Source organism: Staphylococcus sp. HMSC061G12 (assembly GCF_001838465.1).
GTDB lineage: Bacteria > Bacillota > Bacilli > Staphylococcales > Staphylococcaceae > Staphylococcus > Staphylococcus simulans.
In genome coordinates, this window is sequence record NZ_KV837073.1 from 578 (window position 1) to 47,389 (window position 46,812).

Sequence of the window (46,812 nt, forward strand, 5' to 3'; positions counted from 1 at the left end):
TCTGCATCTGCATCTGCGTCGGCATCTGCATCTGTATCGTCACCGTCTGCTTCACCAGAACCACTATTGTAAACGTTGTAGTTATCCCATGTGTAGTAAGTATGACCTTGGCCATCATTTGTCGCATCTGAAATCATTTCTGATCTTGTTTTGATTTGTTCACGTGAACCGTCTTGAGCCACGCTATCTAAAACAATAATATAACGACTTCCGTTTGAAGTTAAGTCTTGGAAATCTAGTGATAGAACTTCTCCACCATTTTCATCTACTGAATATTGTGGGTTGAAGTTGTAAATCGCATCTGGATTATTTGTAACGTCTACCAAGTTTGGATTGTTTTCATCTACGTAGAAACTTGGGTTCAGTTGTTCACCATTTCTCACTTCGTAAATCTTGAAGTTTGTCACATCTGGATTTAATTGTGCTGAACTTTGAGCTGGTGTGCCGTCAGCTGTATCTGGCCAATAATTGTATAAGTTCACTGTCGCATTATACGATTGTTTACCTTGTGGGTTTACATATACAATTTGTCTATATTCACCAGTGTTTCTATCAGTTGTAGTAATAAAGCTATCTACGTTTGATGGGTATGGTGAATCTGAAGTTCTGTAATTGATATCAATATCAGTACTGTATGTTTCACCAGCTACATTTGTTTCTACTGGGTATGTGCCGTCTGTTGGCGCAGCTTGTCTATCCGCATATAATGGAATTTCAAAATGACCTGTTACATTATCATGATTATTAACATAATCAGAGAATGTGTATGTTAGTGAGTTTGAATCAGGATTAAATGCGCCTGTTGCAACTACTTCAGTACCATTCATCAAGTCAGGAATTTTAGAACTGCTTGGTGTACTGTTTCCGTAGTAGTTCAAGTACTCTGGGAATTGAACATTGAAGTAGTCTCCAGCTTGAACACTGTCAGCAATTGCTAAATCAGCTGACATATATGTTGATTCACTATCGTTCGCTTGAATTGAGTTTGGACCGATTTGAATATTTGAAGCTGTTACGTCTCCATCAACATTGTTGCCAGTCGGTGCTGCTTGCGCTAGTGCAAATGTTTGTGCAGTTCCTTCTTGTGTAGGTTGTTCAGTTGAACGTGTTGCAGTTGTATTTGTTGGTGCTGCAAGTACTTCAGAACTATCTTTTTGATTTGAGTAATCTTGTACTGATTTATTCAAATCTGCTGGATCAGCTGTATTTGAAGTGTCACCTACTGTTGCTGCTGTAGTAGCGTTTGCATCAGATAATTGCGCTGCATTTGGATCATATGCTGGTTGTTCAGCATCTGATACTGGTGCTTGTGCAGTTGTTTGTGCATCTTGTTGTGGTTCAACAGATTGCGCTTGTTGTGTTGTTGTTTCATTAGCTGGTGCTGTTGCATTTTGTGCAGCTGTATCACCAGTTGTTGTTGTTTCATTTGTGCCTGTTGTTGGAGCTTCAACTGGCGCAACAGGTGTTGAAGTATTCAATGCATTTTCCTGTGTTGGTTGAGCATCTTGAGTTGATTGTGATTCTTGTTGTGCTGATGTATTTGTTGTTGATGTTTGCTTATCAACTGTTTGGTCAGTATTTGATTCAGTTGTTTTCGGCTCAGTTGTAGTTGTGTTTGCTGTATTTGTATCTGTTGTTGTTTGAGCATCAGTTTTTGGTGCTTGTTCTTTAGCTGTTGTATTTTGTTCAGTCGCAGTTGTATCTGCAGTTGTTTCATTTGTTGGTGTTTTTGTTTCTGTAGTTGCTGGTGCATCTGCTTTTGGTGCAGTTGTCTCTGTCGACTGTTGGGTAGAATCAGTTGATGCTTGTTCCCCTGCTACAGTTTGCTCTGCTTTTGCATCAGTTGTATTTGTTGCTGATGTATCTTGAGCTGGTGTTTGATCTTGTGTAGCTGTTGTTTCAGTTGTCGTTGTGCTTTGTGTTTTTGTGTCAGTTGTCGGAGTTTGTTCTTGTGGTGTTGACTCTGTAGTTGTAGTGACGTTCGTTGTCTCACCGCTTGTAGTATTTTCTGCGGCTTGTGCGTCATTCGCATTCGCAAATAATGTTGCCCCTACAATAACTGAGGCAGCCCCTACAGTGATTTTACGAATTGAATAACGATTGCGTTTGTTGAAAAAGTCTTGATTATTCAAGAAATCCCTCCTACTTATTTTTGTAAGGCCTTACCCTATTATGTTACACAAGTGCGCAACAAATAAACAATTTTGCATTAATTTGACAATATTTTTATTTTTCAGACACATTTTGTCCAAGTTTGATTAATCCCATACAATTGGTTAGATTTATATTTATATAGAACTCATCTTTATTTATAAATTACCTACCGATTATTTTAAAACTAATATAGTTTTACCATAAATCACATTTTAATTCAAAACCCATTTTGAGAATAAAATAAAAAGTCCGAGGCTAACCTCAGACTTTTCTTGATAGATATGATTTTGCTTCATCTTCACTTTCAAATCCTGTGAAAATCATAACTTGCTTACCTTCTTTTAAAATGCCATGACGACCGTATTCACCAATGACTATTCCACCTTTATCATTCTCAAATAATTGGTTTTGTCTATATTTTAATAAGGCGAGTAAGTCATCTACACTGAACGTTTGACGCTCTTTCATTCTGAAACGCCCTGTTAAGTTAATCGCTACAGAATCAGACATTTTTAATTGTTTAACCAATTCTTGCACATGTTTTTTTCTTGCTTGATGCGTTGGATACAGTTCGTGTGCTAATTGATAGACTAACGATGGATGTGGTGCGTCAGTCATGGCTTCTACTAGATCACCCCACGAAAGCTGCATACCTTCATAGTAAGTGTCATCGTTTGTGGGCCATTGATTGAGAGTAACCGTATAATTTTGAACTTCTCGTTGTTTTGCATCTAGGTAGTAAATAATCGGTGTCAAACCTTCTATTGTGGCTGAACCATAACGATTAGATTGCGTTTCAATCTGATCAGTTTCTAAATTATAAATAAGATATGCGCGCCCTTGGCTAGCAGCCGCTTCAAAATGCTTCTCTTCGTCCCCGCTTCTCTCATAATGCAGCAAAGCATTTTGAAGCTGACTTGCGACTTTGGGAAACTCTGTTTGAGTTACAGAAGACTTCATCAACACTAAAGCATCTTGATTAATCAAATAACATAAATCTTTTAACATTAAATCTTTATTGTGATACCACGTAATATGTTTACCTTTAACTTTATTCACTACTTTACGTAATGGTTGATCCATACATAAAATATAATCCGCTTCAGACTGTTCTAAGGCAGGCACTAATTCAGCATGCACGCGGTCAGTCTGCTCACCTAAATCACTGATTTGACCTAACGCAATAATTTTATGTCCTTTAAAGAATGGCGCTTGTGAATTAAACGCATCAATCGCATTCAACATTGCAGGCAAAGAAGCATTATGCGTATCATCAAGTACCGTAGCTTCTTCATGCAGACTTTTCACAGGTCTGAATTCTAAGACCTTCTTAAAAAGTTGAGTTTGCGCTAACTGTTTCAAGTGTTGTTTTACATCAACTTTCAAATGTTTCAACGTTAATAATACTGCCAAAGCATTCTCAACCATGCCCTTACTGACAGAAGGCACTTCAAATTGATAACCATCATTCGTTGTCACTTCTACTGCTTTTTTCACAGGTTTGATTTGTGTCGTATAAATGTCTGCTGAATTATCTTCAGTACTATAACGATATACATGTTTAGTATGAGTTGATGCAGCTTGTTTCAGCTCATTTTGATGGAGTGTGTCACCATTATAAATCGCGATACCGTCTTGATTTAATCCCGCAAAAATCCTTGATTTGAAAGCTACAATTTCTTCCGTTGAACCAATAGTGGATAGATGTGCAGAGCCGATCCCTGTGACAATCGCAATTTGTGGTTTCAATACTTCAGCCATATTTCCACGATTATTCAATGCATTTAAAGACGTTTCGAAAACCGCAATATCTGGATTAGACGCTAATTTACACATATGCAAATAAATGGCACTACGTGTATTACTGTTCCCTCTATTTTGTTGGACTTTATAAGGTTGTAATGCCGCACTTGACATTAAGCGTGTCGAGCTTTTACCCATGGAGCCTGTTAACGCAATGACTGGATTATGATAATGTTTTCGAATATGGAAGGCTAATATTTTCATAGCTTTAATCGCATTTCTCACTACAATTTGCGGAATTTGATGTGCTAAATCTTCTACATAGGTTTCAGTAATAATCAAACCAATCTTTGAAACATCTTTTGGGATTTGCGCATTACCATCTTTCATCACTTTTGATTTCTTTAAATATTGTTTCCATGATGCTTCACTGATAGAGATGAATGCGGTTGATTCTGACTTAACATGCAGCATTTGATATTCAAAATCATCAATAGGATTTTGTTCCTTTTCTTGTGCATCAAGTAGTTCTGTATCTAAGATTTGTGCAATCGTTTCTAATGTATACATGATGACCTCCAAAAAGTAATAGTTTTGCATTGCTTCAACCTTATGGTTTATTGTATAGATAATCTTAACAATTTACAGGAGGCTTTCAGCAATGACCACAGAGAAAGATAAAAGTCTAGATGAGATTAATCAGGAAATAGAAGAAGAATTAAGAAACTATGATCCTGACAAAGAAGAAAAACCAAAGAGAAGTGTACTCTTTACCAAACCCAGACTCATCGTTCTATTAGTTGTTTTAGGACTTGCGCTGTACAGATTACTTCACTTCTTTTTCTAATTATCGGTAGGTGTAAATAATTAACGTAACTATATCATATTCAAAGTCAATGTGTGTCGTGCAACTGGAAGTCTGTGTATGTATTCCTTACTTCCATCGTTGCCACATGTTTAATAGGTTGCCAATTTTTTAAGTTATATGCCACCTAATAAACATTTATATTACTGACGTTATTCTCACTTTAACTTTTCTAAATCTACTAAAAGTATGATACGCTCAATAAAACTTACCTCTTAATAAAGGATGGCGTCATTTATGAAAGTACTGTACCACGCAATGTCCATTTTAATTTTATCTGTCTTTTTATTCGGCTTATTCAGCCTGACTGATTTATTTTATACCCACCATCTCGCAAGTTTATTATTAAATGTGGATTTTGTGCCAGGCTTTTTTGATGTGAGCTTTGGGCTTAAATTCATCTTACATATTGTCTTTACCACAATGATATATGTCGTCTTTCAAGCCATCCGGGACTCTTACGTCTATCCAGCAGGTATTCTAATTATTATCGTATTATTCGCTGTTATCTATCCTTCACTTATTACTTGGTCTATTAACCCAATCTACCAATTTCACTGGATTGATTATATTGTTTGGATGATAGGTCACACTATCTTCATCTTCTTAGTCGTTTTCATTCTGCGCTTTGAGAAAAATTTATGGTATTAGAATCAATAATTTCATTTTAAATGAAATTAAGCCGCCTCTGTATGAGACGGCTTAAATATTGATTGAATTAGTATTTATATGGATCTTCTTCTCTTGTACGTTCATGTGAACGTTCTTGTGCGAATTCATTCGCTTTATCATAGTTATAGTAACCATCTTGAGTTAATGAAGCTGCTTTTGGTTTTCTGCTGAATAACATGATAGATGCGATAATCCAAAGAATCGCTGAAATCCAGTTACATAGTAATGCCACGATACCTGCGATTAATAATAAGATAGCTGCTGCTTTAGCTTTCTTGCTAATGAAGATGCCTCCGACAATAGCTAAAATCACCGCAATTACATTAGCCACTAATACGAAAGTACCGAGTACTTGCATACCTGAAGCTACTTGTGAGATTTCTTCATACGTTAAGCTGGCATCACTTTGCTGCATACCTGCTACAAAGTCATCACTTTGCATTAATGGAACCATTAAAGCCACAAATAATACGATTAACGCACCGATTCCGACACCAATCCATGTTAAGACATGCTCACCTGTTCGTTTAATCATATAAAACCCTCCCCTATCTCTTTAGTATTGTTAAAAATTTTATAAGCTTACAATTATCATTAGTATACTAATACATGAGTTATACGTCCATAGTCTACTTAAAATCTTCAACATCTTTTACATTTTCAATAAATACAAATGTTTGTTTCTTAAAATTCTTTTTTAAATTACAGTACTTCACTGACTTAAAGTAACGTATCGCTATGATTCATTAAACGGTTATATTCTTCTAAATATACTTTTTCAGCTTCAGAACCACGTGCAGCTGAATTCATCGCACGATGCCATAGTGGATAAATCGGTTGTGGCTGTGTTAAATCCGTAATCATTTGATGTTCTTCTTTTGTAAGTTTCAGATTATAAGATGCAATATTCTCTTTCAGTTGTGCTTGATTACGTGCAGCTAAGACAATTGAATCCACGTTTGGTCGTTCTCTCAACCAAGCTAAAATCACTTGTGGCACTGTCGCATTGTGTGCGTGTGCTATTTCTTGTACAAGTTCTATTAAACGATAGAACAGCTCATGATCTTTCACATAAGGCTCAGCCCATCCATCACCTTGACGGGTATTGGGTTCGCCTTTTTTATCACGGGTAATCTTACCTGTAAGTAACCCTTCACCTAAAGGCGACCAGATACTGTTGCCGACACCTAATTCTGTACCTGCAGGCAACAATTCATATTCCGCTTCTCTTGATTCAGGCGTGTAATAGATTTGTTGCGCAATCGGCGGTGCCATATTATTTTCTACCGCCAGTGTATAGGTCTTGGCTAAATTCCAACCACTATAGTTAGATACACCCCAATAACGAATTTTACCTTTACGAATTAAATCATTCATCGTTTGAATTGTTTCTTCTACCGGAACTTGTCCATCCCATGTATGAATGTAATATAAATCAACGTAATCTGTACCTAAACGTTTTAAAGAATGGTCGATTGAACGCTCTATATTCAAACGAGATGCACCGACATTATTTGCGATATCGTTATATGGGAATCCTGTTTTGGTACTGATGACCATTTCATCTCTGTGATGTCTGATTGCTTTTCCTAACGCAATTTCTGCATCACCTTTCGCATAAAGGTTTGCTGTATCAAATTGGTTAATACCTTGTTCTAAAGCATAATCTATAAAGTATGCGACTTCTTTATCTGTCATTCCTCCTGCATTTTCAAACCCATTCGTTGCGGAGAATGGAATTGAACCTAACGCATATTTCGAAACGACTAATCCTGAATTACCAAGTGTTGTATAATCCATAATCTGTCTCCTCCTTTAATACTTAATAATGTAATTCCCTTTAAAGAAGAATTTTAAATGTTATATGCTTAAAATCTATAATAAAATTAGGCAGTGTACGATAATTAAAAAAGAATTACGCTTAACATGTTTCACGTTCTATACGTGGGGTAACACATAACTGTACTTAATTTTTAAGGAGGAATTTGATTATGAACTTTGATGATATTAAGAAAAAAGGTCAAGATCACTTAAACGAACATAAAGATGAGTATATTGAAAAAGGTAAAGAATTCGCTAAAGATCAATTAGGCGGAGATAAGAAAGATAACAAAGACGATAAAAAAGAAGACAAGAAATAATAAACTGGATTAACAACCCTACTTTAACTATAGATAGACTGCTTTCAATAGAAAGTGGTCTATTTTTTATAAGCATGATAACTTTTACTTATGTTAAACATCAAGAATCATCATTATTATTAAAGTCTATTGAGGCGTATAATGAGGTCATCTATCAAATTTCAGGGGTGAATGCCATGTCACAACACGCACATCGTCAGTTATTACTCGGGATGGCATCATTATTTATTGTAATGGCCATCGGTCGATTTGCCTATACACCTATCTTACCGTTTATGCAGCAAGCAGAACACATGGATGGTAAAGGGGCTGGTTTACTTGCGACGATTAACTATCTCGGTTATTTAATCGGTGCGATTATTCCGATGTTTTGGATTATTAAAAGTAAAGTCGTTGATGTGAAAATTTATTTAGTATTAAACGTGCTTTCTACAATTTTTATGGGGTTTACCTCAAATTTCATTTTATGGTCCATATTGCGTTTAATCGCTGGACTCACAAGCGGAACAGTCTTTGTCTTAGCCTCTAACGTCGTATTAGAAGCATTAAGACAAGCACATAAAGAAGGTATTTCAGGTTTACTCTATAGCGCTGTTGGTATCGGACTCTTTTCAAGCAGTATTTTTGTCTTCTTCTACACAGACGTCAACTCATGGAAAATGACTTGGATTATCCTTGGCCTCTTTTCATTAGCGTTAAGTTTATTGGTTATTTTCTTTATGCGAGAAAACCCAGATATTAATGTTGAAGCGCATCATAAAGAGACTTCTAAGACACCCTTCCGTCTCAACAAAACATTTATGCGCTGGTTCTCTATTGCTTATTTCTGTGAAGGTGCAGGCTATATTATTACCGGAACTTTCTTAGTCGCAATCATTAAATCAATCCCTGCTTTCTCTGAATATGCAGCACTCAGTTGGATGTTTGTCGGCTTAGGGGCTATCCCTTCTACAGTAGTATGGTCAATGATTGCGGAGAAAATGGATTATAGTAAAGCAACTTATATGGCATTTGGTCTACAAATCATCAGTGTCGCTTTACCAGTGTTTTCACACCATATTGTCAGCTTAATCATCAGCTCGTTAATTTTCGGCAGTACATTCTTAGGTCTAACAACACTCTTCATGTCTAAGGGGCAAATGTTGATGCTTCAGACAGGCGGTAAGTCTAACTTTATCGCTACCTTAACTGTTATTTACAGTATCGGCCAAATGATTGCGCCGTTTGTGTCTGGCTATCTTATTGGAGATTCCGGCAATTATAATGCAGCATTGTTATTTGCGACAGCTATTTTAATTATCGGTCTCATCAGCAGCTGGATCAGTTATCGTGCATTGAACAAGGAAGCGATTCAGTAAGTAAAGTTTTGTCTGGTTATCAAAAGGGAATGTAACTACTAACAAAGGAGGATGTTACAATGCCTTTTGTAAAACAAAGAATGAAAGAAGATTTAACTGAAGACCCACGTATTAGTGAAGACAGCTTCACAACAGACCAAGAACTTCAAAACAGAGCGTTTGAACGTTTAGGTAAAGACATCGTCATTATTGAAGTATTATCTATTATGAATATTGTCTTTGCGGTCTTTTCATTTTCATTACTTGGTCTATTATTACGAGAACGAAGCAAATAATCATTGAAACTTGAAAAACCTGTGCCATCACACGATAGCACAGGTTTTTAATTATGCATTGTTTATTTAATCAAATCTTTTAAGTCATGCGGATAGTTTGTGACAACTTCTGTTCCTTCTTTTTTCAAGATAACCGTATCAGAATGTCTGAAGCCGCCGACGCCTGGAATATAAATACCTGGTTCTACACAAAAGACCATGCCTTCTTTTAACTCTAGCTCATTATCAAAGCGCAATGAGGGTTCTTCATGTTGTCCAATACCTATACCATGACCTGTTCTATGGCTGATATAGTCACCATAACCTTCCGCTTCAAGAATTGTTCTTGCGACTTGATCGACCGCATTTGCGGTTACACCCACTTCAATAAAGTCTAACGCAGCTTTATGCGCTTCAACCATCGCTTCAAATGCATGGCGCTGTTCATCAGTCGGCTCGCCAACAAAGAAAGTACGTTCACATTCTGCACGATATCCATTCAACTCTAATTGACGGCTATGTACAATCACATCACCTTGTTGAATTTGTTTCGTATTAGAGAATGTATGTGGCATTGTAGAACGTTTGATACCTGAAGGTGACATTACAAAAAATCCAAATTCCGCATCTGGATAGTTTTGAGAAATCGTGTCGAATAAATAACTGTTTCCAAAGTTATCAATATCCATTTCAGTCAAACCTGCTTTCGCATGTTCAATCGTTTGCGCCACGGCTTGACTGACAATTTCTCCACTCTCTCTAATAGCTTGTTGTTCATCTTCATATTTATAAGTTCGTTGTTCTACTAATGCTTGACCGATATCTTTCACTTTAAAGTTATGACTCACAATATCTAAATAAAATTGTGTGGGTAAGAAGCCTGTTTCAATCCCAATCGTTGAGACATTTTGATATTTTTCTAATAAGTCATTAAAGACTGTTTGATAATGCGTCGGAACATCATCTGTGACTGGAATTTCAGTATACGTATAAATATCTTGAATACCCGTTTTATCTCTGAAATGCGCTTCTTCTAGTTTCGGCGCAATTACTTCAATGTTTTCCTGGGAAATAAATAAAATAATCGGACGCGAATAAATGACAGCTTTAAAGCCAGTAAAATACATTTGATTCTCAAAATTCATTACAATACTTAAATCGATGTCTTGTTGTTTCATCGTTTCTCTAAACGCATCAAGACGTTGTTTCAAGTTCACGTTGGTTGCCTCCTTTAGAAGTAAATAATGTCACAACTACTAACACAATAATCGCCAGCGGCACAGAAATTAACGCAGAGTTAATACCTGTACTTTGAACAAAACCAAGTTCCCAAATCAGTGTTGTTACTAAACCGACTGCCATTGAAGCAAGGCCTCCTGCTTTCGTGACTTTCGGATAAATAAACACTGCTAATAATGCCGGTGTAATTCCTGCACCGTATACGGTATAAGCGTACATTTGAACAGATAACACTGATGGGAAGTACATTGTTAATAAGAATGCGATCACACCTAAAATCGGTACAAGAATTCTTGTCATCATTAACATCTTATTTTCATGCTTATACTTAAAGTTATCCCCGAACAAGTCATAAATGACACTTGTCGCAGCAGATAATAAATATGAATTTCCTGTAGTAGTAATAAACGCAGTAAGTGCTGCAATGAGCACACCGCCAATCACAATCGGCAATTGACTCGTTAACGCAATCAAAGCCATACCTGGTTCAATTTTCGGGAAAATCGAACGAGAAATAAATGCGAGCAATGAAATAAGTGGTGTCACGATTAATAAACCGACAATCCACCCAATCGTACCGATACGTGTCACTTTATTATCACGAGATGACGCTAGTCGTTGATAAATATTCTGATCACCTAACAGTAAGAACAACATTGGAATATAGAAACCTAAAATTTGAACAAAAGTTAATGTTCCCATTGGTTTCAAATGTGTTTTCGGTACATTCGACAAAATAGTATCCCAGCCGCCACCGACCGCAATTGCGACAGGTACTGCAATAATCAACGCAATTGTAATTAAGAATGCACTTAACGCATCTGTTGGTGCGACTGACATCAAACCGCCCATAGTCGCAAGTAAAATAATAATCACTGCCGCAATAATAGTACCGAGTTCTACTGAAATACCTGTTGAAACATGTAATACATAGCCAAGTCCTTGATATTGATACGAGACAATCCCTACAAACGCTAAAATGATAATGACTGCCGCAAAGTAACTTGCGACCTTTCCATATTTCATCTCTAATATCTCAGCTACAGTATATTTTCCATAGTTTCTGACTTTCGAACTAATAATAAAAATTGTCCCTATTCCGATGATACTCGGAATCGCATAGCCGACTGCCGGCCATAATCCAAAACTATAAGCCAGCGAGTTTTGGCCGCCTGTGACAGAACCACTACCGACCCATGTCGCAAGTAATGTCCCCATTAATACGACTGGCCCGAGTGATTTACCTGCGAGAATAAAGTCCTCATTACTCTCTACTTTCTTTGAATACACAAAACCTAATGCAACCATCAATACCCCATAACCAATGACGAACCAAATTAAAATTGGTTCAGCAGAAAATCCCATAATATTCCCCCCTGTATATAAAAAACTAACCGTTTTTCAACGATTAGCTTAAGAATAAAGATTAATTTTAGCACAAAATCAAAACAATAGTAACAACAATCTAATTATTCTGATATTTTAAGGAAGAATACGTCTAAAAATACAATTTATAGTTTCGTAATTTTACCGATTTGTGCTGCCTGAGCGCATTCTAAGGTCTTTGTATATTCAATCGTTTCAACTTCCACATCTTCGTGTAAGATAATATGATCGCCACGAATGACTTTCGCTTTAACACGGTTGACTTCTATACGATCCCCTTCAATAACCTCAGCAGTCAAGTATGCAGAATCTGACTGAGAAGTCATGACAGTTATAAACTTAAACTTCTTCTTTTCCCCATCATGTTTGCGTATGTGAATCACATTGCCCCCGATTTCGCGAACATAACTATCTTGTCGCACATGTACGTCAACAGTATCTGCATTCAACATTCCTTCGACTTTAACTTGACCATCGATTTCAAGTTCATCTACTTCGCAATTACCTTCTGTTTCAAGTACCCCGAGAAGTTTCAATCTTTTACCGTTTAAATGACCTTTGACATCAACAGTTCCTGTCACTTTAAGTAATTCAAATGTTAAATCTTCTTCTACTTCAACTTCACCGATAATAGAAGCTGTTGTTACATGTACATTTTTACGACCAGTGAAATTACCTATCAGTTTGATTTTATTTACATTGACTTGGTCTGATGCGGTAATTTCACCCGTCATTTTAATGTTATTGACACTGGTTTCAAAAGGAAATTGAACTTCTCCCAATAAAGTAATCGCGCCATATTCACTGTCTTCTAATTGCTTCTTACCCATGCCTTTGATGGACTGACTCATGATGTTTACACTTCTTTCTTAAATAGGTTTTGGATGTTAATTGTTTCTAAGACTCTTACGCTATCATCGATTTTAATCGGCGTATTTTGTTCAATCAGCAAATAAAACGTGATTCCGAATTTACGGCAGATATATAATTCTGCTTCTTTATCATTTTCACTATATTCTAGTAAAAACGCCTGTAAATCTTGTGCTTCTTCCATTGAGACAATACTGCGTGTTACCACTTCATCTAAAATAGTACCCACATAAACCGCTTGATCTTGCGGATATTGTTCTAACAAGACTTTACCGACTTCACGATAAAAGAAACCTGCCCATGACTGAATCAAGGTGTCATTATCTTTGTATTCAATTTCTGGTTCATAACCGTCATCTGCGAACATTTTGACCATATCATCTAAGACATAGTCATGTTTATAACGTTGAATATCTTCGATTCTTTTAATGACTTTGGCTTTAGGTAAGAACGTTTCTTGACCTGTAAAAGTAGATTTACGAATGAACCATTCATCTGGAATTAAGTGTTTACGTTTCCAACGATACAATTGGCCGTAAGTAATGCCACATTCTGTTAATAAGTCTTTTTTGCTGATTAATTGTTCTTTCATAATTATCCTCCTAATCATAATGTAACATAACACTGTTACATGTACGAGTGTTTTCGCTATTTTCCCATAAAAAATAACCTGACCTAGACGGATGCATACGCAAACTGGCTGGATCAGGTTCCTCTTTAGCTATCTATTGTTTCCTTCTACCTTTAAATATCTCGAGTATGATTAATACGATACATACCACCATAACTATCGTGATGAGTACAGCCACGATATAGTTTAGTCCTATGGTTGATGCGACTATCATTTCAATCAATGCTAACAAGCACATTAACGCAATCAGCAGCGATATTTTCACCAAGTTCATCGTTTCACCCCATCTATTTCTCTTAGGTATTTGCTTCTATTATGCCCGATAACACGATTATCCTCAAAGCAAAAACTTAAGGTTTGCGTGTTTTGTCAAAAGTTGGGGTAAATTTATACAAAGAAACATAAAACTTTCTTTATGTTAAAGGAACGGTTATGATATAAGTATAAAAAGTATACTAGATAAATAGGAGGGATAGTATGACGCTGATTACAGGACATCATCATATCTCAATGTACACAAAAGATGCGCGTGAAAATAAACAATTTTATACAGAAGTCTTAGGTTTACGCTTAATTGAAAAATCTGTGAACCAAGATAATCCATCGATGTACCACTTATTCTATGGAGATGAAACAGGTGCACCAGGCACTTTATTAACTTTCTTTGAAATGAAAATGTTAGGCAAACATCATTCAGGTACTAATAGTATTGAACGATTAGTATTACTCGTACCTGATGAAGCAGCATTAGGTTATTTCAAAGAACGTCTGAACGAGAATCAAGTTGAAACAGAAGCTATCACATACCTTAGACAACAAGCATTAGCTTTCGAAGATCCTGATGGCTTAAAACTAATACTTATGGTCAATGGTGACAACGCAGTTCCTAACGCTTGGCATGCGAATCCTTATACAGATGTGCCTCAAGAAGTTCAAATTTTAGGAATGGGACCTGTAGAATTACATTTACGCAATTTACAACCTACTATTGACTTTCTAACCAACACATTAGGTTATCACGCACACTTTGGCGATGATAATGTCTATACATTAAATCCGAATGGACGTTATACAGACTTTGTCTTAGTTGAAGAACAAGGTCAAAGTGTAAAACCTGGACGTGGTTATGTACATCATATTGCAGTGAGTGTGCCAACTGATGAAGCTTTAGAAACATTATTAGATAAATTAGAACAATTGCCTGGCAGTACTTCAGGTATTATTGACCGTTATTTCTTTAAATCTATCTACTATCGTAACAACAAAATTTTATATGAATTCGCAACAGAAGCACCTGGTTTTACGGTCGACACAGATGTTAAAGATCTAGGCAGCAAACTCGCATTACCTGACTTCTTAGAACACAAACGTGAACAAATCGAAAGCCAGTTAGAAGAAATTTAAGTTAGAAAATCTAAAGATTATATATAATATTCACCGACTGGAATCAAGGTGAAACTGCATTAAAAAGAAGCGCTGGGACGTCATATCTCAGCGCTTCTTTACACTTACCTCAAACACACTAACCCTTGTCATTACAGGAGTTTTAAGACATACCTAAGACTAACCTTTTAGTAAGACGTCATGATACTCCGGTGTCTCTTCTAATACTTGTTTAGCGAACGGACAAGTAGCTAAAATTTTTATGTCATTTTCTCGTGCATAATTCACACCCGCTTCAACTAACTGCTTCGCAATACCTTGTCCACGTAAACTTTCATCTACACCTGTATGATCGATAATAATTTTATCTTTGCCTGTCGGTACATATGTCATTTCTGCATCTGGATTTTCTTCTGAATCGCCTACATAGAATTTATTGTGTCCATGTTTAATCTCTGCCATACTATCTCCTCACTTTCAAATAAGTTGGTATAAAAGTTATACCACTAACTTCTCTTTCTAAACACAACGAATGATTTAACAATGACAAATATCTACTTAATCTCTATTCATTTTAATATTGTAACGTTCATTTAATATAAAAAGAGTGGAAAAGCGTAAGGCAATTCTATAAACTTAGAATGAAGATATACACCAAGCACCAAGATAAAACTATAGATATAGGGAGCCAACATCATGTTTCAAGCTATCAAACGTATTCTAGCAGTCGTTGTCACTGCATTGCTTGTGACAGCTGTCATTGTCACTGGAATGATTGCTTATGATAAATATAAGCATCACAGCAGCGATCAAGTAGATGCTGCGAAATACTATGAAAATAAAGAAAAACAAAAAGAGAAGAAAACTGAGAAAAAAGAGAAAAAAGAACATAAGCAAGAAGCGCCAGAAGAACCTGTGGTAGAGGAACAAGTACATCATGAGGTCCAACAATCAACTGTACATATCTATCAAGCACCTCAACCTGAAGAAAAACCTGAACCTAAACAAGAAAAAGAAGAAACAAAAGAATATAAACCTGGCGAAGGTGGCGGATCACATCCAGAATCAAAACCACAACCCCAACAAGCACAATCAAAACCGCAACCAGAGCCACAACCTGTTCAACAACAAAAGCCAGCCCAACCTGCGCAACAACCACAAGGGCAAGGACATTAATCTCAATAGAGAGGACTCAAAAGGTTCTCTCTATTTTGTTATCTTTTCAAATCATCTACATTTCACTCTGTTTCTTAATCATATAAGCAGTGCTATACTTTGAACATACAAAGAGAGAGAATAGGCAGGCTACATATATGTTTAAATCCATGATTCAAAACGTACCTGCCGCGATTTGCGGTTTAGCTTTAGGTACATTTACTTTTAGTCACATTTTATTTCAAATCCACTTAGCTTGGCTAGGTTTATTAGCAACTACTCTAGGTAGTATTTGCTTGGTTTTATTTTTTATTAAGTTGATACGCTTTCCGAAAGCATTAGGCTTAGAATTAAAGGACAGTAATACTTTTGCGATTATGCCTGCATTACCTATGGGTTTCATGACACTCGCTTCAATTTTAAAATCACAATTCCATATTGATAACCTAATACTCACAAGTTTCTGGATAGGTGCTGTATTGCTACATATTATTTTAATGATTTGGTTTATCCTTTATTTCATTATAAAGCACCGCACATATCCAAATACGAGTTGGTTTGTAATGTTTGTCGGTATCGGCGTGATTGGTGAGACGGCTTCATCGTTTTACGCTAAAATTGGTATCTTTGCGATAGATTTCAGTTCTATCCTATTCTGGATTCTTTTAGCGTTTATTTTACTTGAAAGAATGTGGCATTATTATCCGAAAGATCAATTACCGATGGCAGTCATTATTAGTGCACCAGCATCATTATGTTTAAATGCATATCTATCTTATACTGAAAGTTTATCAGTCAGCTATATTCTGTTTTATTTCGTCATTGCGCAATTTCTATTTGTGTTCTCAGTTATCTTCTTGCCTCAAATCATTGAGAAACGATTCAAACCCGCATATGCTGCACTGACTTTCCCGTGGGCTGTTACTGCTGCCTCAACGTATCATCTTTATACACAATTAGACCTCCCTGGTATTTCCCAGGAAATGCTTGGAATCCTTGCGATGATTGAAATCATCTTTGCGGGATGTGTCATCGTGTGGGTCTATTTCCGTTATACAAAACACATCTTTAACACATAAAACAAGCGCGCTAGTCCTCAGACTAACGCGCCTCTTTTATACGCTCATTATTATTTATTTACCAAAATATCTTTGTCATCTGTATTTTCAATGAATGCTTTTGCGAACCAGCATTGTGCATCAATTTTTAAGTTATTTTCTTTCGCATACTCTAAACCGGCATGGACTAATTGATTACCTACACCTTGTCCACGTAAGCTTGGATCTACACCTGTATGCGTAATCGTCATCACATCGTCGTTCATTGTATAATCCATTTCTGCATCTGGTTTCGTTTCATCACCAACATAAAATTTATTGTTGCCATGTTTAATCTCTGCCATGTATCTCACCTCATTTAAAGTTCTATATATAGTTATTATACCCGTTTGTGTGAAAAACAAATGTAACTTAGCTTCCAAGGACTTTGTATATAAAAATTCTTGCTTTATTCACCCTATTTTAGTGCATTCAATATTAAGTTCACAAACAAACTTATTGCATATTTACAATGATTTGTTAAGCTATTACAGTGGAAAATAATGCTTATCGGTAAAAAAATAGGTCTAATGCATCATTTAGGTTTTAGCTTTTTCCTTTATAATGAGAAATAGATAGAAAGATTGAGGAGTATCATAATATGGATTATAGAGTATTGTTATATTATAAATATGTCACTATAGATGACCCAGAAACGTATGCGGCAGAACACTTAGAGTTCTGTAAAGCACACAATTTAAAAGGCCGTATTTTAGTCTCTACTGAAGGGATTAATGGTACGTTATCAGGAACAAAAGAAGACACAGACGCTTATATTGCACATATGCGTGCAGATGAACGCTTCAAAGATATCACATTCAAGATTGATGAAGCAGAAGGCCATGCATTCAAGAAAATGCATGTACGTCCAAGACATGAAATCGTAGCACTTGATTTAGAACATGATATCGACCCACGTGAGACAACAGGTAAATATTTATCACCTAAAGAATTCAGAGAAGCTTTAGATGATGAAGATACTATCGTCTTAGACGCACGTAATGACTATGAGTTTGATTTAGGTCATTTCCGTGGTGCAGTTCGTCCAAACATTACACGTTTCCGTGATTTACCACAATGGATCAGAGACAATAAAGATATGTTCATGGATAAGAAAATTGTCACTTATTGTACCGGCGGTATCCGTTGTGAAAAATTCTCAGGCTTCTTACTTAAAGAAGGCTTTGAAGATGTTGCACAATTAGAAGGCGGTATCGCAACGTATGGTAAAGACCCTGAAACACAAGGTGAATTATGGGACGGTAAAATGTACGTCTTCGATGAACGTATCAGTGTAGATGTTAACCAAGTAGAAAAAACAGTGATTGGCAAAGAATGGTTCGATGGTACACCATGCGAACGTTATATCAACTGCAGCAACCCTGAATGTAATAAACAAATCTTAGTATCAGAAGAAAACGAACACCGTTATTTAGGTGCTTGCTGTAAAGAATGTGCAGAGCACGAACGTAATCGCTATGTAGCGAAACACAATCTCAGTGATGAGGAAAAAGAACGCCGTTTAGAAAACTTTAAAGAAACGGTCCACCAATAATTATTCAAAACGCGATGGGTATTCAGTACCCATCTTTTTTATGTCTATATTTAAATTGTGTCATAATATAGATAAAAATAAAAAGCACCGTGCTGGTATACGATGCTTTAGAGCTCATTTCAAAGGCGGTGACACATTGAAGGTTAAAAAATAAATACTAGAATTGCGAACTACAAACCACAGAACGCAATCATTATACTTATAGCTTCAAATACACTCATGGGCATATCCTTTCTAAATTCAGTACAATAAAAAAACCCGCACGTGCATTAACGTACGGGTTGAACTAATCTATTTAAGACACCTTGTTAGACTGCCGCATCTCGCTGTGACACGATTGGATGATCTAACTCAAATTTCACACCTGCTGTCACTTTCTTGTACTGATAAATGAAATAAGCAATCCAAATTAATGTTAAGACAGCACCTAAATAATAGCTAAGCGTTAAATTTAAACCGAAACCAATCTTCTGACTTAAGATATAGACAAAGATATTCCAAGTCATGAATGTCGCCGGTACAGCTGCTACCCAGAAGTTCTTCTTAGCTAGCAACAGATACATTGCGCCGACCCATAATGCGACCACTGCTGTTGTTTGGTTTGCCCATGAGAAGTAGCGCCATAGAATTGTGAAATCAGTTTGTGTTAAGCCAAAACTGATAATAAACAATGGTGCTGCGACAATAATACGTTTAACTAGAGAACGTTGATTCACATTCAAGTAATCCGCAATAATCATACGTGCACTTCTAAATGATGTATCACCACTTGTGATAGGTAAGACAATCACACCTAACACCGCAATTGTACCTAAAACAGAACCAAGCAATAAGTGAGATGCCTCACTCACAACAAGTGCTGCTTCCCCTTTCGCAAGCACTCCTTGCAAACCTTGGTAACCATTAAATAAACTCATACCTGCTGCTGCCCAGATCATCGCGATAACTCCTTCTGCGACCATCATGCCATAGAAGATAAAGCGGCCATTCTTTTCATTGTTCGCAGTACGTGAAATAATCGGTGTTTGTGTCGCATGGAAACCTGATAATGCCCCACACGTAATCGTAAAGAATAACAGTGGGAAAATCGGTGCGCCATCAGGGTGCATATTTTTTAAACTTAACTCTGGAATCGGTGCGCCTGTTTGAATTAAACGAAAGCCCATTGCGACCGCACTGATTAACAATAACGCTCCAAAGACTGGATAAACACGTCCAATAATTTTATCAATCGGCAAAATCGTTGAAAGAATGTAGTAAACAAAAATAACGAAGATAATAATACCTAACGCAATACGACCGTCCATCATGTTATGAAGCAATAATGCTGGACTTGTCACGAATACTGTTCCCGTAAGCAGTAACAATAAAATCGAGAAGATATTAACGAAGTGTTTCATGACCTTCCCTAAGAATTTACTCGCAAGTTCAGGTAGATGTGCCCCTTTGTTTCGAATAGAAATCATACCTGTTAAATAATCATGAACGGCTCCCGCGAAAATACATCCTAAAACAATCCATAAAAATGCGACCGGTCCATACAATGCCCCCATAATTGGTCCGAAGATTGGACCTACCCCAGCAATATTCAGTAATTGAATTAACGAGTTAGACGATGTCTTCATCGGTACAAAGTCAACATTATCTCGTTGATGATGTGCTGGTGTCGGTCTCCCTGTTTTCGGTCCAAACATCTTATCAATGTACTTTCCATAAGTGAAATAACCAATAATTAGTAAAATGATAGAAACAATAAACGTAATCATTTCACAATCCCCCTTTTTCTATCTCTCTCCCTGTAGTTCAAGATGTGACAACTTTATGAAAGCGTTTTCTTAATTGAACCACATTTCTTTATTTGTCACAAGATTGTGAAATGTTTAGCTAGAAATGGTTTTGCATACTATTTATTATTGTATTTATAATACATTTATGTTATAAAAGAATCGTGCTAGTACACTCTTTGAGACCGTTAAAAGACGGTGACACATTGAATGTTAAAAAATAAACCATCTGACTTGTCAAAGTTTGTAGATGGTTTATTTTTTTCTATTAGAAATGTACAAAAAGATAAATACTAGAATTGTGAACTGCAAATCACAGAACACAATCATTATACTTATAGCTTCAAATACACTCATAAAGCATTTCCTTTCTAAATTCAGTAACTCATAAACTATTCTAGTTGTACTTCTTATGCGTGTTGTGCGATAATATAAATGTAATAAAAAAGAGCCGTGCTTGTACACGACTCTTTGAGACCGTTAAAAAGACGGTGACATAGAAAATTTTTAAAATAAGCCATTTCCTTAGTCAAAGCAGAAAGATGGCTTATTTTTTATCTCTTTTTTCAACAAGTTTCGTAATAGTAGAGACTAGATTTAGTATAAATTCACCAAATGCCAGTAGCAATACTATGACTTCAAATGTTGTCATTTAAGGCATTTCCTTTCTAAATTCGGCGATACCATAGGCATCACCTCCTTTAAATTAGATTTGCCACCATCTATTCAACTTTCTCATGCATTTATTATATTATGGTTCAATTTACTTTACATTATGACATAATAAAATTCTTTATTTTTATAACCAAATTCAATGCACTTACATGTAAATGTACTTGCAATTTTTACAAATATTTTTATGAAGATGACAGTATGTGTCTAAGTTAAATATCTGAGTATGTGATTGTATTCATAAATTAAATACGATGCTATTTATAAGTTTAGATAAAGAAAGGTATGCATACATATGATTTATACACTGAGCGTTATCCTTATTCCCATAGTTGTCTTAAGCTTCATTGTTTACTGTACAGTTAAGCGAAAGCCTTTGTATTATGTCATCATTGCGATGATTCTACTTCAAATCGTTAAGATACTAGATAGTATATTTATTGAGCATAAGTCTATCCTTCAGGCATTGCTTCATCCTTTTGATATTTTATTATGGGTGATATTAATTGCTTATGGGATCAGTCACTATCGGAATAAACACAAAGCATAAAACGCCTCGTGTTGTCACGAAACGTTTTATGCTTTGTCTTTTTTACTTAATTTCTCACTTACCGCAATTACCAGAACCAGTATTATAATGATTAATGCTGCGAAACCTTCAATCTTTTCACTTAAAACGGGTTGGTAAACAAACTTGGTAATAAATAGGGTTAAATAACTAATTGAAAAAATAAAAGCGATGATTTTTAACGTTTTAATCATGGTTGTCCTTCTCTCTTTCTTTAAGCTTTTTTATCTGATTAAGTATGCTCTACTAACTGATTAGATGCATTCACTTTTTATTAGAATATGTAATAGTTATTTAAATTATACAATAAAATGATAGCCGCTTCACACACCCATCGTGCGAAGCGGCTATCACTTTATCTCTATATTTTAATCTTCTTTATGTTGGTTCTCTTCTTCTTGTCGCGCTTGTTCTTGCGCTTCTTGTTCTTTTTGAATTTCTTTCTCACGTTTCTCTAATGGAATAGAGAAGTCTTTTTCGTCATCAATATATGACATTTGGAAGTGTTTTGTCGGTTCTCGACGTAAGGCACCCATAATCGCAAAGATCATCAACACTAAGATGATAGAGAATGGTAAGCCTGTCACAAGTGAAGCAGTTTGTAAACTTGTTAAACCACCTGCAATAGTCATTGTGACTGAAATCGCACCGATTAATAAACCCCAAATAACTTTATCTTTTACGTTAGGGTTATCAACCCCGCCTGTCGCCATACTTGCGACAATGTGTGTTGTAGAGTCAGCACTTGTCACAATAAAGATAAAGATTAAGGCAATGGCTAGAATGCTTGTGATATCTGAAATTGGGAATTGTTTCAACAACTCGAATAATGCGACTGAATAGTCTTTATCCACAATTTTCTCGATACCTGTATTTTGTGTTAATGCAATTTTCAATGCTGTACCGCCAAATCCAGCAATCCAAGTGAATGAAATTAATGGTGGAATGATTAATACACCAATGACAAATTCACGAATTGTACGCCCACGTGATACACGGGCAACGAAACCACCGATAAATGGTGACCAAGCAATGACCCATGCCCAGTAGAAGACTGTCCATTGTTGAACCCAACTGTTATCACCTGTGTATGGATTGATACGTAAACTATATTGAATAAAGTGTGTTAAGTAATCTGAAATCGCAAGTGTATAAGATTCTAACACGAATTTTAAATCACCAAAGATTAAGATGAATATCAATAAGATTGCCCCAAGTCCGATATTGATATTACTCAACCATTTAACACCTCGGTTTAAACCTGTAAGTGCTGATCCTAAGAAGATACATACCATAATGACTGTAATCGCAACTTTAGTCACATTTGTATTCGGTACATCAAAGACATGATTTAATCCACCACTGATTTGCATAATACCTAAACCGATAGATGTCGCAATCCCCATAACTGTCGCGATAATTGCGAGAATATCAATCAAGTTACGTAAAGGTCTTGGATAAGCCTCGCCAAAGACCGGTTCCATAGCTGTAGAAATTAATCCGTTACGTTTCTTACGGAATTGGAAGTACGCTACAGTTAAACCTGCCATTGCGAAGATAGACCATTGTGAGATACCCCAGTGGAAGAAGGTATATCCCATAGCTAAACGTGCAGATTCTGCAGATTGATCTTTAACACCTGGGAACGGCGCATGTAAGAAGTGTGTCAGCGGTTCTGCTACACCCCAGAAGACAATCCCAACACCAAGTCCTGCTGAGAATAACATCCCAATCCAAGACATGAATGAGAATTCTGGTTCAGAGTCATCTGCGCCGAGTTTGAAGCGGCCGTATCGTGAAACGGCTAAAGCGATTAAGAAAATATCCAGTACGACAATAATGACTAAGAAGAGCCATCCAAATGCCCCTGCGATGACATCATACGTACTCTGTGCATATTTTCCGAATAGTTTCGGGAAAATGCCCGCAACTAAAGTCGCCAGCAGGATAATCCCTACCGAAGTGAAATAAACTATATTTCTATGTTTTTCTTTCCTGGTTTTCATGTGAAATTAATAATCCCCTTCCCGCTTGTTTCATATAAGCGTTTGTTTCATTAAACCATAAACAGAACATAATCACAATTCATCATTAAAAACATTCACATCATTATTTAATTTTTATTACGAAACATTTTGAGAATTTAATATCAGCCTTACAGACACTTAAAGATGATAACCTCAAGTTTTCATTTATTTTCACAGATTCCAATATATATTTTATAATTTATACCCTTAGTTATTTATATAATAATTACATCTAACAATCATTGTTAAATTTTGAAAATTGTGATAAATTATCGTAAAATTGAATATTTTTAAACAAAGGGGGAATTTTATGCGAAGATTGGGGTACTTCGTGTTAGCCATGACAGTTATTTTAGCGAGCTGCGGTAAATCTGATGATAAGAAAACCGCAAAATCCAATACGTTTCCTGATGAAACTGTTGAGATTATAGCACCCGCTTCACCAGGCGGTGGCTGGGACACCACTGCACGCGCAATTCAGAAAGTCATGTTAGATGAAAAGCTGACAAATCAAAACATTACAGTTGTGAATAAGCCTGGAGGCGGCGGTGAAGTCGGTTGGCAATACTTAAAATCACGTTCACCAAATACAATCGCCATTAACTCAAGTCTATTACTGTCTAATAAAGAATTAGGGTTAAGTGACCTTGGAGATGATGACTTCACTCCTATTGCGATTCTGGCAACTGAATGGATTAGTTTAACTGCATCAAATAAATCTAATTTGAACTCTGGTAAAGAAGTGATGGAAAAGCTCAAGAAAGATCCAAAATCACTGACAATCGGTGTCGCACCTGGTTTAGGAAATAACGACCACCTTGCATTCGTACAAGCAGCGAAACAATACGGTGTAGATGTCGATAAACTTGATTTCTTAGTGTATAAGAGTGGCGGAGATTTACAAACTGCCCTACTTGGCGGTCATGTAGATGTCGCTTCTACAGCAGTATCAGAAGTTAAAGAGCAACATCAAGTACATAAACTGAAAATGTTGGCAGTGTCATCTGATGAACGACTTGAAGGCATTAAGGATGTGCCGACTTGGCAAGAACAAGGTGTCGATATGGTGTTCCCTCATTGGCGCGGTGTCATGGGGACGAAAGATATGACAAAAGAAGAACGTGCTTATTGGGATAAGACCATGCGTAAAGTCGTACATTCTAAACAATGGCAAGAATTACGCAAAAACAATGATTGGGATAACTTCTATAAAGATAGTGCTGAATCTGAAAAATTCTTAAAAGAGCAACGCAAAAAATATGATCAGCTGATTAAAGATGCTGGTTTCTAAGGGGGAATTGTATGGCTCGTTTAATGCCGCCTATTTTACTTACGTTATTAGGCATCATTTATTTAGTTTTAACGCTGAATGTACAACGTTCACGCATTGGTGATCCAAACAGTCCAATGTACTTTCCACTGCTCATTTCAGTGTTATTGATTGTGATGAGTGTGATTTATTTCTTCCAAGAATATAAAAAAAGACATGAACACTTTGAAATTCTAGACTTGTTACTTCAAAAGAAAACCTTAATACGCTTAGGCGCAACAGTAGCAATGATTATTATTTACGCATTGATTTTTGAACGCTTAGGTTTCTTGATTTCAACAATCCTCTTCTTAGGAGGCGTCTTGTTTTTAATCAATGGGGTGAAACACTGGCTTCAAAATATCATTGTAGCGCTCGTATTTTCAGGGATTACATGGTATACCTTCTCTCAATTATTAGATGTGAGTTTACCATAAGACAAGGGGGAGCAATATGGGAGATATCAATACGTTCTTAGAAGGTTTCACAACTGCCTTTCATCCTATGAATCTATTATGGGTGTTAATCGGCGGATTTTTAGGGACAATTGTAGGCATGCTGCCGGGGTTAGGTCCAGCGACCGCAGTTGCAGTGTTAATTCCTGTGACATTCGGTATGGAACCTGTCAGTGCCTTGATTTTAATGATTGCGATTTATTATGGCGCGATGTATGGGGGATCGCGTAGTTCTATTTTACTGAATACACCAGGTGATGGTTCTGCGATTGCGGCTACTTTCGATGGATATCCTATGACTAAAAATGGGGAAGCGGGCAAAGCTTTAACGATTTCCGCAGTCGCTTCACTCATCGGCGGTATTGTGGCAGTTGTCGGGTTTATTGTACTCGCCAAACCGCTATCAGATTTCTCACTTCAATTCGGGCCACGTGAATACTTTGTATTATTCTTATTTACATTATCGACGATTGTCTCATTATCTATCGGTAAAATGGTCAAAGGTTTTATCGCTACTGCGATTGGACTCATGGTCAGTACAGTCGGCGTAGATTTACAAACAAGCGTTTACCGCTTCACCTTCGACATTCCACACCTAAGTGAAGGGATTAACTTCTTAGTTGTGATTATCGGTGTCTATGCGGTGGCTGAAGTCCTGTATAACTATATGCATCTAGAAGCATTGAAGCCGCCTGATGCGAAATTAGGATCAATGAAGTTGACTAAGACGGATTGGAAGCGGACATGGTGGACTATGTTAAGACAAAGTCCAATTGGATTCGTCATCGGTGTCTTACCAGGTGCTGGTGGTTCTATCGCTTCTATGTTGAGTTACTCTACTGAGCGACAAGTGAACAAGAATGGTAAAGACTTTGGTAAAGGTGCGATTGAAGGGGTTGCGGCACCTGAGGCGTCTAACAACGCTGCTTCAGTTGGTGCACTGATTCCATTACTTACAATGGGCGTACCTGGTTCAGGAACAACCGCTGTTATTTTAGGTGCAGTTATTATGTTAGGTTTACAACCTGGTCCATTACTCTTTGAAAATGAACCGGAAACCATTTGGACACTTATTAACAGTATGTTTATCGGTAATATTTTCTTAGTGATTATCAACATCGCACTCATAGGTGTGTTACTTAAGATTTTACGTACACCGCCTAAAGTACTTTATCCGATTATTTTAGTGTTAGCTTACTTAGGTACATACACTTTAGGTTATAGTGTTGTAGATTTCTATATTTTATTAATCTTTGGTTTATTAGGTTTAGGTTTGAAACTTTTAGACTTCCCGATGGCTCCGCTCATCTTGGCAGCTATTGTCGGATCAGATATGGAACAGAACTTCCGTAAGAGCTTAATTACCAGCAATAATAATGTGTTCGATATTTTCTTCGGGTCACCGATTAGTATTGTGTTGACGATTATGACAGTACTTTCATTAACATATCCATTGATAATGAAGATGGTGAAGAAGCGAAAGAAAGCACAGTAAAAGAAAAGCATCGGCCCAGTGTTTGGGTCGATGCTTCTTAATATTAACCTTGATTATTATATATATCTTACTCTTACTTGCTTTCTTCACAACAATAAAATCGTATTTATAATCACAAATATATTTTTACAATATATTTGTCTTTCACTATTTCTATTGATATCCTCCAATTAAGAAATAGATATTTCATTTTTTAGTATTTTCAGCTATAAAATTAAATTTTAAATCAACGAAGGTGAATACCACTTGAATACCAAAAAGAAAGAAACACTTTATCTCATAGGATTCGTTATAATTTTGATTGTTTTATTCTTGCCTATCAGCACATTCATTAAAGCTGTTGTAACTATAGTATTATTAGTGTTGGCAGTAATATTAAGGTTTTTTGCGAAGCGTAATGATGAAGATAGATAGTTATAAAAATAGCCTCGTCCGCTTTTTTGGACGAGGCTATTTAATCTTTATATTAGTCTAAGAAACCGTTAGGATAAACCATCACTTTTAATGAACCTTGTTTGTTGTTGAGGGCTCTTTCTAATGCCGCTTTTGTATCTTTAAGTTCATATGAATCTGTGAACATTGAGTCTAAATCTGCGTCTGTATTGTTTAACATTTCAATACCCATTGGATAAGTGTTTGCGTAACGGAAGACACCATAAATATTTAATTCACGGTTACCAATGAATGGAATGTTTAACGCAATTTCCTCTTGTTGTGGTAGTCCAACGATAGATAAGCTGCCGCCTACTGCTAGAGATTGTACAGCTGATTGTAGTGCCGCTGGATGACCTGCTGTTTCAAAGGCATAGTCTGCACCTTTACCGTTTGTAATTTCTTGGATACGTTCTACTGGATCTTCTTTAGAAATATTAATTGTTTCAGTCGCACCAAGTTTTAACGCTTCTTCTAAACGAATATCTGCTAAGTCAGTCACGATGATACGTGTCGCACCAAATGCTTTAGCTGCCACAACCGCCATTAAACCAACTGGGCCCATACCTGTAATTACGACTGTTGAACCTGGTTGAACACCTGCACGTTTACAAGCTTGAATACCTACTGAGAATGGTTCGTTTAATGATGCTTGTTCATAAGATAATGAATCTGGAATTGGGAATAAGAAGTCTTCTGGATGTGCAATGTACTGTGCGAATGCACCATCAATCGGTGGTGTTGCTAGAAACTCAACATCTTGACATAAGTTGTATTGCCCTTTTTGACATTGTTCACATTTACCACATGGTACACCTGGTTCTACCGCGACTCTGTCACCTACTGAAAACTTCGTCACATCTTCACCAACTGCCGCAACCATACCGGCACATTCGTGACCTAAGATTAATGGTTCTTTGACAATGAAATCACCGATTTTACCATGTTCATAGTAATGGACGTCAGAACCGCAAACACCCACTGCCATCATTTTAACTAAGACTTCCTTCGGTCCTAATTTAGGTACATCGACTTCTTTAATTTCAATATCGAATGGTTTATTTAATAAAGCTATCTGCATTGTTTCAGGAATATTATTTGTCATCTGTATAACCCCCGTGATTTTGTTGAATTGATAACAGATCCGCTGTCATCTGTTTCGTATTTCGATAAACGTCTTGATACACTTTGAAGTAACGTTCATAAATTTTATGTTTTTGTGTATTTGGTTTGAATGTCGTGTCGTACTGAATAAAAGTTTCAACACAGTCTTTTAATGAATCGAACCAACCGACTCCATATGCAGCTAGAATTGCTGCACCCATACTTGGTCCTTCTTCGTGTTTTAATTTCTTCACTTCTAAGTTAAAGACATCTGCTTGAAGTTGTAACCAGAAATCACTTTTAGCGCCGCCGCCAATTGAAGTGATGGTGTGGATCGCTGGATAAAACTGTCTGATATAATCTAATGATTCATAAAGCGAATACGTGATGCCTTCAATCACTGCACGTGAGAAATCTGCACGTGTTTGTTTACCACTGATACCGATAAAGCTGCCACGAATTTTTGCATCGCCATGCGGTGTACGTTCTCCCATTAAGTAAGGCGTGAATACTAAACCATTCGCACCTGGTGATGAGCTTTCCGCATCTTTTGTAATGTCCTCAAAACTTTGTTCTGCATAGAAATTACGTTTATACCAGTCTAAACTGAAGCCTGCAGCAAGCGTAACCCCCATCGCATAAGAGATATCCGGTGTGACATGTTTAAAATAATGAATATTATTTTGGTAATCGCTATAGTCTTTCTGACAAACAAGTACTACACCAGACGTACCGATACTGCACATCGCGTCTCCTTCACCGATAATACCGGCACCGAGTGCACCACATGCATTGTCAGCACCACCCGCAATCACTTTTGTTGAAGTTGGTAAGTTTAATTCCTGTGCAACTGTTTCAGTTACTTCACCCACTACATCTGTTGAATTAGCGAGTTCTGGAAGTAAATGTTTAATCTCATAGTACGTGCTTGTTTCTTTATCCCATGCTTCACTTTCACTGTTGTAAAGCAATGTACCGGATGCATCAGATTTCTCCATTTGAACCTTGCCAGTTAATGCATATCTGACATAATCCTTTGGAAGAATGAATGTTTTAGCTTTCTCAAAGTGTTGTGGTTCATGTGCTTTCACCCATAATAATTTTGGTAACGTGAAGCCTTCTAGAATAGGATTGCCCAGTAATTTATCTCCGAACTGTGCTTTGATTTCATCACATTGTTCAGTATTTCTAGTATCGTTCCACAAGATAGCTGGACGAATAGGATGATTGTCTTTATCTAATAATACTAAGCCATGCATTTGGCCCGAGAAAGACATACCTTCTATTTGGTACTGACTGTCGTCTAACTGATCTGTCAGTGTTTGAATTGCTTGTTTTGTTGCTTGTACCCATTCATCTGGGTTTTGTTCACTATAACCATTTTGCGGTTGTGAAATACTGATAGGTTCACTGCTTGATGTCACAATCGAACCTTGTTGGTCAACCGCAATCACTTTAACTGAGCTTGTTCCTAAATCTATACCTAAAACAAGTGGTTTCAATATGTTTCATCTGCCTTTTTAAATATTTACATTATCCGGTTTAGGTTGGATTACTTTGCGCGGTTTTTCTTTTAATCCTGGTTGATGTACTTTGATGAAGTACGTCAATACAGCACCAAAGAAGTATAATAATGCGAATGCCCATACCACACCGATTTCATTGAAGACTGGTAATAATACTGTCGCAATCACAGATGGTAAGAAGTTACTTAAACCAGCTGCTAAGTTATGTGAAGATAATGTCGCACCAATATGATTTGGTTCTAACGCTGTGAAAATCGCGAAAATCGGAACGAATGCTGATTGTGTAATACCAAATAATACAGCACATAATACGCCGATCAAGAATACGTCTCCGCTAATCATCGGTAAGTAATAGAATGTCAGTGTTGTGATACCGCAACCGACACAACCGAACCACATGACTTGGCGTTTCCAACCGATTTTGTCTGCAGTAATACCCCAGAATACGTCACCAACAATACAAGTGACGTGCATTGTACCCCAGATCCATAACCATTGCTGCATCGTAAAGCCGATTTCATCTGTAAATAAAACTGGGAAGATAATCACTAATCCAAAGAGTGATAGTTGGTTAATAATTCTTACAATGAATACTTTAATAATTTCAGGGTTCTTATAAACCACACCGATATCTTTAAGCACCTTCTTATAACGATCACTTACTGCTAAATCTGCGTTAGGTTTCACATTGTCTTTACCTACTGCGATATAAGCAATAATACCGCCAATCATAATCCATACGATAGATAGCCATAGTGTTCCCATGAAGCCCATATATGGAATTGTGAAACTTGGTAAGTATGAACCTACGACACCCATACCTACTGAGAACATCGCCCAGAACCAACCGATTGCTGTCGCAAGTCGTGCTTTATTTGTAATGTATGTCACCCATACTAAGAAACCGTATAAGAATAATGGGTATGCGATACCTCTGATACCGTACATCAATAACATCATGTTGTAATTTTCAACTTGCAAACCAAACGTCAAGAAGAGTACATGGAAGACAATCCATAATACAACACCGCTTGTCATTACTTTTCTTGGTCCATATACGTCAGATAAGACTGCCGCTAACCATGAACCTACTACTACCATCACACCATATACCGCAAAGACTAATGATGCTTGGTTTTTGCTGAATCCAATGTCTACGATGTATTTAGACAAGAAGGCTTGTTCAATACCGTCTCCTGTCATAAAAATAAAGATTGCGATAATACCTAAGAATACAACTGTCGGTATTCCCATCCATAACTTTCTATTTTTCTCTATCGTCATTATAGATTTCCCCCTCATTTATAACTAACTTAAACGTTTAAGTTTGACGTTAAGAAAAAAGAACGAACTAGCGTTCATTTTTCTTAGCGCACGATGCTCTTATGGCTAAATGCGTCGATAACTCTACCGAAGTTGCAGGTTCATCGTTGTTCATTTCAATGATTAATTGCGCTGCACATTCACCGAGTTTACTTGCTGGTTGTTCTACGACCGTAATGGCCGGTGAATATATTTCGTTCCAATGACTATTATCAAAACCGATAAATGAAATGTCTTTGCCGATTTGAATATCCAGTTCTTTAAAGGCTTGTAACGCACCGATCATCAATAAATAGTTCGTTGCGATTAACGCACTTGGCGCATCTTTTGAAGTCAGCCATTGCTTAGTCGCAAGATACCCGCTTCTTATCTGAGCCTCAGTCCCCAATTTATCATCACTGAAACTCATTAAACGCGCATCAACTGTTAACTGGTTGTCCATTAACGCTTGTTCATATCCTGCTTGTCTATGGGTAGTTGTACTGATCTTAGGATTTGCCAATAAAATCGCAATAGACGTGTGGCCTAACTCCAATAAGTGTTTAGTTGCTTGATAACCAGCTGCTTGGTTATTCACCGTGACACTTGGCACATCACTCGCTTCTATCGTTCTGTCTACTGTCACAATCGGTGTCTTTTTCCATTCATCTTTTAATGTCAGATGTGATGAAACAGGTGCTAACACAATCGCATTGACACGTTGTTTCACAAATAAATCTATCAATTCATTTTGTCGTTGTTCACTTTCTTCTGACGAAATCACAATCACTTGCAAGTTGTGTTCTAAACACACTGTAGTTAAACCGTTTAAAATATCCGTAAAGAATGGGTTTTGGTCAGGGACAATAAAGGCAACTAAATTACTTTGGCCGCTTTTTAACTGACGGGCATACGTATTTGGTTGATAACCCAGCGACTTAACAGCTGCTTCTACTTTCGCTTTCGTTTTTTCGCTGACTTGCCCTTTTTTACCATTCATCACATTTGAAACAGTCGCTACAGAAACACCTGCTGCTTTTGCGACGTCGTGAAGTGTTGGATTATTGCTCATATTGATTACTTCCTTAAACGTTTAAGTTAAAACTGATTCTTATTTTAATGTATCCTAGTATAAATGTAAAGGCTTACATTTACAAAATACAATAAACCCGGCTCCTATGACTACTTAGAAACCGAGTAGTGAAAATTAAACTATTCTGTGAATAACGTTTAATTCATTTTTAGTTATAAGTGTATAGAATTCTAAATATTGGGAATTTATCAAAGAAGGACCTTCGAAGTATGACACCACGTAACAGCAATCTATTAATCTGCATTCTCAAGTTTGAGAGAAACATTCGTAACTATTTTCTTATTCCAATGAATGCATTCAAATAAATCGGGGTCGAAAAACATATAATTAAAAGTAGTGGGATCGAATATACTACTGTATTTAATGCCATCGTAGCCTAAACTTTTAATATAATCTGCAATATATTGAAAGGGTATATAATCTTGACCTTGAGATGAACTAGGTTCAGATATTCCGCTTTGAATATGTTTAATAACATCATAATTCACATAATACTTGGAAACTTCTTCCAAACCTCTATTTAATGATTTCGCAGTAAAATCAGATAAATCAGCAATGAGTATAGATTGCTTATCGAGATTATCATAATATTTCAGCTGGACTTCTCCTACATATACAGTGTCATTATGTTTAGGCCGACACTCATCAACACATATAGTTTGAGAAGTAGACAAGTATAATACCCTAATCCATTGTGCATTCAATCGGCCAGGTGTCACTACATCTTTTGGAGGCGCCATAATTTCACTTTGATTTGAAATAAAATCAACAATTCGGGCGCGATAAAGGTGGCGTAGCTGTGTATTAAACTCATGTATAGGAATTGAAATTCTGGTTGCTTCAATAAACACTTTCAAATTTTGTAAGTTAATCTTATCGTTGTGAAACCTATTTGTATATTTGAGTTCTTCACAAAACTGATTCCAATCGTTATGCTTCAATATTAAGTTTTCTTTTAAGAATGTTTGATTCATTAATACACGTGCACCTACTTGCTGTTCAAATAACCGTTTATCCACGTCCTCGTCATTCTCAAATAATCTAATTATAATTTCTTTAATTTGGTGGTCTTCTACATTAAAAATTGCCCAGTCATTGCTTAACGCATGACTCAGACTATATAACTTCTCTATATCATATCCATTTGGCAAGTCACTGTCTATTGAATAAATATCAAGTATTGGTCTTAAACAATCTTGAATAGCATGTAAAGTTTCCGTTTCGGTATTTGTATCAAACACATGGACATTTTTATGCGAAGGATCTACGTCACATTGATCAATTGACGTATTATTATTTTTGATAATTTCTTTAATTTCAGAGTTTTTAAAACATTTTTCGCATATCTTCATTCACGTTCCTCCATGAAGTGGTTCATAAGTTCTAAATGGTGTTTAATCGATAATCTTTTTATCATACCTAAGCCGGGGTAACGTTCTTCTCGGTATATCCTTTCAAACTCATCTAGTGCTGAAGAACAATTTTCTTCAGAAATCGTTTGCTTCCATGCTACCAATTTACTTAATGCCTCTTTTAATTTATTAGCGGGGTCTGAGATATCTTCATTTGAATCTGATACGAAATGTTTGATTCTCAATTCTTTCTTGTCATTAAAGTACACGATGTGAATTGCAATTGCATATGGCGCAAATCCACCCTCTACAAAGTTTGAACCTATGACAGAATAATCAGAGAAACTTGTATATCCATCTTCGTCATAATAAAGATGTGTGTCACTGAAAAATTCATCTTCAACTTCTAAATAATCCGAATTTCTATCTAATCGGTTAAATACATCCGCAATTACACCTAACTTATTTTTTAATTCTCCTCTCAACCTTCTTTGAATGCTCCGTTCACCTGAAGCTAAAAGAAAGTCTATCGTTTGAGTTTCAGTTAATTGATTCACTTTGTCGACGTGGTCCGTTTGTTTCAAAATAATAGAAGCAGGATCATACAAAATACCTTCAAAGTCATTTTGTTCAATCTCATTTTCTGCAATAATAACAGGTTTCGCATAAACTTCATGATTCTCATCAGTTACCGCATTTTTTAACTTTTGTGTTTGCTCTTCGCTAAATTTAAGTTCTGTTAGGTTCGAATTTACTACAATATGAATTTTTTTGTTTGCTTCTTTAAAATTATTTAATGTATTCACAAATGTTGTTGTATACTTCACAGGCTCAATAATGGGTTGAATATGATTACCAATTTTGTTTTCTTCTAATAGCTCTCTCAAAGCTAACAATTCATTTTGTTTACCTCTTAAATATGGGTAGTACATGCTTTGACCTCCTTCATCATTTCATACAACTTATGAGTTTCATTAAGGTTTAATTTATTAAAGTATAAAAGGAATTTTAACTCTTTAGGTGCCTCTAGAAATTCTTTTTCAAACTTCTGAAGTGCATTTCTTTTCTTCAATTGCTTCAACATTGCATCATAAACTTCAAGAATATCACACTGTTTAAATACCTCTAATACAGTTTTGTATTCTGTGAAATCCGTGTATGTCGGTATGGATACATTCAAAGCTTTCAATACACTTATACGTTCTGGCTTTCTTAAAAATTTATAAATGCTTTCTATGTTTAAACAATCAGAATAAGCAGTTGGCTTTTGCACCTCGTGAAGTGTATTTCTTTTAGTAAGCACATAAATCCCTATAGATGATTGACTATAATGCTTTTTGACTTTTTCTACATGGCTTTGATCAGTCACAATCGACACATGATTAAACACTTTATAATAATCTTCTATTTGGCGTTCTAAACGATTTAAACTATCTAATGCAGTTTTAATTTCGTACACTTCTGCTTTCCCATTAATTAAAATAAAGTCAGCAATACTTTTTTCTATAGGCATTTCAGATAGCGCTACTGTCGTATGAATCGAATGTTTACCTAGCAGCAACTTGTTTAACAATGTATTTTTAAAGTAATACTCATTCCTATAACTTCTTTGCAGTACTTTATATAAGGACTGTAACTTTTCTATGCTGCTTTTTTGTGTAGTATCTTGAACAAATTCAGAGTATACTTCATCAACTTTAATATCCGATTGATTACGAACAAGAGCACGTAAAGTTTGATTAGAAAACATTTGATTCAAAACTTCAATTTTCATTGTTTTCAGCACCTCATCAATTCATTTTTTACAAATTATAATTAAGCCTCGGCTCAATAAGTTTAAAGATTATTATAAACCACTATGAAGTATTAAGCATCTTTTTTATTAAGCACAAAAAAGCACCCGGCTCCTATGACTACTTAGGAACCGGGTACTATGATGATTGTTGATGAATCATCTTATATTCACTAGGGGGTTGGGGTTTTATTGGATTATTTTTTAACTAAAGGAATGGATTTTTCCTTTTTTAATGGCAGTCAGAACGTTGATGTCTTCATCTACTAAAATGAGGTCTGCATCTTTGCCTGGTTTGATACTGCCTTTTTGATTATCTATTTTGAGTGCTTTCGCTTGGTTCAAACTCGTTGTTCTCCATGCGTTTTCTAAAGTGTCACCTGTAAAATCAAGTAAGTTTTTAAGTCCTTGATTCATTCTTAATATACTACCCGCAAGAGAACCTGTTTTTAATCTTGCTTCTTTTCCTTTCACTACGACAGTTTGGCCGCCAAGGTCGTATTCTCCTTCTGACATACCTTTCGCGCGCATCGCATCTGTAATCACATAAAAGTGTTCATTGCCTTTCATTTTATAGGCAATTTTAATAGATGCCGGATGAGAGTGTACACCGTCTACAATCAATTCTGTACTTAAATCATCATTCGTCCAGGCAGCACCGAAATCACCAGGGGCACGGTGTAAGAATGGTGTACCTGCATTGTATAGATGAGTAATGTGTTTTGCGCCTTTGGCTACAGCGGCATTGACTTGGTCGAAGTCTGCTGTCGTATGGCCGATAGAGAAGATAATCTCATCTTTAAATGCTTCTAACATAACATCAGCACCTTCCACTTCGGGAGCGAAAGTGAGAATTTTGATATTATGATCTGCTGTTTCTTGGAAATGTTTCAGTTTCTCAACACTTGGTTGTTGCACGTAGGCTGGATTTTGTGCACCGACTTTATGTTCTGAAATAAACGGTCCTTCTAAATGGATACCGACAATTTCCGCAGCATTATAGCTGTTTTGTGTTGCTTTATACGCAACAATTGATTCTAACGCTTTATTAATATTTTCTTCAGATTGTGTCATTGTTGTCGCTAAGAAAGAAGTAGTCCCTTCGCTTAGTAAATTCTCAGCTAAGTGTTGTAACCCTTCAACAGATGCATCCATCGCATCATTACCATATCCACCGTGGATATGAATATCTATAAATCCTGGAAGTAAAATTTTACCTTCCGCATCATGTTGAGTAAGCGGGCCTGTATACACACCACTTTCTACTGCTTCAATTTTACCGTCTTTAATATGGACATATCCTGATTCAATCACTTGATCTTCACTGTAAATCTTAGCGTTGCTAATTACATATTCTGACATGTTTCTACCTTCTTATTCGTAATCTATAATAATAAATCGTTTACTTTCACAATATACTCTTTCGTTTTTCCAACGATATCTTGTGCTTCTCCTAAGAGTTCACCATTTACATATGCGACAATCATCGGCAAGTTCATACCAGCATATAAATCAAACTGCTGACCTTGCATTAATAATTTAGCCGCAACATTGGCAGGTGTACCGCCCATTAAATCCGCAAAGACTGTAAAGCCGTCTTCTTTGGCCATTTCCGCAAGTAATTTTGCTTGGAAGTCCTCTGCGCTTTCTTCTGGTAATAATGGGACAGGGACGATATCAGGTTGTTCGCCTAAAATCATTTCTGCACTTTCTTTTAAACCTTCACAAAATGCGCCATGACTGATTAATATTAATTTTTTCATCTCTTTGTTTCCACCTTTGAATTAAGCTTTACCGATAATGCCTAATGCAGATAAGATAATTGATACAACTAATACGATAAAGATGGCTTTAGTTGAACTCATTTTATTGCGTCCAAGTAACCAGTAAATTGCTAATACGATACCAAGTGGTAATAATTTAGGTAAAATCATATCGATATTGTTTTGAACATCAATTGTCAATTTACCGATGTGCGGCATCCAAGCGAACTTCACTTTAATCATCGTGGCGACGAGAGCTCCGACCATGAAGACCCCGAGCAATGTAGCTGCGTTCGTTAAGTTCTCAAGTCTGTGTTGCATTGTCGTAACAAGGGATACCCCTTCTTTATACGCGAATTCTAATTGTTTCCATCTGAATACCATAACGGCGATTTGAGCTGCTAACCAGATAAATGCGCCGATCGGGTTACCGTTGATTGCCATGTTGGCAGCTAAGGCACCGAAGATTGTCGGGATTAATGAGGCAAAGATTGAGTCACCGATTGCGGCGAATGGTCCCATCAAACCAACTTTCAAACCTTGTACTGAGTCTTTAGCTTTTACTTTTTCTTTCTCTTCCATTGCGATATCAATACCCATGATGATGGTATTGAAGAAGTTACTTGTGTTAAAGAATTGTGTATGAGTTTTCATCATTTCTTTAAGTTCTGGTGTGCCGTCGCCATAAATCTTTCTTAATTGCGGAAGGATAGTATACAAATAACCAGAGGCTTGCATACGTTCATAGTTCCACCCTAATTGATAGGCAAATAAGCTACGGCGATTGATTTGATTAAAATCTTTTTTGGTTAATTTATAAGATGTGCCGTTTTGATTATTAGAGTTCGTCATCCTCAATCTCTCCTTCGCTGTTATTATTCTGAGCTGCGCCACCATACTGCGGTACTGGACGGCTTTCTGATGTACGTTTGTATTCAATTGCCGCAAACGCGAAACCGATCAATGCGATACCTAACATTGATAAACCAGTGAATTTAATACCGAAGTGTTTATCTAAGCCAGCCACTGCTGTACCAAGTCCAGTCATACCATCAAATACAGTTACGAATAACGCTGTTAATACGAAACCTAAAATGAAGTATGGGAAATGTTTCTTAATAGGTAGATAACGTAAAAGGATTGCGAAACCTACAGCTGGTAAAACGGCACCGGCAACAGTTAAACCGTCACCTAACCATTTCAAATCTGAGTTCAAGTAATTTACAACGGCTTTCACTACGCCGCCACCAAAAGCTAATGCTAAGAATACTGGAATCATTCTTGATAATGACCAAGGAATCATACCATATAAATAGTTTCTTTCAATTGCTTTGTAATCAAATGATTCGATTTTCGCATCGATTCTATGCGCAAAGAATGTGTTAGCAAAACGTGCTAAAATATCTGTTTGAATCATTAAGCTCGCAACCGGCACGGCCAATGTTGCTAAAGCTTGTTGCGGATTCATTCCAAGTGCTACTGAGAATGCGACCGCAAGTAAGGTACCAGAGTTGGCATCAATTCTTGATGCACCCCCGAATGTCCCTACACCTAAAATCGTTAATTGCATACTACCGCCGATAATCAACCCTGTTGTCACATCGCCCATAATCAAACCGGCGATTAATCCCGCAAATACAGGTTGGCTTAAAGATGAATAAATTTGGATTTCATCTAGGATTTGATACCCTGCATACAAGGTTAATAATAAAATCTGCCACCAAAGTATTTCCATGTTGTCTTCACTCCTGACTATCCCTTAATTAATGTCATAAAATCTTCTGCTTTATCGTTTGGAACCATTTGAGCAGTTATCTTAACGCCTTTTTGTTGAATTGCTTTAAAGTCGTTAATATCTTTATCCGTTACATTGATTGAACGGGTAATAGACTTTGTTTCATCTGTTTGAGACATATTTCCTACGTTTAATACATCAAGGTCAACACCTTGATTGATCAGTTCTAAGAAACGATCCGGTTTCTTCGCAATGACCATTAAGCGTTGTGAATCGTATCTGCCTGCTAAAATATTTTCAGCTGCTTTTGCTACAGGCAAGACACTTAAACGCATACCTGCAGGTGTTGCTAATTTCAAGCCTTGCTTGTCAATTGTGCTTTGAGCGACTTCATCATCAATTACCATAAAACGTGTGATATTCAGTTTCGTTGCCCATAAGTTTGCGACTTGACCGTGAATTAAACGGCCGTCAATTCTGTTTGCTATAATCATGATGTTCTCTCCTTACGTTTTGAGGCTATATATTGAGGTGCTTGTAATAAGCGGATTTCCTCTGAGTACTGTCCTTCTGTTTCGAAAATAATGATTTCATTTTGACCTTGTTTCAATAATGCACCTGGGATATACAAAGAAAGTGTCGGGCCTATGTTCCAGTAACGACCTATGTTAAAACCGTTCACTAATACAACGCCTTTACCGAAACCGCTTACATCTAAGTAAGTACTTTCAGGTGTTTCTATGTCAAATTGATATCTGTAGAAACTTGGTTGGTCTGCTTCCCATGCTTGTTCAAAGTGCTTGTCTTCTAACAAGTCAAAATCAATATCGAATTGTTCCCATTGTTGTACAAAATGCAGATCTTGCATCAAACCTTGACCGAGACCTTTACGTTGTGTCGGTGCGACGAGTTTATAACCATAATTGACACGTCCCATATGTTCGACTAACACATCTGCTTGAACGACAGGTTGTTTTAATGCCACTTCAAACTTGTCACCGATTTCTTCTTGATAGGCGGTATAGACTTTTTCATTGTCTAGGAACAATTGGACACGGTCTCTCGCATCCACGATTCTTAAATACTCTTGTCTAGTCGCTCGTTTCAACTGTGTACGATAAACCATGTAACCATAGCCTGTTCCAGCAGTCTCCATAGATTCTGGATAGAAGCTTTCGCTGTGATGGCTAATATCGTCTAGGATGTTAAACAAGCTGACTTTATCAGTTAGCGTGATATGCTCTTTAGCCATCAACGGTTTCACTTTCGGTGTTGTTTGCTGAATTTCTGGATGAAGCTTGTGTACCAACTGTTGAATCTTGTAGTACTTCACGGTTGGGTTGCCTGCTTCATCTAACGGCGCATCGTAATCATAAGATGTCACTTGTGGTAAATCGATACGTCCTCGTGCAGAACAACCATTCCAAAATCCGAAGTTCGTGCCGCCATGAAACATGTAGAGATTAATGGAACCACGTTTTAATACTTCACCGATTTCATCAATCAATTCATCGCTTTGACGTGTAATGATACGGTCGCCCCAACGGTTGAACCAGCCATCCCAAAATTCCATACTCATTAACGGCCATGTTTTGCCGAATTGTTGATGGAACTTGTGCAGGTTGTCTTAACGTTTTTGTGATTTCGAACCGAAGTTGCCTGTCGGTATGATGTCTGCTTCAGCGAGACTGCCGGCCTCTAGACATTGTTGCCATGAACCGTCTGATGTGAATAGCGGTACTGTTACACCGCGGTCTCGCATCATGCGGGCGAGTGCACTGAGGTAGGTCTTGTCTTCACCATAAGAGCCGTATTCATTTTCGACTTGCATCATGAGGATGGGGCCGTGATGGTCGATTTGAAGCGGTGTTAAGATTTCAAACAATCGGTCGTAATAACGCTCCACATACTCTAAGAATTGCGGATCACGCGAACGCACACGTAAATTTGGTTTTGTTAATAACCACGCTGGCAAACCACCGAATTCCCATTCTGCACAAATGTATGGAGAAGGTCTGATGATGACATAAAGACCAATAGCTTCAGCTGTATGAATGAAACGTTTAATATCTTTCGTCCCAGAAAAGTCGAACTCACCTTCAACGGTTTCGTGGAAATTCCACGGTACATATGTCTCAACGGCGTTAAAGCCCAAGGCTTTCAAGTTGTACAAAGAATGTTCCCAGTCTTCAGACAACACTCTGAAATAATGAATCGCACCTGACAAAATCTTCAAAGGCTTTCCATCTAACATAAATTCTTCTTCCACTGTGAATTTACTCAACAAGCTCGCCTCCTTGAATATTGTGTCTTAAGCTTCAAATGGATAAATCGTGACACCTTTAACGACACGGTTGATAAATCCATTTGGACTTGGATTATCTGGATTCAATCCTAATTGAACAGATTTATAAAACGCTAATAACTGTCCGAAAATCAAATACGCAAGCGTCAACTCTAAATCACTGTCATGTTCAGCATTTGGGAAAGTAAATGTGAATGCATCATCACTTGTTTTACCGTCTAACACTAAGATTTGATAGTTACGTTCTGGTATATCGATTTCATGAATCACATCTGCTTCATAACGACGTTGATAGTCATTTGAGCCTCTCAACATGATGAATAATGCATTGTCATTCAAACCTGCTTTAGGACCGTGTCTGAATCCAAGTGTAGTTTCTTTCGCAATTTCAATCGCACCTGCAGTCAACTCGTTTAGTTTCAAGCTGACTTCTTTGGTCAGCTCACCTTGCATGCCTGTGCCGGCATAAAAGATTTTCTTGAACGGTTGCGCTGCAACTTCTCTTGCATGTGCATCAATCCAACTGAAGTTTTGTTCGACACGTTTAAAGTAAGCTTCATCGATTTCTTCTGAACTGAATAATAAGCAAGCTGCCAATAACATAGTTGAGAAACTTGATGTCATTGCGAGTGATTTATCATTTGTTTCATCTGGCAAGATAACTTTGAATGCATTCTCAGTATCTGCGTAACGTCCTAAGAAGCCATCTTTATTGTTTGTGATGAAAACGTGATAAACATGTTGTGACAATTGGTTAAATAATTCTACTGTGCCTTGCGTTTCAGGGCTGTTGCCTGATCTTGCGAAGGAAACCACTAAGTATGTTGTTGCATCGTCGATATATGTGCCCGGATTTGTCACAAAGTGTGTTGTCGGTACAGATTCAAAGCTCCATTTCGGGAATTTATTATTATCCACGGCCATACGCGCAATGTCGCCGACATATGCACTTGAACCTGCGCCAGTGAAAATAACTTTAAACTTTTCAGTCGATTCATTATGTTCAATGGCTTCAATGAATCGTTTGAAATCCGCTGAAACATCATTCACAATATCGAACGTTTTCTTCCACACAGAAGGCTGTTGTTGTATTTCTCTATAAGTATCTGTTGTCTTCAAAATGATTCTACCTCCTACTATGTTGTTATGTTGTCATAACCAGTTGTATTATGAATACACAGAGCTTAAAGCAGCTGCACTGTGTATTTGTAATTATTACCACCTGCATAAGATTGCGTATACTCAATGATTTCGCCCTTAACGTAACTGACACGTTCAATGAACATACAACTCGCATTAATGCTTTCATTCAATAAATCCGCAATACTCTTATTCAATTTAATCGCACTTAAACTTTCATATGCATTATCAATCTGAATATCATAATACTGATCTAATGTTTCATAGAGTGAGTGATGGTTAAAATCGAATTTATCTAGCCCTTCACATAATCTTACTGGTAAATATGTAATTTCATAAATCATCGGCTGCTCATTTGCGAGTCTTAAACGTATCAAACGGTACACTGAGTGAAATGATTTTAAGCCCATTTTTTCTTGTAAGAATGGCGTCGCATCAATACGTTTCATACTGATTACTTTCGTACTTGCCTGCTTTCCATTCTTCTCAATCTCATCTTTGAAACTATAAAGACTGTTTAACACTTGTGTATAATGATTCCCTAGTACAATCGAGCCCTTTCCATGTTCACGTCTGATCATTTGTTCCTGTTCCAAACGATCCAGTGACTCACGAATCGTAATACGACTTACATCATACAAATCACATAATTTTCTTTCAGATGGTAATTTTGTTCCTTCCTCATATTCACCGTTTACAATCCGAGTCTTTATATCTTCATACACTTGGAAGTATAACGGAGCTTTAGAGTTATTCATTTTTTATCACCTCTGGTTATAACCACTTTTATTATAATTGAGTTTGTAAGGGCTGTCATTACTTTTTTTGAAAAAAATCAATTTTTCTTACCCTATTAAAAAAGAGAACTGCTGAATCATCAACAGTTCCACCCTACTATCAATTGCCTATCATTTTAACACATGTACATCACTAATATACGTACCATCAACTAGTTATTCTCATAACTCGCTTCAATGAATGCCTTAGCTTTTTCTAAATCCTTTTTGTTTCTAATTACCTTTTTCATAATCAGGGAATAGGAATCAAACGATGATTTTAGTTATATGTCTAAAAGTAATGACACTGTTATTTATAATTATAAAAAGCTAAATATTCATATAAAATTATCAACATTAAAAAGTCTTTTCTATAAAAGATATAGTATGCTTTATATTATCCTACAAGTCTATTTTGTCTTTAGTAGCCGTTTCGAGTTAACTAAAGCTTTATTACTTCCTGAAGTGGTTGCATTAATCATTTTTCGATATTATTTAATATATTATAATCAGCTATAAATAAACTATATGTGTATATAGTATTAATTGAATTTTCTCTATTAGTCATTTGTAGAAGCAACATAAATAAACTGTGGATAACTCACGGAAAACTTGTGGATAACTTTTGGAGAAATTAAAAGCTTTATGATATACTATCTTCATGTAGAGGTTTTCGGAGTAAATAAAAACAAATACCCCCTTGTGCCAATTACAGCAAGGAGGTGATTGTTTTGGAAATACTCATTCGATTTGTCACATCTTATAGCATCTCAATAAATATCGATGCATTGCTTACATTCAGCATATTATTCGCTATGCTACATTATAAAAACGAAAAGCAATAAGATTTTCTATCCCTAAATAATTAACGACAAAATAAAAGCACAAGAACCTCGCATTCGATCACAAAATCCTGCACGATTTTGTGGTCTTTTTTATATTCACTTTTTCTTATCAGAAAAATCATTAAATGTCAATAGGTTCTTTACTTTACACATTAATATTATCAATGTTAGACATTAATTGCAATACATAGACTGAAATTAGAAAAGTGTTATCGTTGTTCAGAAGCCCATTTTTTATCACCCACTTTATTACTCTATTCATTAAAAATGGGAAAATTGTCAAAAATTTTATAAGTTGATTTCTTACATTCTTACTTTAATAACTTGTATATTATCCATTAAAGTTATTCACTATTTTGTTTCTATACTTTGAATTAGACTTAGAGTTTTATCTCTGTTTTCTTTACGAGATTTAATTTTCAATAGTTCATAACATAGCACATCAAAGAAATAAATAATTGGTACTTGGGAGTTTATAAATCTTTCATCATCAACATTTCTAAATGAAGACAATATAATTGATTTAGTGGAATTTTGATATAAGTCACTCTGGTTATTATTAGTAATGCTTAAAATTGTTGCACCTTGCTTTTCAGCAATTTTAGCTGAGTCATTTACACTTATCGTTTCACCACTATTAGAAATAGCAATGAGTAAATCATCTTCGTTCAGTAGTGTACTTTGCATTTTCATACGATGCACATCAGTTATTGCTTTAACAGAATATCCCATACGTTCTAAACGACTGCTTAATTCTTCTGCACTAATACCTGAATTTCCAACACCAATTACAGTAATTCTATTCGAAGATTCTATTTGATCAATTACTTCTTGAATTGTTTCTTCATCTAATAACTCTAAAGACTTGTTAATCAATTCATTATAGTACTCTTTAATTTTAATAAGGCTTTCTCCGTTATTAGTTTCCTCTTCAGGATTATATGTAGTAATTACAAAACTTCTATAGTCTGTATAATCTAATTTCTTTATCAGCTTTGAAATAGTAGATGTACTTGTTTCTAATTTTTTAGCTGCTAAAGAAATGCCAAGATTCTCTTTTTTTATTAATTTATACAGTGATTTTGCTATTTTAAACTGCTTATCAGTCAAGCTACTCTTATTTAATTGTAATCTATTATAAAAATCCATAATCATCTCTCCATCCTCTCTATTGCAAACGCTTACTATGTGTTATAATCAACTTAAAGAAAATTATTTTCTTGAGGTTTACAGTATGGGAAAATTTTTTGAAAAAGCTCAGACGTTCGGTAAAAGTTTCATGTTACCTATCGCGATTTTACCAGCTGCCGGTCTATTATTAGGTATAGGTGGTGCTCTATCCAACCCTAATACTGTTAAAGCGTATCCTATCTTAGATATTACATGGTTACAAAACGTTTTCACAGTTATGTCATCTGCTGGTAGCATTGTTTTTGCAAACTTACCAATCATATTTGCTATTGGTGTTGCAGTTGGACTTGCTAAAAAAGATAAGGGAACAGCTGGACTTGCTGCATTAATTGGTTTCTTAGTAATGAACGCTACGATTAATGCTATTTTAACAATCACTGGTGATTTGGAGAAAGATAATTTAACTGCAGTTGGACAAAGTATGGTCTTAGGTATTCAAACTATTGAAACTGGTGTATTTGGTGGTATCGTTGTAGGGATAATGACATCGATTTTGCATAATAAATACTTTAATATACAGTTACCTGATTTTTTAGGTTTCTTTGGTGGATCAAGATTCGTACCTATAGTCACTTCTATTAGTGCTATTATACTTGGTGCGATTATGTTCTTCGTGTGGCCACCTATTCAACATGTAATATTCTCGGCTGGTAACTTAGTCAATAAAACTGGTGTTATCGGAACATTCTTCTATGGATTTATCTTAAGAATGTTAGGACCATTTGGTTTACATCATATTTTCTATCTTCCTTTCTGGCAAACAGCTTTGGGCGGAACTTTGGAAGTGAATGGTAAATTATTCCAAGGTACTCAAAACATTTTCTTCGCGCAATTAGGCGATCCAAATGTTAAACATTTCTTTGAAGGCACATCTCGTTTCATGTCTGGTAGATTTATCACTATGATGTTTGGATTATTAGGAGCTGCACTCGCTATCTACCAAACAGCAAAACCACAACATAAAAAAGTAGTTGGAGGGTTAATGCTGTCTGCAGCGCTTACCTCATTCTTAACAGGTATTACTGAGCCATTAGAGTTCTCGTTCTTATTCGTTGCACCTGTACTTTATGTTATCCACGCAATCTTTGATGGTTTAGCATTCATGATGGCTGATATATTCAATATCACGATTGGACAAACATTTAGTGGAGGGTTTATTGATTATATTTTATTCGGTGTGTTGCAAGGTGAATCAAAAACAAACTTCTTATATGTCATTCCAATTGGTATTGTTTGGTTCTTCCTTTACTTCTTTACATTCAAATTCTTAATCAAAAAATTCAACTTCAAAACCCCAGGTAGAGAAGACAAAGAGGTAGCTACTATCTCAAACAAAACAGAACTTGCTGAGAAAATTGTTCAAGGACTTGGTGGAAGTAACAATATCGACGTATTAGATAACTGTGCCACTAGATTAAGAGTAACGTTAAAAGATGGTCAAAAAGTAGATGAAGACCTACTTAAACAAACTGGAGCCAGAGGCGTTATTTTAAAAGGTAATGGCGCTCAAGTTATTTATGGACCACAAGTAAATAACATTAAACTTCAAGTAGAAGATTATTTAGAAGATAGTCATTAAATTATTTTAAAATCAAGTAAAAAATATAGCAAAGGGGCTGGGACATAAATACAGTCCAAAATAA

Annotated in this window: 43 protein-coding genes and 1 pseudogene; 13 read left to right on the top strand and 31 right to left on the bottom strand. The window is 36.3% G+C overall.

Features of this window, described 5'->3' with window-relative positions:
- Together HMPREF2937_RS07015 and HMPREF2937_RS07020 are read right to left on the bottom strand one after the other, a co-directional pair.
- The coding region (locus HMPREF2937_RS07015; protein WP_142351411.1) for a fibrinogen-binding adhesin SdrG C-terminal domain-containing protein at positions 1-2,132 on the bottom strand (2,132 nt) is incomplete at its 3' end.
- Between the two features lie 283 nt (positions 2,133-2,415).
- Positions 2,416-4,467 carry a Mur ligase family protein gene (locus HMPREF2937_RS07020; RefSeq protein ID WP_070864292.1) on the bottom strand — a complete coding sequence of 684 codons (2,052 nt, stop codon included), beginning with the start codon at positions 4,465-4,467 and terminating at the stop codon, positions 2,416-2,418.
- A 91-nt stretch (positions 4,468-4,558) separates the two neighbouring features.
- On the opposite strand from HMPREF2937_RS07020, the gene HMPREF2937_RS07025 reads away from it, so the two are divergent.
- Together HMPREF2937_RS07025 and HMPREF2937_RS07030 are read left to right on the top strand one after the other, a co-directional pair.
- Positions 4,559-4,744: a hypothetical protein gene (locus HMPREF2937_RS07025; protein ID WP_002480125.1), complete on the top strand. Its 186-nt coding sequence runs from the start codon at positions 4,559-4,561 to the stop codon at positions 4,742-4,744.
- 255 nt (positions 4,745-4,999) lie between these two features.
- Complete coding sequence (locus HMPREF2937_RS07030) at positions 5,000-5,413, top strand: hypothetical protein (protein ID WP_002480126.1); 414 nt, start codon at positions 5,000-5,002, stop codon at positions 5,411-5,413.
- A gap of 67 nt (positions 5,414-5,480) precedes the next feature.
- On the opposite strand, the gene HMPREF2937_RS07035 is transcribed toward HMPREF2937_RS07030, so the two are convergent.
- Positions 5,481-5,969 carry a DUF4064 domain-containing protein gene (locus HMPREF2937_RS07035; protein ID WP_002480127.1) on the bottom strand — a complete coding sequence of 163 codons (489 nt, stop codon included), beginning with the start codon at positions 5,967-5,969 and terminating at the stop codon, positions 5,481-5,483.
- A 185-nt stretch (positions 5,970-6,154) separates the two neighbouring features.
- Positions 6,155-7,234 (bottom strand): aldo/keto reductase, encoded by a 1,080-nt coding sequence (locus HMPREF2937_RS07040; protein WP_070864293.1) that lies wholly within the window; start codon positions 7,232-7,234, stop codon positions 6,155-6,157.
- Between the two features lie 191 nt (positions 7,235-7,425).
- Here HMPREF2937_RS07040 and HMPREF2937_RS13695 point away from each other — a divergent pair, with 191 nt between their 5' ends.
- The 3 genes from HMPREF2937_RS13695 to HMPREF2937_RS07050 all read left to right on the top strand — a co-directional run bounded on the left by HMPREF2937_RS13695 (position 7,426) and on the right by HMPREF2937_RS07050 (position 9,208).
- On the top strand, positions 7,426-7,575 hold the full coding sequence (locus HMPREF2937_RS13695; RefSeq protein WP_002480129.1) for a hypothetical protein: 150 nt from the start codon (positions 7,426-7,428) through the stop codon (positions 7,573-7,575).
- Between the two features lie 176 nt (positions 7,576-7,751).
- Entirely contained in the window at positions 7,752-8,933 is a 1,182-nt protein-coding gene (locus HMPREF2937_RS07045; RefSeq protein WP_070864314.1) for a YbfB/YjiJ family MFS transporter, read from the top strand.
- A gap of 59 nt (positions 8,934-8,992) precedes the next feature.
- On the top strand, positions 8,993-9,208 hold the full coding sequence (locus HMPREF2937_RS07050; protein WP_002480131.1) for a hypothetical protein: 216 nt from the start codon (positions 8,993-8,995) through the stop codon (positions 9,206-9,208).
- Between the two features lie 62 nt (positions 9,209-9,270).
- On the opposite strand, the gene HMPREF2937_RS07055 is transcribed toward HMPREF2937_RS07050, so the two are convergent.
- From HMPREF2937_RS07055 to HMPREF2937_RS07070, 4 genes are all read right to left on the bottom strand, one after another.
- Complete coding sequence (locus HMPREF2937_RS07055) at positions 9,271-10,404, bottom strand: M24 family metallopeptidase (RefSeq protein ID WP_070864294.1); 1,134 nt, start codon at positions 10,402-10,404, stop codon at positions 9,271-9,273.
- Positions 10,382-11,791 carry a sodium:solute symporter family protein gene (locus HMPREF2937_RS07060; protein WP_070864295.1) on the bottom strand — a complete coding sequence of 470 codons (1,410 nt, stop codon included), beginning with the start codon at positions 11,789-11,791 and terminating at the stop codon, positions 10,382-10,384. Before HMPREF2937_RS07060 ends, HMPREF2937_RS07055 begins: the two co-directional genes overlap by 23 nt.
- A gap of 146 nt (positions 11,792-11,937) precedes the next feature.
- Entirely contained in the window at positions 11,938-12,663 is a 726-nt protein-coding gene (locus tag HMPREF2937_RS07065; protein WP_070864296.1) for a hypothetical protein, read from the bottom strand.
- 5 nt (positions 12,664-12,668) lie between these two features.
- Entirely contained in the window at positions 12,669-13,274 is a 606-nt protein-coding gene (locus HMPREF2937_RS07070; RefSeq protein ID WP_023014755.1) for a DUF4004 family protein, read from the bottom strand.
- A gap of 516 nt (positions 13,275-13,790) precedes the next feature.
- Between HMPREF2937_RS07070 and HMPREF2937_RS07080 the strand changes: the two genes are divergently transcribed.
- Positions 13,791-14,717: a VOC family protein gene (locus HMPREF2937_RS07080; protein ID WP_070864297.1), complete on the top strand. Its 927-nt coding sequence runs from the start codon at positions 13,791-13,793 to the stop codon at positions 14,715-14,717.
- 159 nt (positions 14,718-14,876) lie between these two features.
- On the opposite strand, the gene HMPREF2937_RS07085 is transcribed toward HMPREF2937_RS07080, so the two are convergent.
- A complete protein-coding gene (locus HMPREF2937_RS07085) occupies positions 14,877-15,158 on the bottom strand; it encodes a GNAT family N-acetyltransferase (protein WP_023014757.1) in 282 nt (93 codons plus the stop codon).
- A gap of 234 nt (positions 15,159-15,392) precedes the next feature.
- Between HMPREF2937_RS07085 and HMPREF2937_RS13700 the strand changes: the two genes are divergently transcribed.
- Together HMPREF2937_RS13700 and HMPREF2937_RS07095 are read left to right on the top strand one after the other, a co-directional pair.
- Positions 15,393-15,872, top strand: a complete 480-nt coding sequence (locus HMPREF2937_RS13700; RefSeq protein ID WP_070864298.1) for a hypothetical protein — start codon at positions 15,393-15,395, stop codon at positions 15,870-15,872.
- Between the two features lie 137 nt (positions 15,873-16,009).
- On the top strand, positions 16,010-16,930 hold the full coding sequence (locus HMPREF2937_RS07095; RefSeq protein ID WP_070864299.1) for a TDT family transporter: 921 nt from the start codon (positions 16,010-16,012) through the stop codon (positions 16,928-16,930).
- Positions 16,931-16,980: 50 nt separating this feature from the next.
- On the opposite strand, the gene HMPREF2937_RS07100 is transcribed toward HMPREF2937_RS07095, so the two are convergent.
- Positions 16,981-17,331, bottom strand: coding sequence for a GNAT family N-acetyltransferase (locus tag HMPREF2937_RS07100; RefSeq protein WP_306807041.1), 351 nt, complete (start codon positions 17,329-17,331; stop codon positions 16,981-16,983).
- A gap of 218 nt (positions 17,332-17,549) precedes the next feature.
- On the opposite strand from HMPREF2937_RS07100, the gene HMPREF2937_RS07105 reads away from it, so the two are divergent.
- Positions 17,550-18,503, top strand: a complete 954-nt coding sequence (locus HMPREF2937_RS07105) for an oxygen-dependent tRNA uridine(34) hydroxylase TrhO (RefSeq protein WP_002480141.1) — start codon at positions 17,550-17,552, stop codon at positions 18,501-18,503.
- Between the two features lie 170 nt (positions 18,504-18,673).
- On the opposite strand, the gene HMPREF2937_RS14245 is transcribed toward HMPREF2937_RS07105, so the two are convergent.
- From HMPREF2937_RS14245 to HMPREF2937_RS07120, 5 genes are all read right to left on the bottom strand, one after another.
- Positions 18,674-18,730, bottom strand: a complete 57-nt coding sequence (locus HMPREF2937_RS14245) for a putative holin-like toxin (protein ID WP_220453653.1) — start codon at positions 18,728-18,730, stop codon at positions 18,674-18,676.
- A gap of 81 nt (positions 18,731-18,811) precedes the next feature.
- Positions 18,812-20,269 carry a carbon starvation CstA family protein gene (locus HMPREF2937_RS07110; protein ID WP_070864300.1) on the bottom strand — a complete coding sequence of 486 codons (1,458 nt, stop codon included), beginning with the start codon at positions 20,267-20,269 and terminating at the stop codon, positions 18,812-18,814.
- Between the two features lie 565 nt (positions 20,270-20,834).
- On the bottom strand, positions 20,835-20,939 hold the full coding sequence (locus HMPREF2937_RS14250) for a putative holin-like toxin (RefSeq protein ID WP_107529461.1): 105 nt from the start codon (positions 20,937-20,939) through the stop codon (positions 20,835-20,837).
- Between the two features lie 596 nt (positions 20,940-21,535).
- Positions 21,536-21,721 (bottom strand): hypothetical protein, encoded by a 186-nt coding sequence (locus HMPREF2937_RS07115; protein WP_070864301.1) that lies wholly within the window; start codon positions 21,719-21,721, stop codon positions 21,536-21,538.
- Positions 21,722-21,895: 174 nt separating this feature from the next.
- On the bottom strand, positions 21,896-23,533 hold the full coding sequence (locus HMPREF2937_RS07120) for a BCCT family transporter (protein ID WP_070864302.1): 1,638 nt from the start codon (positions 23,531-23,533) through the stop codon (positions 21,896-21,898).
- Between the two features lie 331 nt (positions 23,534-23,864).
- Here HMPREF2937_RS07120 and HMPREF2937_RS07125 point away from each other — a divergent pair, with 331 nt between their 5' ends.
- From HMPREF2937_RS07125 to HMPREF2937_RS07135, 3 genes are read left to right on the top strand one after another with little or no spacing between them, the layout of a single operon-like run.
- Positions 23,865-24,845: a tripartite tricarboxylate transporter substrate binding protein gene (locus HMPREF2937_RS07125; RefSeq protein ID WP_002480146.1), complete on the top strand. Its 981-nt coding sequence runs from the start codon at positions 23,865-23,867 to the stop codon at positions 24,843-24,845.
- An 11-nt stretch (positions 24,846-24,856) separates the two neighbouring features.
- The gene (locus HMPREF2937_RS07130; protein ID WP_060804726.1) at positions 24,857-25,300 is read left to right on the top strand and encodes a tripartite tricarboxylate transporter TctB family protein; all 444 of its coding nucleotides are present in this window, start codon (positions 24,857-24,859) and stop codon (positions 25,298-25,300) included.
- 16 nt (positions 25,301-25,316) lie between these two features.
- On the top strand, positions 25,317-26,813 hold the full coding sequence (locus tag HMPREF2937_RS07135) for a tripartite tricarboxylate transporter permease (RefSeq protein WP_070864303.1): 1,497 nt from the start codon (positions 25,317-25,319) through the stop codon (positions 26,811-26,813).
- 466 nt (positions 26,814-27,279) lie between these two features.
- Here HMPREF2937_RS07135 and HMPREF2937_RS07140 read toward each other — a convergent pair whose 3' ends face one another.
- The 16 genes and pseudogenes from HMPREF2937_RS07140 to HMPREF2937_RS07215 all read right to left on the bottom strand — a co-directional run bounded on the left by HMPREF2937_RS07140 (position 27,280) and on the right by HMPREF2937_RS07215 (position 45,127).
- Complete coding sequence (locus HMPREF2937_RS07140; RefSeq protein WP_023014766.1) at positions 27,280-28,350, bottom strand: NAD(P)-dependent alcohol dehydrogenase; 1,071 nt, start codon at positions 28,348-28,350, stop codon at positions 27,280-27,282.
- The gene (gene xylB / locus HMPREF2937_RS07145) at positions 28,340-29,854 is read right to left on the bottom strand and encodes a xylulokinase (RefSeq protein WP_180364626.1); all 1,515 of its coding nucleotides are present in this window, start codon (positions 29,852-29,854) and stop codon (positions 28,340-28,342) included. Before xylB ends, HMPREF2937_RS07140 begins: the two co-directional genes overlap by 11 nt.
- A gap of 15 nt (positions 29,855-29,869) precedes the next feature.
- Positions 29,870-31,159 carry an MFS transporter gene (locus HMPREF2937_RS07150; RefSeq protein WP_070864305.1) on the bottom strand — a complete coding sequence of 430 codons (1,290 nt, stop codon included), beginning with the start codon at positions 31,157-31,159 and terminating at the stop codon, positions 29,870-29,872.
- A gap of 67 nt (positions 31,160-31,226) precedes the next feature.
- Complete coding sequence (locus tag HMPREF2937_RS07155) at positions 31,227-32,249, bottom strand: LacI family DNA-binding transcriptional regulator (protein WP_070864306.1); 1,023 nt, start codon at positions 32,247-32,249, stop codon at positions 31,227-31,229.
- A 254-nt stretch (positions 32,250-32,503) separates the two neighbouring features.
- Complete coding sequence (locus HMPREF2937_RS07160) at positions 32,504-33,622, bottom strand: RES family NAD+ phosphorylase (RefSeq protein ID WP_070864307.1); 1,119 nt, start codon at positions 33,620-33,622, stop codon at positions 32,504-32,506.
- A complete protein-coding gene (locus HMPREF2937_RS07165) occupies positions 33,619-34,554 on the bottom strand; it encodes a sce7725 family protein (protein ID WP_070864308.1) in 936 nt (311 codons plus the stop codon). The genes HMPREF2937_RS07160 and HMPREF2937_RS07165 overlap by 4 nt, the downstream gene beginning before the upstream one ends.
- Positions 34,536-35,396, bottom strand: coding sequence for a sce7726 family protein (locus HMPREF2937_RS07170; RefSeq protein WP_070864309.1), 861 nt, complete (start codon positions 35,394-35,396; stop codon positions 34,536-34,538). Before HMPREF2937_RS07170 ends, HMPREF2937_RS07165 begins: the two co-directional genes overlap by 19 nt.
- A gap of 222 nt (positions 35,397-35,618) precedes the next feature.
- The gene (gene nagA / locus HMPREF2937_RS07175) at positions 35,619-36,776 is read right to left on the bottom strand and encodes an N-acetylglucosamine-6-phosphate deacetylase (protein WP_023014769.1); all 1,158 of its coding nucleotides are present in this window, start codon (positions 36,774-36,776) and stop codon (positions 35,619-35,621) included.
- A 23-nt stretch (positions 36,777-36,799) separates the two neighbouring features.
- Positions 36,800-37,177 (bottom strand): PTS sugar transporter subunit IIA, encoded by a 378-nt coding sequence (locus tag HMPREF2937_RS07180; RefSeq protein ID WP_002480156.1) that lies wholly within the window; start codon positions 37,175-37,177, stop codon positions 36,800-36,802.
- A 21-nt stretch (positions 37,178-37,198) separates the two neighbouring features.
- The gene (locus HMPREF2937_RS07185; protein ID WP_023014770.1) at positions 37,199-38,029 is read right to left on the bottom strand and encodes a PTS system mannose/fructose/sorbose family transporter subunit IID; all 831 of its coding nucleotides are present in this window, start codon (positions 38,027-38,029) and stop codon (positions 37,199-37,201) included.
- Positions 38,016-38,912 (bottom strand): PTS mannose/fructose/sorbose/N-acetylgalactosamine transporter subunit IIC, encoded by an 897-nt coding sequence (locus tag HMPREF2937_RS07190; protein ID WP_002480158.1) that lies wholly within the window; start codon positions 38,910-38,912, stop codon positions 38,016-38,018. Before HMPREF2937_RS07190 ends, HMPREF2937_RS07185 begins: the two co-directional genes overlap by 14 nt.
- Before the next feature lie 17 nt (positions 38,913-38,929).
- Positions 38,930-39,409 carry a PTS sugar transporter subunit IIB gene (locus tag HMPREF2937_RS07195; protein ID WP_070864310.1) on the bottom strand — a complete coding sequence of 160 codons (480 nt, stop codon included), beginning with the start codon at positions 39,407-39,409 and terminating at the stop codon, positions 38,930-38,932.
- A pseudogene (locus HMPREF2937_RS07200) lies at positions 39,403-41,196 on the bottom strand (beta-galactosidase family protein). Before HMPREF2937_RS07200 ends, HMPREF2937_RS07195 begins: the two are co-directional and overlap by 7 nt.
- A 27-nt stretch (positions 41,197-41,223) precedes the next feature.
- Entirely contained in the window at positions 41,224-42,339 is a 1,116-nt protein-coding gene (locus HMPREF2937_RS07205; RefSeq protein WP_070864311.1) for an SIS domain-containing protein, read from the bottom strand.
- 62 nt (positions 42,340-42,401) lie between these two features.
- Complete coding sequence (locus HMPREF2937_RS07210; RefSeq protein ID WP_070864312.1) at positions 42,402-43,115, bottom strand: GntR family transcriptional regulator; 714 nt, start codon at positions 43,113-43,115, stop codon at positions 42,402-42,404.
- Positions 43,116-44,329: 1,214 nt separating this feature from the next.
- Positions 44,330-45,127, bottom strand: a complete 798-nt coding sequence (locus HMPREF2937_RS07215; protein WP_057510636.1) for a MurR/RpiR family transcriptional regulator — start codon at positions 45,125-45,127, stop codon at positions 44,330-44,332.
- Between the two features lie 85 nt (positions 45,128-45,212).
- Between HMPREF2937_RS07215 and ptsG the strand changes: the two genes are divergently transcribed.
- Positions 45,213-46,748 (top strand): glucose-specific PTS transporter subunit IIBC, encoded by a 1,536-nt coding sequence (gene ptsG / locus HMPREF2937_RS07220; RefSeq protein WP_070864313.1) that lies wholly within the window; start codon positions 45,213-45,215, stop codon positions 46,746-46,748.
- Positions 46,749-46,812 lie beyond the last annotated feature (64 nt).

Coding starts and splice junctions, on each gene's coding strand:
- HMPREF2937_RS07150 (WP_070864305.1), bottom strand. CDS start 31,159: ATGACGATAGAGAAAAATAGAAAGTTATGGATGGGAATACCGACAGTT.
- HMPREF2937_RS07080 (WP_070864297.1), top strand. CDS start 13,791: ATGACGCTGATTACAGGACATCATCATATCTCAATGTACACAAAAGAT.
- HMPREF2937_RS07045 (WP_070864314.1), top strand. CDS start 7,752: ATGTCACAACACGCACATCGTCAGTTATTACTCGGGATGGCATCATTA.
- HMPREF2937_RS07115 (WP_070864301.1), bottom strand. CDS start 21,721: ATGATTAAAACGTTAAAAATCATCGCTTTTATTTTTTCAATTAGTTAT.
- HMPREF2937_RS07050 (WP_002480131.1), top strand. CDS start 8,993: ATGCCTTTTGTAAAACAAAGAATGAAAGAAGATTTAACTGAAGACCCA.
- HMPREF2937_RS07190 (WP_002480158.1), bottom strand. CDS start 38,912: ATGGAAATACTTTGGTGGCAGATTTTATTATTAACCTTGTATGCAGGG.
- HMPREF2937_RS07140 (WP_023014766.1), bottom strand. CDS start 28,350: ATGACAAATAATATTCCTGAAACAATGCAGATAGCTTTATTAAATAAA.
- HMPREF2937_RS07065 (WP_070864296.1), bottom strand. CDS start 12,663: ATGAGTCAGTCCATCAAAGGCATGGGTAAGAAGCAATTAGAAGACAGT.
- HMPREF2937_RS07085 (WP_023014757.1), bottom strand. CDS start 15,158: ATGGCAGAGATTAAACATGGACACAATAAATTCTATGTAGGCGATTCA.
- HMPREF2937_RS14250 (WP_107529461.1), bottom strand. CDS start 20,939: ATGACAACATTTGAAGTCATAGTATTGCTACTGGCATTTGGTGAATTT.
- HMPREF2937_RS07060 (WP_070864295.1), bottom strand. CDS start 11,791: ATGGGATTTTCTGCTGAACCAATTTTAATTTGGTTCGTCATTGGTTAT.
- HMPREF2937_RS07125 (WP_002480146.1), top strand. CDS start 23,865: ATGCGAAGATTGGGGTACTTCGTGTTAGCCATGACAGTTATTTTAGCG.
- HMPREF2937_RS07040 (WP_070864293.1), bottom strand. CDS start 7,234: ATGGATTATACAACACTTGGTAATTCAGGATTAGTCGTTTCGAAATAT.
- HMPREF2937_RS07215 (WP_057510636.1), bottom strand. CDS start 45,127: ATGGATTTTTATAATAGATTACAATTAAATAAGAGTAGCTTGACTGAT.
- HMPREF2937_RS07030 (WP_002480126.1), top strand. CDS start 5,000: ATGAAAGTACTGTACCACGCAATGTCCATTTTAATTTTATCTGTCTTT.
- HMPREF2937_RS07070 (WP_023014755.1), bottom strand. CDS start 13,274: ATGAAAGAACAATTAATCAGCAAAAAAGACTTATTAACAGAATGTGGC.
- HMPREF2937_RS07185 (WP_023014770.1), bottom strand. CDS start 38,029: ATGACGAACTCTAATAATCAAAACGGCACATCTTATAAATTAACCAAA.
- HMPREF2937_RS07120 (WP_070864302.1), bottom strand. CDS start 23,533: ATGAAAACCAGGAAAGAAAAACATAGAAATATAGTTTATTTCACTTCG.
- HMPREF2937_RS07095 (WP_070864299.1), top strand. CDS start 16,010: ATGTTTAAATCCATGATTCAAAACGTACCTGCCGCGATTTGCGGTTTA.
- HMPREF2937_RS13695 (WP_002480129.1), top strand. CDS start 7,426: ATGAACTTTGATGATATTAAGAAAAAAGGTCAAGATCACTTAAACGAA.
- HMPREF2937_RS07035 (WP_002480127.1), bottom strand. CDS start 5,969: ATGATTAAACGAACAGGTGAGCATGTCTTAACATGGATTGGTGTCGGA.
- HMPREF2937_RS07110 (WP_070864300.1), bottom strand. CDS start 20,269: ATGATTACGTTTATTGTTTCTATCATTTTACTAATTATTGGTTATTTC.
- HMPREF2937_RS07020 (WP_070864292.1), bottom strand. CDS start 4,467: ATGTATACATTAGAAACGATTGCACAAATCTTAGATACAGAACTACTT.
- ptsG (WP_070864313.1), top strand. CDS start 45,213: ATGGGAAAATTTTTTGAAAAAGCTCAGACGTTCGGTAAAAGTTTCATG.
- HMPREF2937_RS07130 (WP_060804726.1), top strand. CDS start 24,857: ATGGCTCGTTTAATGCCGCCTATTTTACTTACGTTATTAGGCATCATT.
- HMPREF2937_RS07155 (WP_070864306.1), bottom strand. CDS start 32,249: ATGAGCAATAATCCAACACTTCACGACGTCGCAAAAGCAGCAGGTGTT.
- HMPREF2937_RS07135 (WP_070864303.1), top strand. CDS start 25,317: ATGGGAGATATCAATACGTTCTTAGAAGGTTTCACAACTGCCTTTCAT.
- HMPREF2937_RS07105 (WP_002480141.1), top strand. CDS start 17,550: ATGGATTATAGAGTATTGTTATATTATAAATATGTCACTATAGATGAC.
- nagA (WP_023014769.1), bottom strand. CDS start 36,776: ATGTCAGAATATGTAATTAGCAACGCTAAGATTTACAGTGAAGATCAA.
- HMPREF2937_RS07165 (WP_070864308.1), bottom strand. CDS start 34,554: ATGTACTACCCATATTTAAGAGGTAAACAAAATGAATTGTTAGCTTTG.
- HMPREF2937_RS13700 (WP_070864298.1), top strand. CDS start 15,393: ATGTTTCAAGCTATCAAACGTATTCTAGCAGTCGTTGTCACTGCATTG.
- HMPREF2937_RS07210 (WP_070864312.1), bottom strand. CDS start 43,115: ATGAATAACTCTAAAGCTCCGTTATACTTCCAAGTGTATGAAGATATA.
- HMPREF2937_RS07160 (WP_070864307.1), bottom strand. CDS start 33,622: ATGAAGATATGCGAAAAATGTTTTAAAAACTCTGAAATTAAAGAAATT.
- HMPREF2937_RS07170 (WP_070864309.1), bottom strand. CDS start 35,396: ATGAAAATTGAAGTTTTGAATCAAATGTTTTCTAATCAAACTTTACGT.
- HMPREF2937_RS07025 (WP_002480125.1), top strand. CDS start 4,559: ATGACCACAGAGAAAGATAAAAGTCTAGATGAGATTAATCAGGAAATA.
- HMPREF2937_RS07180 (WP_002480156.1), bottom strand. CDS start 37,177: ATGAAAAAATTAATATTAATCAGTCATGGCGCATTTTGTGAAGGTTTA.